Annotated in this window: 38 protein-coding genes, 10 pseudogenes and 1 riboswitch; of the genes and pseudogenes, 23 read left to right on the plus strand and 25 right to left on the minus strand. The window is 61.8% G+C overall.

Annotation, left to right across the window (positions count from 1 at the left end; genetic code table 11):
• Window positions 1-115 precede the first annotated feature (115 nt).
• The 6 genes and pseudogenes from AC0L2P_RS28755 to AC0L2P_RS28780 form a co-directional block, all read left to right on the plus strand.
• Window positions 116-311 (plus strand): annotated as a pseudogene (locus AC0L2P_RS28755) (plasmid stabilization protein); the annotation flags it as partial.
• Between the two features lie 200 nt (window positions 312-511).
• Window positions 512-646 (plus strand): annotated as a pseudogene (locus AC0L2P_RS28760) (multicopper oxidase domain-containing protein); the annotation flags it as partial.
• A 5-nt stretch (window positions 647-651) separates the two neighbouring features.
• Complete coding sequence (locus AC0L2P_RS28765) at window positions 652-1,089, plus strand: CBS domain-containing protein (RefSeq protein ID WP_473506197.1); 438 nt, start codon at window positions 652-654, stop codon at window positions 1,087-1,089.
• A gap of 209 nt (window positions 1,090-1,298) precedes the next feature.
• Window positions 1,299-1,658, plus strand: a complete 360-nt coding sequence (locus tag AC0L2P_RS28770; protein WP_473506199.1) for a hypothetical protein — start codon at window positions 1,299-1,301, stop codon at window positions 1,656-1,658.
• The gene (locus AC0L2P_RS28775) at window positions 1,648-2,052 is read left to right on the plus strand and encodes an ATP-binding protein (protein ID WP_473506201.1); all 405 of its coding nucleotides are present in this window, start codon (window positions 1,648-1,650) and stop codon (window positions 2,050-2,052) included. The genes AC0L2P_RS28770 and AC0L2P_RS28775 overlap by 11 nt, the downstream gene beginning before the upstream one ends.
• A 37-nt stretch (window positions 2,053-2,089) precedes the next feature.
• Window positions 2,090-2,521: a DUF1810 domain-containing protein gene (locus tag AC0L2P_RS28780; RefSeq protein ID WP_473506203.1), complete on the plus strand. Its 432-nt coding sequence runs from the start codon at window positions 2,090-2,092 to the stop codon at window positions 2,519-2,521.
• 691 nt (window positions 2,522-3,212) lie between these two features.
• Here the strand turns inward: AC0L2P_RS28780 and AC0L2P_RS28785 are convergent.
• A complete protein-coding gene (locus AC0L2P_RS28785) occupies window positions 3,213-5,033 on the minus strand; it encodes an FAD-dependent oxidoreductase (RefSeq protein WP_473506205.1) in 1,821 nt (606 codons plus the stop codon).
• A gap of 248 nt (window positions 5,034-5,281) precedes the next feature.
• Here AC0L2P_RS28785 and AC0L2P_RS28790 point away from each other — a divergent pair.
• From AC0L2P_RS28790 to AC0L2P_RS28800, 3 genes and pseudogenes are all read left to right on the plus strand, one after another.
• Window positions 5,282-6,300 (plus strand): annotated as a pseudogene (locus AC0L2P_RS28790) (alpha/beta fold hydrolase).
• A gap of 91 nt (window positions 6,301-6,391) precedes the next feature.
• Window positions 6,392-6,517, plus strand: a pseudogene (locus AC0L2P_RS28795) (NAD(P)H-dependent oxidoreductase); the annotation flags it as partial.
• A 214-nt stretch (window positions 6,518-6,731) separates the two neighbouring features.
• Window positions 6,732-7,289 carry a hypothetical protein gene (locus tag AC0L2P_RS28800; protein ID WP_473506207.1) on the plus strand — a complete coding sequence of 186 codons (558 nt, stop codon included), beginning with the start codon at window positions 6,732-6,734 and terminating at the stop codon, window positions 7,287-7,289.
• A 67-nt stretch (window positions 7,290-7,356) separates the two neighbouring features.
• Here the strand turns inward: AC0L2P_RS28800 and AC0L2P_RS28805 are convergent, their stop codons facing one another.
• Together AC0L2P_RS28805 and AC0L2P_RS28810 are read right to left on the minus strand one after the other, a co-directional pair.
• Complete coding sequence (locus AC0L2P_RS28805; RefSeq protein WP_473506209.1) at window positions 7,357-7,671, minus strand: hypothetical protein; 315 nt, start codon at window positions 7,669-7,671, stop codon at window positions 7,357-7,359.
• On the minus strand, window positions 7,634-7,867 hold the full coding sequence (locus AC0L2P_RS28810; protein WP_473506211.1) for a hypothetical protein: 234 nt from the start codon (window positions 7,865-7,867) through the stop codon (window positions 7,634-7,636). Before AC0L2P_RS28810 ends, AC0L2P_RS28805 begins: the two co-directional genes overlap by 38 nt.
• Window positions 7,868-8,153: 286 nt before the next feature.
• Here AC0L2P_RS28810 and gloA2 point away from each other — a divergent pair, with 286 nt between their 5' ends.
• A complete protein-coding gene (gene gloA2 / locus AC0L2P_RS28815) occupies window positions 8,154-8,537 on the plus strand; it encodes an SMU1112c/YaeR family gloxylase I-like metalloprotein (protein WP_473506213.1) in 384 nt (127 codons plus the stop codon).
• Between the two features lie 348 nt (window positions 8,538-8,885).
• On the opposite strand, the gene AC0L2P_RS28820 is transcribed toward gloA2, so the two are convergent.
• Window positions 8,886-9,299, minus strand: coding sequence for a YybH family protein (locus AC0L2P_RS28820; RefSeq protein WP_473506215.1), 414 nt, complete (start codon window positions 9,297-9,299; stop codon window positions 8,886-8,888).
• Window positions 9,300-9,998: 699 nt separating this feature from the next.
• Here AC0L2P_RS28820 and AC0L2P_RS28825 point away from each other — a divergent pair.
• Entirely contained in the window at window positions 9,999-10,310 is a 312-nt protein-coding gene (locus AC0L2P_RS28825) for a DUF736 domain-containing protein (protein ID WP_473506217.1), read from the plus strand.
• Window positions 10,311-10,398: 88 nt separating this feature from the next.
• On the opposite strand, the gene AC0L2P_RS28830 is transcribed toward AC0L2P_RS28825, so the two are convergent.
• From AC0L2P_RS28830 to AC0L2P_RS28840, 3 genes are all read right to left on the minus strand, one after another.
• A complete protein-coding gene (locus tag AC0L2P_RS28830; protein ID WP_473506219.1) occupies window positions 10,399-10,932 on the minus strand; it encodes a Ros/MucR family transcriptional regulator in 534 nt (177 codons plus the stop codon).
• A gap of 229 nt (window positions 10,933-11,161) precedes the next feature.
• A complete protein-coding gene (locus tag AC0L2P_RS28835; RefSeq protein ID WP_473506221.1) occupies window positions 11,162-11,527 on the minus strand; it encodes a hypothetical protein in 366 nt (121 codons plus the stop codon).
• Window positions 11,524-11,676: a hypothetical protein gene (locus AC0L2P_RS28840; protein WP_473506223.1), complete on the minus strand. Its 153-nt coding sequence runs from the start codon at window positions 11,674-11,676 to the stop codon at window positions 11,524-11,526. Before AC0L2P_RS28840 ends, AC0L2P_RS28835 begins: the two co-directional genes overlap by 4 nt.
• A 224-nt stretch (window positions 11,677-11,900) precedes the next feature.
• On the opposite strand from AC0L2P_RS28840, the pseudogene AC0L2P_RS28845 reads away from it, so the two are divergent.
• The 3 pseudogenes from AC0L2P_RS28845 to AC0L2P_RS28855 all read left to right on the plus strand — a co-directional run.
• Window positions 11,901-12,988: pseudogene (locus AC0L2P_RS28845) on the plus strand (IS110 family RNA-guided transposase).
• Window positions 12,989-14,229: 1,241 nt separating this feature from the next.
• Window positions 14,230-15,012, plus strand: a pseudogene (locus AC0L2P_RS28850) (DUF3363 domain-containing protein); the annotation flags it as partial.
• 68 nt (window positions 15,013-15,080) lie between these two features.
• Window positions 15,081-15,245 (plus strand): annotated as a pseudogene (locus tag AC0L2P_RS28855) (DUF3363 domain-containing protein); the annotation flags it as partial.
• A 30-nt stretch (window positions 15,246-15,275) separates the two neighbouring features.
• On the opposite strand, the pseudogene AC0L2P_RS28860 reads toward AC0L2P_RS28855, so the two are convergent.
• The 15 genes and pseudogenes from AC0L2P_RS28860 to AC0L2P_RS28930 all read right to left on the minus strand — a co-directional run.
• Window positions 15,276-15,590, minus strand: a pseudogene (locus tag AC0L2P_RS28860) (IS91 family transposase); the annotation flags it as partial.
• Window positions 15,591-15,593: 3 nt separating this feature from the next.
• A pseudogene (locus AC0L2P_RS28865) lies at window positions 15,594-16,501 on the minus strand (site-specific integrase).
• A gap of 559 nt (window positions 16,502-17,060) precedes the next feature.
• Window positions 17,061-20,264: an efflux RND transporter permease subunit gene (locus AC0L2P_RS28870; protein WP_473506225.1), complete on the minus strand. Its 3,204-nt coding sequence runs from the start codon at window positions 20,262-20,264 to the stop codon at window positions 17,061-17,063.
• Window positions 20,261-21,367: an efflux RND transporter periplasmic adaptor subunit gene (locus AC0L2P_RS28875; RefSeq protein WP_473506267.1), complete on the minus strand. Its 1,107-nt coding sequence runs from the start codon at window positions 21,365-21,367 to the stop codon at window positions 20,261-20,263. Before AC0L2P_RS28875 ends, AC0L2P_RS28870 begins: the two co-directional genes overlap by 4 nt.
• Window positions 21,368-23,363: 1,996 nt before the next feature.
• Window positions 23,364-24,056 (minus strand): hypothetical protein, encoded by a 693-nt coding sequence (locus AC0L2P_RS28880; protein ID WP_473506227.1) that lies wholly within the window; start codon window positions 24,054-24,056, stop codon window positions 23,364-23,366.
• Between the two features lie 32 nt (window positions 24,057-24,088).
• A complete protein-coding gene (locus tag AC0L2P_RS28885; RefSeq protein ID WP_473506229.1) occupies window positions 24,089-25,270 on the minus strand; it encodes a gluzincin family metallopeptidase in 1,182 nt (393 codons plus the stop codon).
• 79 nt (window positions 25,271-25,349) lie between these two features.
• A complete protein-coding gene (locus tag AC0L2P_RS28890) occupies window positions 25,350-26,072 on the minus strand; it encodes a TfuA-like protein (protein ID WP_473506231.1) in 723 nt (240 codons plus the stop codon).
• 5 nt (window positions 26,073-26,077) lie between these two features.
• Complete coding sequence (locus tag AC0L2P_RS28895; protein ID WP_473506233.1) at window positions 26,078-27,232, minus strand: YcaO-like family protein; 1,155 nt, start codon at window positions 27,230-27,232, stop codon at window positions 26,078-26,080.
• Between the two features lie 22 nt (window positions 27,233-27,254).
• A complete protein-coding gene (locus tag AC0L2P_RS28900) occupies window positions 27,255-30,416 on the minus strand; it encodes an ATP-binding protein (RefSeq protein WP_473506235.1) in 3,162 nt (1,053 codons plus the stop codon).
• A gap of 312 nt (window positions 30,417-30,728) precedes the next feature.
• Window positions 30,729-31,322: a HupE/UreJ family protein gene (locus tag AC0L2P_RS28905; RefSeq protein WP_473506237.1), complete on the minus strand. Its 594-nt coding sequence runs from the start codon at window positions 31,320-31,322 to the stop codon at window positions 30,729-30,731.
• 47 nt (window positions 31,323-31,369) lie between these two features.
• The gene (locus tag AC0L2P_RS28910; RefSeq protein ID WP_473506239.1) at window positions 31,370-31,909 is read right to left on the minus strand and encodes a hypothetical protein; all 540 of its coding nucleotides are present in this window, start codon (window positions 31,907-31,909) and stop codon (window positions 31,370-31,372) included.
• A gap of 2 nt (window positions 31,910-31,911) precedes the next feature.
• Entirely contained in the window at window positions 31,912-33,120 is a 1,209-nt protein-coding gene (locus AC0L2P_RS28915) for an agmatinase family protein (protein ID WP_473506241.1), read from the minus strand.
• 11 nt (window positions 33,121-33,131) lie between these two features.
• A complete protein-coding gene (locus AC0L2P_RS28920) occupies window positions 33,132-33,941 on the minus strand; it encodes an ATP-binding cassette domain-containing protein (RefSeq protein WP_473506243.1) in 810 nt (269 codons plus the stop codon).
• On the minus strand, window positions 33,938-34,816 hold the full coding sequence (locus tag AC0L2P_RS28925) for an ABC transporter permease (RefSeq protein ID WP_473506269.1): 879 nt from the start codon (window positions 34,814-34,816) through the stop codon (window positions 33,938-33,940). Before AC0L2P_RS28925 ends, AC0L2P_RS28920 begins: the two co-directional genes overlap by 4 nt.
• Before the next feature lie 38 nt (window positions 34,817-34,854).
• The gene (locus AC0L2P_RS28930; protein ID WP_473506245.1) at window positions 34,855-35,919 is read right to left on the minus strand and encodes a putative urea ABC transporter substrate-binding protein; all 1,065 of its coding nucleotides are present in this window, start codon (window positions 35,917-35,919) and stop codon (window positions 34,855-34,857) included.
• Window positions 35,920-36,019: 100 nt separating this feature from the next.
• Window positions 36,020-36,135: riboswitch (guanidine-I (ykkC/yxkD leader) on the minus strand.
• A 384-nt stretch (window positions 36,136-36,519) separates the two neighbouring features.
• Between AC0L2P_RS28930 and AC0L2P_RS28935 the strand changes: the two genes are divergently transcribed.
• The 6 genes from AC0L2P_RS28935 to AC0L2P_RS28960 all read left to right on the plus strand — a co-directional run bounded on the left by AC0L2P_RS28935 (window position 36,520) and on the right by AC0L2P_RS28960 (window position 41,156).
• The gene (locus tag AC0L2P_RS28935) at window positions 36,520-37,161 is read left to right on the plus strand and encodes an NADPH-dependent F420 reductase (protein WP_473506247.1); all 642 of its coding nucleotides are present in this window, start codon (window positions 36,520-36,522) and stop codon (window positions 37,159-37,161) included.
• Complete coding sequence (locus tag AC0L2P_RS28940) at window positions 37,158-38,636, plus strand: aldehyde dehydrogenase family protein (RefSeq protein ID WP_473506249.1); 1,479 nt, start codon at window positions 37,158-37,160, stop codon at window positions 38,634-38,636. The genes AC0L2P_RS28935 and AC0L2P_RS28940 overlap by 4 nt, the downstream gene beginning before the upstream one ends.
• A gap of 36 nt (window positions 38,637-38,672) precedes the next feature.
• A complete protein-coding gene (locus AC0L2P_RS28945; RefSeq protein ID WP_473506251.1) occupies window positions 38,673-39,017 on the plus strand; it encodes an antibiotic biosynthesis monooxygenase family protein in 345 nt (114 codons plus the stop codon).
• Between the two features lie 128 nt (window positions 39,018-39,145).
• Window positions 39,146-39,796: a type 1 glutamine amidotransferase domain-containing protein gene (locus AC0L2P_RS28950; protein ID WP_473506253.1), complete on the plus strand. Its 651-nt coding sequence runs from the start codon at window positions 39,146-39,148 to the stop codon at window positions 39,794-39,796.
• Window positions 39,797-39,941: 145 nt separating this feature from the next.
• A complete protein-coding gene (locus AC0L2P_RS28955; protein WP_473506255.1) occupies window positions 39,942-40,286 on the plus strand; it encodes a hypothetical protein in 345 nt (114 codons plus the stop codon).
• A gap of 75 nt (window positions 40,287-40,361) precedes the next feature.
• Window positions 40,362-41,156 carry a helix-turn-helix domain-containing protein gene (locus AC0L2P_RS28960; RefSeq protein WP_473506257.1) on the plus strand — a complete coding sequence of 265 codons (795 nt, stop codon included), beginning with the start codon at window positions 40,362-40,364 and terminating at the stop codon, window positions 41,154-41,156.
• Window positions 41,157-41,444: 288 nt separating this feature from the next.
• Here AC0L2P_RS28960 and AC0L2P_RS28965 read toward each other — a convergent pair whose 3' ends face one another.
• Window positions 41,445-42,314 carry a LysR family transcriptional regulator gene (locus tag AC0L2P_RS28965; RefSeq protein WP_473506259.1) on the minus strand — a complete coding sequence of 290 codons (870 nt, stop codon included), beginning with the start codon at window positions 42,312-42,314 and terminating at the stop codon, window positions 41,445-41,447.
• Window positions 42,315-42,547: 233 nt separating this feature from the next.
• Here AC0L2P_RS28965 and AC0L2P_RS28970 point away from each other — a divergent pair, with 233 nt between their 5' ends.
• The 3 genes and pseudogenes from AC0L2P_RS28970 to AC0L2P_RS28980 all read left to right on the plus strand — a co-directional run bounded on the left by AC0L2P_RS28970 (window position 42,548) and on the right by AC0L2P_RS28980 (window position 43,696).
• Window positions 42,548-42,703 carry a YjiS-like domain-containing protein gene (locus tag AC0L2P_RS28970; protein ID WP_156937304.1) on the plus strand — a complete coding sequence of 52 codons (156 nt, stop codon included), beginning with the start codon at window positions 42,548-42,550 and terminating at the stop codon, window positions 42,701-42,703.
• A gap of 16 nt (window positions 42,704-42,719) precedes the next feature.
• Window positions 42,720-43,265: pseudogene (locus tag AC0L2P_RS28975) on the plus strand (aldo/keto reductase); the annotation flags it as partial.
• A 119-nt stretch (window positions 43,266-43,384) separates the two neighbouring features.
• On the plus strand, window positions 43,385-43,696 hold the full coding sequence (locus AC0L2P_RS28980) for an aldo/keto reductase (protein WP_473506261.1): 312 nt from the start codon (window positions 43,385-43,387) through the stop codon (window positions 43,694-43,696).
• Window positions 43,697-43,862: 166 nt separating this feature from the next.
• Here AC0L2P_RS28980 and AC0L2P_RS28985 read toward each other — a convergent pair whose 3' ends face one another.
• Together AC0L2P_RS28985 and AC0L2P_RS28990 are read right to left on the minus strand one after the other, a co-directional pair.
• Entirely contained in the window at window positions 43,863-45,614 is a 1,752-nt protein-coding gene (locus AC0L2P_RS28985; RefSeq protein WP_473506263.1) for a calcium-binding protein, read from the minus strand.
• 1,095 nt (window positions 45,615-46,709) lie between these two features.
• Window positions 46,710-47,843 (minus strand): calcium-binding protein (locus AC0L2P_RS28990; protein ID WP_473506265.1); only part of this gene is annotated, 1,134 nt, incomplete at its 5' end.

Genomic DNA, 47,843 nt, shown 5'->3' on the forward strand with positions numbered 1-47,843 from the left:
GCAGAGAACTACCTCGCTGCCCTCAAACTTGTGGCAATTCGCATCTGGCTACGCGGTAATGAGTCTACGTCCTAGTAAGCGAAGTGGGTCTAAGTAATGCGGCAAAGGAACCGATATGGCCGATCCACAGCTCGCAGTCCGTAGCGGCAAGGCGCGTGATCTTGCGCGCCGGCTGGCTCGCCGTCAAAACCGCACCATTGTGGACGTGGTTGAGCGCGCTCGAATACTACGAGCTCCGAGAGGCCGGTGGTAAGCCAGATTCGGCCTTCTATCGGCGTCTTTCAGCGCAATCCGGTACAGACATCGATCTCAGCCCGCTGAACGGCTGGAGCAAGGTTGCTGGCGCGGGCGTTTCGCAAACCGCATCTCTGACCGAAGAAGCTGTTCTGGCTTGCCGAGAAATTATGGGTGCTGCTGTCCGCGGGGTCGGGTGGCACGGTCGCAGCGATGCTCGAGTAGGCGGTGGACGCTGCGCCACCAGCAAACTGACAGAGTTCGAGATAGCAGGCACGGCATGGACGGCGTCGGCGGTCTCACCCAGCCGCACATTCAGTCCGGCAAGACCTTCGTCTATGAGTTCGATCGCGTGAAGAGCGGGACGTTCATGTACCACCCACATGCCGACGAGATGGCCGCCCTTGGAGTAGTGTCATGCGCATTGACAGTCTACATGCAGCGACATCGGCGCGTCTTGCGGCCATCGATGTCGAAGCTCCACTGCGGACAGCTGCGCTGTGGCTGTCCAAACCCGGCATAGGCCTGGTCGTCGTGTCCCACCGCAGTGGGGAGGCGGCAGGCGTGCTGAGCAAGTCCGATCTTGTCCGTCATCTGGCGAATTCAGGGCCGGCGGAAGCGCCCGTATCGGCATTGATGAGCCGGTCTGTCGTATACTGCGGTCCCGATGACGACCTCCATTCCGTCTGGCAGACCATGACTGCACAACACCTCCAGAACGTGCCCGTGCTCGGCGCCGGCTCGAAACTGCTCGGCGTACTCGACATCCGCGATGCGATGAAGGCGCTCTTCGAACAGGAAGAGCTCCAGGAGCAGCTGCTCGTCAACTACATCGGGGGAGTCGGCTACCAATAGGATACGGATTTTGCGCGTCTATTCGCTCCATGGCCACGGAGGCCGGTCTCATGAGATATTTCTTCCGAAACGCCAAGACGCGGCGCCCCGCTGAAGATATAAAGGTATATACCTCCAGTATTGCACGGTTACTCGCTCAGACAAACATCAACGCATGTCTTATTACACGGTCAGAAAGTTATTGTCGCGTTAACAACAGGGGGAGTAAAATGTTTCGTCCGGAACTGAAAGAGGATGTCTTCGACGGTCCGCCTGAGATTGCCCGTGGTGGCCTGCCCGTGCAGCTATCGACCGCCGGCGTTGTTCATGATCTGGGCAATCTCATACAGGTCGCCTCATCGGCCTTGAACCATCTGGCCCGCGACCCGAGCGTGTCAGCGGCTTCATCAGTTGGGCCTGTAATTGCCGGCGCCCAAACAGCCTTGAAACGGGCTGGCGCCCTTGTCCGGCAGACTATCAGTTCAGCCCGAGAGAGCCGAACAGAAATCGAATATGCAGACGTGGGCGCCTGCCTGGCTGAAATCGAAACCCTCATCCGAAGCGCATGGGATCCCAATATTGGTCTTTGAGGTTCGGGTCAGGTCGGATTTGCCTTCGGTAAGATGCACTCGCCTTGGTTTGCAAAACGCGATACTGAACCTGGTGTTCAACGCGCGCGATGCATTACCCAACGGCGGCTTGATCTCGATAGATACCGCCCTTGTCTTTGATGGCCTGTCAGCCACTCAGGTAGATGTCAGCATCACTGACAACGGTATTGGGATGACCGCCGAGACGATTGTCTGCGCTTTCGATCTCTTCTTCACCACAAAGAGCGAAGGCCTGGGCGGCGTTGGACTGCCTATGGTGAAGCACTTTGCAGAGGAGTCAGGTGGAAGCGTCGGTATTCAGAGCATGCTCGGGGCTGGCACAACCGTCAGATTGCGACTGCCCGCGATGCGAAAGGGGTCGGTCCTCCCATAATCAAACACAGGCCGACGTATAAAAGGTTCTGAGCCAAATGCAGGACGAGTATGATTTGCAGAGGTTCGTCAGCGCACAGGATCCGGTCTACGACGACGGGCTGGCCATTCTACGTCGAGGGATGATGTGCACTCCCTACATGGAGTTCATCTTCCCGAGGTTGGCCACCAGGCGAAGCGGTACTGCGCATGAGCCATATGCAATCACATCGCTCGACGAAGCCAGCGCCTATCTCTCATTTCCGATTCTCGGAGGCCGTTATCGGGAATGCGTTGGCACCCTGCAGCGGCTCTCCGGCCTAAGCGCTCGCGCTGTCTTCGGTGACGTTGATGCGAAGAAGTTGCACGCGTCCCTCACGCTGTTTTCCGAAGCAAGCAACGACGAGTTCCTGCTCGAGACAATCTTCGACGTCTGGTTCGACGGTTTGCTGGACGAGGACACGATGAACGAGCTCTACTTGACCTCGTAGCGCCATCAGTGACAGGCGCCCCGGTGGGGTCGGGAATATAGGCAGGTAATCTAGCCCCCGTCACAGGCTCATTCTCGCGCTCAGGATTCACATCGCAGAGGCATGAATTCCCGTTTGCCTGGAGCGTCCTTACCGATTGGTAGGACAACTCCGATCGGACGCGTCCGCCCTCGATGCAGGCAAGCAGAACGCTCGACAAACGGGTGGCAGCCTACCCCAACATCCGCATTTGGCGCGCATGGTCGGTTGGTGTGTTCAGATTTCAGATTGCCTGATTAGGCCTCCGGCCGGGGTGGGATGTTGCCACTCGTCTCGTCGATGGGAACTACCATGGAGCGCCACCTGCTGACGTTTGCGCCGGCGTCGCCGATCCGGATGGGTGTCCGAGGGTGCTAGTCGATCTGTGGCCATGGCCTATCGCTTCAAGAAGGGGCATCACGTCACAGTGCAGGTTTCCAGCGGCGCCCCGATTTGCGCGAAATCTGGGAACGGGGGAGCCGCTCAGAACGGCGACCACGATGATGGTGGCTGAGCAGAGCATGTTCCGCGACCCGGCTCATCCGTCGGCTGTCATTTTGCCCATGAAGCCAAATCATTCTGCTGACCGTGGCGAACTTTCGCCCATCAAAAGTCGCACATTGAATCATGATGAGATCTGGTGGAGGTGTCCGCTGAGGTTCCATCGCCAATGTCAGGTCCCTCTCGTGAAGCCGTCGGCGCTCCAGCGTTCACTGCCCACGCCGTGATGCACGAAGAAGAGGCCGCCCGGGTCGTATTTGTCCTTCACGGCGAGGAGCCTTGCGTAGTTCGCGCCCCAAAAAGATTCCCGCCACGCCTCGTCGAAGAAATCGCTTTCCGACACATAGGAGCCGACGGCCGGCAGTTTACGCGCCTCGGTCATTGCGTTGTCGATCGCGGCTGCATGCCGGCGGGCGGTCGGCACGTCGGGCTCGTGACCGGGAATGCCGGGGTAGGTCGGCGGCCCTTCGGCGCCGCTGATGGCCAGCGCGAAAGCGTCGAGCACCGCCGGGTTCGTCGCCATGTCGTGGGCCGCCTCGATCGCCTCCACAGAGGCGCCGGCCAGGCCCTTGTTGAAGTGCAAGGAGATGCCCCAATGCCGGGTCGCCGCGAACAGAGCATCGGCGAGACGGCCCTGCTGGCCCGGTTGCAGGAGGGAGGACGGAAGCCAGGCGGACTGATAACCGTGCAGGACCTGCCCCGCTTCCCCCACGTTGCCTGCCCAGAACAGGTTGGCTTTTGGCGCGCCGAGGCGATCGTCGGCAATCACCAATCCGGGAAGTTGCGTGAGAAATGCCGGGTCCCAGAAATTTCGAGCCGGCACCGCCATGATCATCGGCTCCGAGTCGAGGCTGAAATCCTGCGGAGCGCCTTCCAGCCAGCTCAAGAACGGCCGCCAGACCGTCTCCGCCTGCAGCTGGTCGAGCCCTTGGAACACCATTGCGATATCGAGAACGTTGCCCGGCCGGAGGCGGATCTGCTCGCCCCAATGCGGATTGAACAGCGCCGCGCCGTAGAATTCCAGGATCTGGCCGATCAGCCGGCGGAAGGCGGCGTCCGATGCCGCCTTGATCGTCGCGAACACCGCACCGAAGAACTCTGGCAGTTCGTGTGTGCGCAGCGTAAGCCGCGTTACCACGCCGAGGCTGCCGCCACCGCCGCCCTTGATCCCCCAGAATAGGTCAGGGTTCGTACAGGCGTTGGCGATCCTCACTTCGCCATCGGCGGTAACGATCTCTGCCTCCAGCAGGCTCGCCGCGGCCATCCCGTAGGCCTTCGAGAAACTGCCGAAGCCGCCGCTCAGGATCAGGCCCGCAACGCCCACCGTCAGGCAGCCGCCGCCCTGGACGTAGCGGCCCGCCTTCGTCGTGACGGCCTCGTAGACGTGACCCCAGATCGCGCCTGCCTCGACGGTGACGGCCGGCTGCGGCGGCTGTTGCCCGGCACATCCCGTGGCGACGAACGCATCATCCAAGGCGACGGCGTTCATTTTGCGGGTCCAGATCACCAGGGAATCGGGGGCACTGGAGGTGCCCTGATAGCTATGCCCGCCGCCCTTCACGACCAGCCGCAAATTGTTCTCGCGGGCGAAATTGACCGCCGCCACGACGTCGCTGGTCGTTCGGGCGGCCACCGCATAGGCGCTCGGCTGAGACGTCCAGCCATCGACCCAGCCGAGGGTCTGCGTCAGCCCGACCTCGTCGCCGAGGTAATAGGGGTTCTTCAGTTCCTTGAAGACATCGGCGCAGCGGGGGCTCGACGGCGCTTCCATGCACGCGGCGAGCGGTGAGCGAACCTTTACGAGTTGGCCCTTGACCTCCTGGTTAAGCCGGTCCCAACTTGCCTGGGACGGCCATTCCGGGTCAGTCGGACGGACGCGCGACATCGAACGGTCTGCTGCCGTCGCCTGGATCGGGCTGAGCACCCACGACCACAAGCTGTGCAGGAAGGGGAGGGCTGCTGCGGTTGTTCGCAATAGACGTCTTCTGTTCATTTGACCCCGTCCTTAGCCCGAAGGCCCGTGTTCGATGGCCTGGAGATAGGCTACCGCCGCCTCGGCGCATCCGCAATGATCGCGAGCGAGGCTTGCACCGCGGCGCCGCGCTTAGGCTCCTTGCCTTGCCGTGGGTGCGCCGACCGACCGACCCGCCCTGGCCTTCCCCAGCATAACGCGATCGGTTTGAGGCACATCAAGGCGCCCCGGGCTCAATCGAATAGGATGGCACAAAATGGATTTCGAGAATGGCGGTCATGGTCGGGATCAGATGGTTGTTATTGGCGGTCTCCATCGTAGTGCTGGCCGCCGGCGGACTGGTTTTCCTGTCCTACAACAATGAGATCAGCCGCGCGCGTGCCGCGGTCGAGAGCGGAGCCAAGGTCGCGAAAACCGCCGCCGGGCCGATCGAATACGCTGATAGGAGCGATGGCATTCCGCTCCTTTCTATCCACGGTGCGGGTGGCGGATGGGATCAGGGCTTGGCCAACGTTGCCGATCTCGTCGGGGACGGCTTTCGGGTCATCGCCCCGTCGCGTTTCGGCTATCTGGGGACACCAATCCCCTCCGTTGCTTCGCCCGCCACTCAGGCCGACGCGCATGCGGCACTGCTCTCCTCACTTGATGTCGATAAGGTCATCATTGTCGGCATCTCGGCTGGCGCGCGCTCGGCAATCGAACTCGCTCTTCGCCATCCGGATAAGGTGGCGGCGTTCATTCTGATCGTCCCTGGAACATACGCGCCCGAGAGCCCTGTCATGGTCGAGGGCAGTCGTGGCAGCGCATTTGTCCTCTGGCTGGTCAACGCCGGAGCTGACTTCGCCTGGTGGGCGACTGAGAAGATTGCTCCGTCGGCTCTCATCCGTTTCATCGGCGTGCCACCGGAATTGGTCGATGCAGCCTCGGAAGAAGAGCGGAATCGGGTGATGACCATCGTTCGGAGCATCGAACCGCTTTCGCGGCGCTTCCCCGGCATCAACATCGACAGTACGCCCGATCTCCAACGCCTACCTCTCGAAAAGATCGCCACGCCAACTTTGGTCATGTCGGCCCGAGATGATCTGTTCAACACGTCCCCGCGGCTGAGTTCGCAGCGAGCACGATTCCAAACGCAAAGTTGGTCGTCTATCACACTGGCGGGCATCTCCTTGTGGGGCATGAGGAGGACGCAAGGGAGGTGATCGGGGACTTTCTTGCCCGGGTCGGGGTGGCGCCGTCGTCCAAACCTCCCCTGGCCGCGTCAGCCCGGCCACAGCCGCCGCTTTGAAACGGTCGCGACCTTCCAGGACTATGGAGAAACACATCAGAGGACCAGGCGCATCGCTATTGTCCCGGCTGGCCAACACCTCCTTCACGCTATGGTCGACGCTTATGCCGAAGGCGCGACTGCAGCGGGGCACCAGGTACGCCGCGTCGAAGTGGCCAAGCTCGACGTTCCGCTGCTGCGTACGATCGAGGATTTCGAGACCGGGGCGTTGCCGCCAAGCGCGCGGCCGCAAACTGTGGTAGGTGCTCGTTGCACAATATCCTGATCGCCCAGAGTGCCTCGTTGTGGCCATGCCGAGCAAAGGCGAAAAGATGTCGGTCTCCACGCAATTGGCCAAGGCTGTAACTGCCCCCTTGGCGTGCTCGGAGGTTAGGGCATGTGGAACGATGTCGCTATCGCAGTGTTAAATGGTGAAACAGGGACGCAGTACGGTGGCTGATCTCAAAGAGACGGCATTGGTCGCAGGGCTCGCGGCGCGGCACGGGTTGTCAAGGGACGCGGTAGAAACCGTGCTGCGTGCCCTGCGCTCGGGCGGCGGTTCCATGGCCCAGTTCAGCCATGCCGAATTCGGCGGCATGTCGCAGTGGTCATTAGGCATGACAATGGTCGGCGACATGTTCAACGATGCGCTAAGGGCGAAGCTGAACGCTCTGGCGACGGATCTCGCAGCTTATCTGCGGGAGAATCCTGAGGTGGCCCGTAATGAACCTGCCGAAGTGAGCTACAGATCGCAGCAGCAGGTAGCTAAAAGTTGGCCGAGCGAACTCGGCACACCCTCATCGACCGGATCGCAGAACCATTTGCGCTACGCGATTTATCCCGACACGCGGCGACTGGTCATCGAGGATGCCGGGCAGCGTACGATCTACGACACCGGCGATCACGTTATTTCGGGGATCGCCCAGGCGCAAAGCACGGATGCGACACTGACATTCCGCAGCCAGAAGGGCCTTGTGCGGCTCTCGGAGCTGAAGGAGGTCGATGCTTAAGGTGTGGCCCTATTGATGCGCTGCGGTGATGCTCGCGCCCCGCGCCATTCAACGCAGCGCGAGGCGCCTAAAGACGTCCTTCTTCGCCTCTTTGCGTTTCCGCCGCCGTTCCGTCTGCGGCACGCTCCAGGGCGACCATTTTCTTAACCAGGGCCAGCAGATCGCGCTTGGTGCCGTGCGGCAGAGATACGACCTGTTGTGCGAGTTCCATGGTGTCGCGCGCTTCTTCCGGCGTACGGCCCCATAGATGCGGGGCAGCGCTGAACAGCATCTCCATTGGCATGAACCCAAGGATTTCACACAGATGGATCATGCGGGCGACGTGCATTTTTGAGAATGCGCGCTCATAGCGGCCATAAACCTGAATCGAAAGGCCAAGCAAGGGCGCAAGCTCGGCCGCGCGTCAGATCCTTGTGCTCGCGCGCTTTGCGGATGAACTGAGCTATTCTCTCGTCAATCTCGCCAAAGTTTTTGATGCCTTCGAACCTAGGGCGGCGGAAAACAGGTTTGTCGATCTGGGGATCGATCGTCTCAACCAATTCCATTTTGTTTTTATAGGCGTCCATATCCTTAGCCAAGTCCTCTCCCTTCTTGGTTTTTCCAGTCGCGGATAGGGCGACGCCTCAATTAAACATTCCAAAAACGGGATTGACCCAAGCACACCCCGGCACTCTCTTGCACAGCGATTTTCCAGAACCTGGGAGTGAGGGCTCTGCTTCTCGTTACGAATGCAGGCTTCCGCTTCGGCACCTTGCAGATGCTCGAACTGACCGACCCGGTCATTAAGGGCCGCGCGGAAACAAAGTAGCCCCGTACCCGATGGTGACCTTGGCCCCAAAGCCCGGCTTGGCTAAAGTTCGGAGCATGCTGAACGCCATTCACCACGTCGCGCTAATCTGCACCGACTACGACCGGTCGCGACGGTTCTATGTCGAACTCCTTGGCCTCGATCTGATCCGGGAAATCTATCGGGAGGAGCGGCAGTCATGGAAGGCCGACCTGCGGATCGGGTCCGCCCAGCTGGAATTGTTCTCCTTCCCTACCCCCATGATGCGGCCGTCCTATCCAGAGGCGACAGGCCTGCGACATCTGGCATTTACCGTGATGAATCTCGATCCCGTCATTATGCGCCTGGAAGCCGCCGGCATTGCCGTTGAGCCAATCCGGATCGACCCATATACGGATCAGCGGTTCACCTTTTTCAGCGACCCAGATGGATTGCCGCTGGAACTCTACGAAGAACAATAAGGAGCGTTTGCCCTTTCGCGATCACGTCGTCGGAGGTGGGAACGCCACCTCTACTCTTGCGAACGGCAGGTTTCAGGAACGGCACTTGGCTCCTCGAACGACGGTCTTTCGTTGGGTGTGACCGTCTGGCCGATGATTCCGACCGGCGGCAGTCAGCAGATATAATCCGCCAACTCGGGTGCGTCGCCGGGCTCCCTGCCACTGGCTTGGGGCCGGACCGCACTGCGCCGCATAGCTGACGTGCAGATCCTGGCTAACCTGGCCAGTAAGCGGACATTGACCAGCCGGCCAGCTCTGGCCTCTCAGCGCCCGATGAACCGCACAGTGGACGAATTCTGGCCTATGGACTCAGTCCGTCGCAGGCACGGAGTGATGTTCGTGTGCGATGCGCCAGTCGCCATCGAGCTTGCGCAGGCCCACAGTTAGTCGGAACAGAAAGCCGTCCTTGTCTGTTGGATTGCTGGACGAGTCAGGTCCGCACCACATGATGGCGACCGCGAAGGCGACGTCCGCGCCCGCGATAACGGCGAGTTCCCGAAAGTCGAAGGCCGTACCGGGCTTGTGGTAACGGAAAAGCAGATCCCAGGTCTGTTCGTAGGCTTCGATGCCCCTGCATTGAAGTGGCGGCGGCAAGTCGAACATCACCATGTCCCGCTCATGGTGCGCAAGAATAGCGTGAAGATCGTGCCGGCGGACAGCGTCCGCCCAGTCCTCGAGAAGGGCTTTGATCCGGGCTTCTTCGGCGTTGGCCTGTTCAGGCATGGTTTGGACTCCCTGTTGCGATCCTAGGACGAACGAAGGCTGGCAAATCCGACAACATCTGTACAGTCGTCCGCGCCTGAAGTTGAGACGGCCGCCCCGATTGCAGCTGGATCGCGAATTTCGAGTCACTGACGAAGCATATGTGCGAGCCGCCGATTGAGAACGGCTTTGTCAATTGCCCGCCGCAAATGATCCGGTCCGCTCAGCTTCACGACGCAGCCCAGCTCCGGTCACGGCCATCTTGGCCTCAGTACTTGTGGCGACGATCATCACGGCCGGCGTTTGAGGCCTAGGTTATCTGTGTTGCCCCCAAAAGCACTAGTGACGGGGCGGGAAAGAGTGTGACTGATCGCCGTCGCCTTTGTGGCGTTCACTTCTGTCTGTTCATTCCTCACCACGCCCATGGCGTCCTCGAATAGATTGGGTGTGACCGAGGACCCGCCTTCGCTTCGCTCAGTCTCGATCGTCTTCCCGCAAGGACGGCGCTTCGTTTTCTTTCCCTGGCCGTACCACCCCACCACGCAAGCGTGGCGGGGGACCCCGGTTTGCGTCCATTCCTCGCGGCCCAAGAAAGCCTCGCGCCGCCGTCTTTCACTTCGTTTCAGCCACTTTGGGGGTGCGGCCCGATCGTCCCCGGTCTCACGACCACCATCGAGGCCGCGATAGGTGCGGCCCGAGAAAACAGAAGGAACCACCACAATGGCGACGATCGGCACATTCTCCCGCACCGCGAACGGCTTCTTCGGCTCGGTCAAGACCTTGAACCTCAACGTCAAGACTGTGACTTTGACACCGGCCGAACGCGACAACGAGAAAGGTCCGGACTTCCGCATCTTCGTCGGAGCCACCGAGTTCGGAGCGGCATGGAAGAAGACTTCGCGCGAGGGCCGCGACTATCACTCGGTCAAGCTCGACGATCCGAGCTTCCCCGCTCCGATCTATGCGAGCCTGGTCGAGACCGACACGGAAGGCGAATTCTCGCTCATCTGGTCCCGCCGCACCGCTGAGTGATCCGACCCAACAGGGAGCCCCGCCGCAAGGTGGGGCTTCGCCATGTTCAGGTCCGGTGCTGCCTGGCACATCAGTCGGGTGCAGCACGCTATGCTTTGACGAGTGGCTTGCGCGCCTTCCTCGCCGGCGACTTGACTGCCGTTGCGGTTGTTGTCGCAGCCGCCGCGCGCACAGCTCGTTTTGGTTTTTCTGCCGCGGCTGGTGTGGGCGCCACCGCCTTGCGTCCGAGCCCAATTGATTTTGCCAGGGCCGAGCGGGTGGCTGCGTAGTTCGGCGCCACCATCGGATAATCCGAGGGCAGGTTCCATTTCTGCCGATATTGGTCAGGGCTTAGATTGTAATGCGTCCCGATATGCCGTTTCAGGGATTTGAACTTCTTTCCGTCCTCCAGGCAGATGATGAAATCAGGTGTCACTGATTTCTTGATCGACACCGCGGGCTCCAGCTTGACTGCGGCTGGAGCCACAGGTGTGCCGATCCCTTGCAAAGCGACATAGGTGTCCCCAATCAGATTCGACAACTCGCCGACCGGCAGGGGATTGTTCGAAACATAGGCGGAAACGATGTCGGCGGTAATTGCTACGAGATCAGCCTGGTCGTTTTGGTCTGCAGAAACGGTCATCGAGTTTTCCTCTTGTCTAATGGCGCGCGTTGAAACGGATGAGCTGTTTATGCCAATCAGGCGAACAATTCGTTGTTCCGCCAACAAACCTCATTCGCCACAAATATCAAGCCTGCAAGCTTCGCTTCCATCGTTCTGCCCGGCTGCGGATAAAGTTCCGAGAGCGTGGGTATGAACAATTCCTCTTCGTCTCCCGCACGGTTCGATCGCCCATCCACCGCGTCCGGCGTCAAGCGGTACTTGCGTCGCGCGCAATTAGCAGCGCTGCTAGTGGGGCTCGGGCACTCGGATGAAGCAGGGATCGCCACTCGGTTTCGTCGCCGGATTCTTCCAGGCGATTGCGCCAGATCCGCAACGCATGCGGCGACAGACCAAGTGCAGCGGCATACTCTGCATGCCCTATGCCGCTCCAGTTCATCGCCTCGACATTCACGCTCCAGAATGCCCGCAGAGCGATCGGGCCGCTGTCAGTGCGCCTGCTGTAGCGATTGCCTTTGGGCCGTTTCGGCGGCACCTTCTTGCGCGAACGTGCTGCCTTCTTCCGGTGCAAATTCTGCAGCTTTTCCGCACGTTTGCGCAGCTCGTCGCTGCTCACCAGATGGCCATCCACAGCTCGAATGTGGTGATCGAAAGATCGCGCCGGCGACAGTATTCCAGCGCATCCTGGTTGCCGCGGTACCAACTCGCAACATGCGACGACCAGTAAGGACTGTTGGCCTTGGCCCAGGAGCGGCGAGCCGCCATCGGAGATCCTCCACATGATGAAGGAACCCCACATGAAGCTCAATTGCACTAGCCGAATAGGTGCAGGGACCGGACGCTTACAAGGGAGAGGGGTGACTGCCGCCCGTAATCGGGGCGGGCGCCTGGCTGGAGAGCAAACCTGTGGGTCGGCTGCGGCGCCGCTGGCGAGGGGTGGCGACTCGGCTGAATATTCTGCGCCTGTGAAACAGCGCAGGAGGCGAATGATGGAATTCTTTTGTGGGCTGGACGTGGCGATGGACGAGACGGCGGTGTGCGTCGTCGACGATCATGGCGTGGTGCATCTGGAGACGACAGTGGTGACCGATCCCGATGCGCTGTTTGCGGTGTTGAAGCCGTTCCTGGCGCGGCTGCGCCGCGTCGGCCACGAAGCCGGCTCTCTGTCGCCCTGGCTGCACCCGGAGCTGTTGAAGCGCGGGCTGCCGGCAGTGTGTCTGGAGACCAAACATGTGCGCGCAGCGATGTCGGCGCAGCGCAACAAGACCGACAGGGCCGATGCGCTCGGCTCGCCCATCTCATGCGCACCGGCTGGTTCCGCCAGGCCCACATCAAGTCGGACAGCTGCTACCGCATGCGGCTTTTGTTGACGCAGCGGCGTGTCCTGAAGGGCAAGGTGCTCGACCTCGAGAACACGATCCGCCACTCGCTGAAGGCCTTCGGCGTGCGCATCAAAGGGACCGGCCGGACCGGTTTCGACCAGGCCGTGCGTGAGGCGGCAGCGGACGACGCGCTGACCACGGAACTGATGGACGCCATGCTCAACGCCCGGGCGGCGTTGTGGAAGCAGTATTGCCGGTTGCACAAACTGGTCGTCCAGTTCGTCGGCCGCAACGAACTGTGCCGACGTTTCATGGCGATTCCGGGCGTTGGTCCGGTGACGGCGCTTTCGTTCATGACGGCGATCGACGATCCGTCACGCTTTCGCCGATCGCGTGACGTGGCGGCCTACTTCGGGCTGACCTCGCGGCGCTGGCAGTCGGGCTCTTCGATCGACGTCCAGGGCCGTATCTCGAAGGCCGGCGATGCTGATGTGCGCCGCGCGCTCTACGAGGCGGCGTCGGCGCTGATGACGCGCTTCAAGGGCAAGGACAAGGTGCGAAGCTGGGGCACGGCGCTGGCCAAGCGCTCCTGCCAGCGCAAGGCGACGGTCGCCGTGGCGCGCAAGCTGGCGGTGATCATGCACGCGATGTGGGTCGACGGCACGTTCTATGTCGGCGACGCCGGCGCCAGCGCGACCGACGTTGCGGCGCGCGCCCACGTGAAAGGTCGCAAGCTGCTGGGCGCGCACGCATGACCGCAAAGAACAGCAACCCCGGATGCGAAGCTGGCGATCACATTCTGAACGATGGAGCTCCGCTGCGGCGGATGAGGACTGGTGCAGACCAAGGACGACGGGACGCACGATATCTTGCCTGCGGCCGGCCAGGAAGTGGCGCGACGGACCGCGCGCGATTGCCTGTGACGCTGCCCCGTGAATCCGATGGCAAGGTGCGCCGCGACGGTTCGAGCGCTGCTTTCATGCAGCCGGGACACCTCGTCGATGAGCGCGGAGGACTGCACGGCGCACCGGACCTGACGACGCCAACGGAGATTCGCGTTGCGGGAAGCCGCGAAATGTTTTTTAGTAGAAAAGAGGGAGAACGACGATGTCGAAAAGATCAGCCAAAGCACAACCGATTAGGACAGCAAGATAAAGCGAGCTGGCGCTCGCCTCGCTGCGCTCGTAAGTGTCTGTCTGCACGATTGTTTTTTCCTTCTCGTGCCGACGTCTGGCGGAATCGCGTGAGGTGCGGGGGGCTCACGGCCATCGGCTATGCTAACTGATCCGAAAAGCAAAACTGGGGTGCCGCAGCGATGTGCGATCGGCGCTTCTACGCCCCAGCAAGTTTTTACGCGCCGTAGCAGGCTCGGTGCTCCGGCCATCTTGAAGCACGGAATCTGACTCCCGATCCTGTCGTCATGGCAGATCGTGACAGCGACAGATTCCAGGTTCGCACCGGCCGGATGCGGCATGGCGGCACGCCGGTCAATTCGCGCACGCTGCCCTTCGTGCGCCAGGTCGAGATCGCCATCCGTAAGCAGGGCGGCAATCCCAATCGCATCGGCCCAAGCAGGAACGACGGGAAGGGGAGCGGCCGCTTCAACGCCCGCGGCCGCGGCGGGAAGGTGGTGGCAGGATTGCCAAGGGACAGCGGCGGGTGGAAGCAGGACTCCAATGGCGTCCGCTTTCGCTCCCGCCGCGTCGTGGTGAAGGCCCGCGTTGTCAAGCTGCCGAAGCAAGGGAAGGGGATTACCGGGCGCGCCCAAAAATTCGTGACGACGAGCAAGGCTGTCGATGCGCATCTGCGCTATCTCCAGCGCGATGGCGTGACCAGGGACGGCGAGAAGGGCAGGGTGTACTCGGCCGTCGAGGACGAGGCCGACGGCAAGGCCTTCGTCGAGCGCGGCCGCGGCGACCGGCACCAGTTCCGCTTCATCGTCGCACCGGAGGATGCCGCCGAAATCGAAGATCTGCGCTCTTTCACCCGCGATCTCATGCAGCAGATGGAGACCGACCTTGACACGCGCCTCGACTGGATCGCCGTCGACCATCACAACACCGGCCATCCGCACACCCATATCCTGGTGCGCGGCGTCACCGATGACGGCAAGATCCTGAACATCGCCGGCGACTACATCGCCCATGGCATCCGCCACAGGGCCGGCGAGCTGGTGGAACGGGAGCTTGGGTTGCAAAGCGAGCTTGAGGTCGCCCGCAAGCTCGCCAACGAAGTCGGCGCCGAACGGCTGACCCGGCTCGATCGCATGCTGATCGCCGAACAACGGGAGCATGATCTTGTCGACCTGCGGCCCAATACCAGCGACAGCTACACCGTTTCCAGCAATCGCTACCTGCTGATCGATCGGGCAAAGAGACTGGAGCACTTCGGCCTGGCGAGCGAGATCGAGCCCGGCCGCTGGGTGGTCTCCGACAGGACCGAAAGCACGCTGCGGGCACTTGGCGAGCGCAACGACATCATCAAGACCATGCACCGGGCGCTGGAAGAGCACGGCCTCGCTGACGAGCGGGGCGCGGCGCAATACGCAATGCACCGGAAGACCATCACCGAACCGGTCGTCGGACGCGTGCTCGCCAAGGGCCTTGCCGGCGACGAGATGAGCGATCGGCTGTCGCTCGTCATCGATGGCGTCGACGGGCGCACCCACTATGTCGAGACGGCGGATGCGGCAAAGCTCGACGACATTCAGCGCGGCCATATCGTGGCGCTCGATCCGATGCTGCCGAAGGAAGAGCCACGTGCGGCCGACCGCAACATCAGCAGCGTAGCCGGAGAGGATGGCATCTATCGGCCGAGTAGACACCTGGAGACAATCCGCGAGACATTTTGGGGCAGGACAAGGATCCAGACGCCTTTGTCCGTTTCCATGTCCGTCGTCTCGAAGCGCTGCGCCGGGCCGGCCATGTCGAACGCATCGATGAAGACCAATGGCGCATCCCAAAAGACCTGTCCGAGCACGGCATCGCCTACGATGCCCGCAATCGCGGCAAGGACTTCTCCGTGCGCGTGCTCTCGACGTTCGACCTCGGCAGGCAGGGTGAACACGACATGGAAGTAGCCGACCGGCAGCAGGTCGGCCTCGCGCTCGGCAAGCCATGTCCGCGCGGCCGCGCCCTGGCACTTCGGGCAATGCCGGTTGCGGCAGGAGTTGTAGGCGATGCGCCACTCGCCGCAGTCCTCGCAGGCTTCGACATGCCCGCCGAGGGCTGCGGTGCGGCAGTGCTCGATCGCCGACATGACCTTGAGCTGCTGCAGGCTTAGATGCCCTGCATGGGCGGCCCGGTAGGCGGACCCGGCAGTGCGGAAGATGTCGGCAACCTCGATCGAGGCGCGCACGGCTTAGCCGTCGGGCGAGATCTCTCCCGACTTGAACAGGCCGAGCTTGTCGAGCGGGCTCGTCACCGTTCGCACCGTGCGGGTCGCGACCTTGGTATAGAAGGCGGTGTTGTCCAGCTTGGCGTGCCCGAGCAGGACCTGGATGATCCGGATGTCGGTGCCGTCCTCCAGCAGGTGGGTGGCGAAGCTGTGGCGCAGCGTGTGCGGCCCGACCCGCTTGGCGATGTCGGCGGCCTGGGCCGCCTCGACGACCACGCGATAGAGCTGCCGCGTGCTGATCGGCATCATCGCATGCTGCCCCGGAAACAACCAGCCGTCGCGATGCATCACCCCTGCTGCCGCCCGACCTTCCACCACTGGCGCAGCAACAAGAGCAGGTCTTGCGACAGCATGGCGTTCCGGTATCGCCCGCCTTTGCCCCGTTCGACACGCAGCAGCATGCGCTCGCTATCGACGTCGGCGACCTTCAGCGTCGACACCTCCGCCACGCGCGGGCCTGCGCCATAAGCGACCGACAGCGCGGCCTGGTGCTTGAGGCAGGTGGTGGCGTTGAGCAGCCGGGCGACCTCGTCGCGGCTCAACACCACCGGCAGCTTGCGCGGATGCGCCAGACGAACGAGCTTGCGCGCCAGATCGGGACGATCGACCGTATGCGTGAAGAAGAAGCGCAGCGCCGACACGATGCTGTTCATCGTCGGCACGGGAACACCGTCGTCCTGCTGCTCAATCTGGAACCGGCGCAGGTCGTCGGTGGTCGCTGTGTCTGGTGAGCGCCCGAGGAACGTCGCCAGGCGTCCGATGTCGCGGAGATAGTTGCGCTGCGTCTCCCGTGAGAAACGCCGCATGTTCATGTCGTCGATCAGCCGCTGACGAAGTGGACTGATAGGTGCATCGAGAACGGGATAGGGCATGGTCAGGCTCCTTGTTGAAAAAGCCCGTGATGCTCTGCCGCTGCCGAACCGCCCTCAATGCGAGCGCAACGACCGGTTCTTGATCTCTACCCCAACCGCGGGTGCCCATCCCGCGCAGCGGGTTCGTTCGTCGGCCCCATTGCGGTCATTCACCACCAGGGAGTTCCTGGCGACCTGCGGCTACATCGGCGATATCTCGAAGCCTGTAATTAGTCGCGTTCATCGTCCTTAGGTTCGCCAGACCATACGAGAGAATACGATGGAAACGGCTTGGCGAACCATCCGCTAACAAATTGATCTTCTGTAGAAAATGGTGACCCTCCGGGCCCACCAAAGACGTATGTAAGTGGCTGATTTTGTACCATTTTCTGACGAGGTCCCACGACGTGGACTCGGACCCCTATTTCTGGCTAAGCACTTATGGTCTCACGTCCGCCAGTGACGAAGATGTTCAGGCAGACAACTGACCTCAATCTGATCGTTTGTTGGGGTCGTGTGTAGCGCGCCGTGCCGATTTTCTGGAGTGATAAGCCGCGCCCGACGCGGCGAATTCGTAACCCTACTCGGCGGCCGTCTCCGATGGCGCCTCTGCCGGCCCCGAAGGCTCGGCCTCGGCACGGGGCTTGCGCCGTGAAAACAGCGACCTGAGCGTGACGTAGAACACCGGCGTCAGGAACAGGCCGACGAAGGTGACGCCGAGCATGCCGGAGAACACCGCGGTGCCGAGCGACTGGCGCATTTCTGCGCCCGGGCCCGTTGCGATCATCAGCGGCACGACGCCGAGGATGAACGAGAAGGCGGTCATCAGGATCGGCCGCAGCCTGAGCCGGCAGGCTTCGACGGCAGCCTCAGCGGCCGACAGGCCGCGTTCTTGCGCCTGCCGCGCGAATTCGACGATCAGGATCGCGTTCTTGGCGGCAAGCCCGATCAGCACGATGAGGCCAATCTGCACGAGGATGTTGTTGTCCAGCCCTCGGAAAGACACGCCGAGCAACGCCGCGAGCACGCCGAGCGGCACCACCAGCACAATGGCGAACGGCAGCACCCAGCTTTCATATTGCGCCGCCAGCGCCAGGAACACGAACAGCACCGACAGTCCGAAGATATAGACAGCGGCATTGCCGGTGTTGCGCTCCTGATAGGCGAGCTCGGTCCATTCATAGGAGGTACCGGCCGGAAGCGTTTTTGCCGTGATCCCTTCCATCAATGCCAGCGCGTCGCCCGTGGAAACGCCGGGCGCGGCGTTGCCCTGCAGCGGCACCGAGACGTACATGTTGTAGCGCTGTACCAGCGCCGGGCCGGTGACGTCGCGGATCTCGATCAACGTGCCGAGCGGAACCAGCGCGCCAGCCCCCGAGCGCACCTTCAGTTTCAAGATGTCGGCGCGATCGAGGCGGAACGCCTGGTCGGCCTGCGCCCGCACCTGGTAGACGCGCCCGAAAGCGTTGAAGTCGTTGACGTAGGCGGTCCCCAAATTGGTCGACAGCGTCTCGAAGATGTTGGGGATCGGCACGTTCAGGATGCGCGCCTTGTCGCGATCTATCGCCAGGAAGAATTGCGGGCTCGACGCGGAGAACGTGGTGAACACGCCCGTCAGCCCCGGCGTCTTGTTGGCCTTGCCGGCGATTTCGTAGGCAAGCGCCAGGATCTGCCGCATGTCGGCGCTGTTGCGCTCCTGGATCTGCAGCTTGAAGCCGCCGGCATTGCCTACGCCGCGGATCGGCGGCGGCGGCAGTGCGATAATGAAGGCTTCCTTGATGCTTTGCAGGCTGCCGAACAGATTGCCGATGACCTGGGTCGCCGACTGGCCGGCTTTCAGTCGCTCGTCAAACGGTTTGAACCTGGCGAAGATCACGCCCGCGTTGCTGGCGTTGGTGAAGGTCGCGCCGGAGAAGCCGGCGAAGGCGACTGCATAGTCGACGCCTGGCGTTTTCTGGATGATCTGCGACGCCTGCTGGATGACCGCGTCGGTCCTCGACAGCGAGGCGCCGTCCGGCAACTGGACGACGACGATCGCATAGCCCTGGTCGAGCGACGGAATGAAACCGCGCGGCACCGCCTGCACCATGTAGACCGTGGCGTAGATGAGGGCCGCGAAAACGGCCAGCATGGCGGCGATCGTTATCCACGAGCCGACGAGCACACGGATGATGCTCGAATACCAGTGCGCGACCCTGTCGAAGCCGCGATTGAAGCCGTCGGCGAGCGCCCGTCCGAACCGCGCCAGGAAAAAGCGCGGCGGCGCCGCCGCGGCGTGGTGCGGCTTGAACAGCAGTGCGGCCAGCGCCGGCGAAAGCGTCAGCGAATTGAATGCCGAGATCGCCGTCGACACCGCGATGGTGATCGCAAACTGCAGATAGAACTGCCCAGAAATGCCGGGGATGAAGGCTGTCGGTACGAACACGGCTATCAGCACCAGCGAGATCGCGATGACCGCCGTTCCGACTTCGTCCATGGTCAGGTGCGACGCCGGATTGGGCGCCAGCCCTCTGGCGATATTGCGCTCGACGTTCTCGACCACGACGATCGCATCGTCGACGACGATGCCGATCGCCAGAACGAGGCCGAACAGCGTCAGCATGTTGAGCGAGAAGCCGGCGGCGTAAAGCACCGCCAGCGTGCCGATCAGCGACACGGGGATCGCCACGATCGGCACGATCGCCATGCGCCACGATTGCAGGAAGACGATGATGACGATGATGACCAGCAGCATCGCCTCGAGGATCGTCTTGTAGACCTCATGGATCGACTCGGCGACGAACTCGGTCGGATTGTAGACGATCTCGTAGCTCAACCCCTTCGGGAAGTCGCGGGAAAGCTCCTTCATCTTGTCCTGGATCTCCGCGGCTGCGGCGAGCGCATTGGTGCCCGGCCGCTGGAAGATGGCGAGCGCCACCGCCGGTTTGCCGTTGAGATAGGAGTTGGTGACGTAATCCTTGGCGCCGAGCTCGATGCGCGCCACGTCCTGCAGTGAGATCAGGCGGCCGTCGTCGGTCGATTTGACGATCACGTATCGGAAGTCGCGTGCGTCGTTGAAGCGGCCTTGCGTGGTGACCGTATACTGGAACGCCGTGCCGGTGCTGGTCGGTGGCGCGCCGATCGAGCCGCCCGACACCTGGACGTTCTGGTCGCGCAGCGCCTGCACCACATCGCCCGAGGTCATCCCCAGGGCGGACAGTTTTTCCGGATCGAGCCAGATGCGCAGCGAATATTCGCGTTCGCCGAAGATGATGAGGTCGCCGACGCCGTCGAGTCTGAGCAGTATGTCGCGCACCCGCGAGCGGGCGTAGTTCGAGACATAGAGCTGGTCGTAGGTATTGTCGGGCGACAGCATATGCACGACCATCATCAGGTCGGGCGAGGTCTTGGTGGTGGTGATGCCGAGGCGGCGGACTTCTTCGGGCAGGCGCGGCTCGGCGACCGACACACGGTTCTGCACCAGCACCTGCGCCTGGTCGAGATCGGTGCCCAGCTTGAAGGTGATGGTCAGCGCCATCGCCCCGTCGCCCGACGAATAGGACGACATGTAGAGCATGCCCTCGACGCCGTTGATCTCCTGCTCGATCGGCGTTGCCACCGTGGCTGCGACCGTCTCGGCGTCGGCGCCCGGATACTGCGCGCGAACGACGATGGTCGGCGGCGCGATCTCGGGATATTGCGCGACCGGCAGCTGAGTATAGGCAATACCGCCGAGGATCAGCAGGACGATCGAAACGACCGATGCGAAGATCGGACGATCGACGAAGAAATGTGCGAACCTCATTGCTGCAACTCGGCCGTCTCGGCCTTGGGTGGCAACGTCACCATCTCGACCTTCACCTTGGTGCCGGGCCTGGCCTGCATCAGCCCGTTGACGATGATTGTCTCGTCGCCGGTCAGGCCCCTGCGGATCACCCGGTAGCCGTCGAGAAGCGGGCCGGTGCGCACGGGCTTCGCCGACACCATCCCGGCCTCATCCACCAGAAACACGATGCGGCGATCCTGATCGGCGCCGATCGCCTCGTCGGGCACCAGCACGCCCCTATGCGGCAGCGACCCCGGCACGTTGATGCGCCCGAACATGCCTGGCTGGAGAATGCCGTCGGCGTTGGGAAACCTTGCACGCACCCGCATGGTGCCCGTCGCGTTGTCGATCCGGTTCTCGGCAAAATCGAGCTTGCCTTTGAATACCGCCTCCGCGGGGTCGGCGACGCGAACCACCACCTCGAGCCCGCTGGCGCCTTCCTGCATACTGCCGCCACGCTCCTTCGCGTCGCGGGCGTAGCTGAAATACAGGCGCTCATCGACGTCGAAATAGAAGTCGATCGGATCGCGCGTAACGATGGTCGTCAGCAAGGTGGAATCCGGCTGCACGAGGTTGCCGACCGACACCAGCCGGCGGTCGATGCGGCCGGACAAGGGCGCCTTAATCTCGGTGAATTCCATGTTCAGGCTGGCCGTCGTCAGCGCAGCCGTCGCGCCCTGCATCTGCGCCTGCGCCGAAAGGTATTCCCGCCGGCGGTCGTCGACCGTCGCGGTTGAGATATTGCCGGTCTTGGCGAGTTCGTCGGCGCGATCCAGCTGCATCTTGGAGAATTCGAGCAGACTCTTGGCGACGTCCACTTGCGATTTGGCGGCATCATAAGCCGCCTGGTACGGGCGCTGGTCGATGGTGAAGAGCAGGTCGCCCTTGTTGACCTGCGCGCCGTCCTGGAAGCTGACCTTGTCCAGATAGCCGCTGACGCGCGAACGGATGGCGACCTGGTCGACGGCTTCGAAGCGCCCGACGAACTCGTCGTCTTCGACGATTTCACGGACCACCGGCTTGGCCGCCGTCACGGCGGGAAGCTGCTGATCCTGCCCAAACGCAGTGCTGCTGAAAGCCATGCCGAGCAGGAATGCCGCCGACATGGCGGCGCGGGCAGGCCAGCCGGCCGATCGACTGGGTCGCCCGCCCGCGTCGCGATGCAATTGCCCATTTTCTGGGGTGTCCATTTGCGTCCTCGCTCGCTGGACCGGAGGTCGGTTGATCCGCTTCTACGCTCAGGCTTCTCGTCGAGATCAGAGCACTGCAGTGTTGTGCATGGCAACATGATCATTTTCCATGTGGGCTGAAATGTCCACCCTGTGGCTGCCCCGCCACCGGGCTAAAGTCAGTCGCGAATTAAGGGATCCAGGATTCCTTTGATGGACGGCTTATGATTCATATTGGTCGAAGGAGACCGATATGGGCGTCACCACGCCGGCCGGGTTCAAATGGACTGCAACACTGCGGCATCGCAAGCAACGTCGTTGCGGCCAAGATGGGTGCCAGCGGAATGGCACCTTTCTGGCTAGTTCGCCCCAGAACCGGACCGTGCCGTCGGTCTGGGGCATGTCTCCGAACGTTCGCAAACGAGGTTAGCTACAGTCGACTGTTTGGCGTCACGGGAGCATGCGGAACGATACGGGAAGATTTCTGATTTTGGCCCACGAAAAAGCCAACAAAATCAACGATGCTAATACGCCCTCCGGGCCCACCATAACCGTTGATTTTTTAGAAAAAGTGCCCTCGGCCCAAAACGTTATGGGCCCGTTATGGGCCTAACAAAAAATTGGCGGTCGGCTTGGCGATGCGGACGCGGATTGACAGTGACGGATCGTCCTGCGGTATGATCCATCTCTCGACCTCGATTGCCAATCGTTCGCAGAGGATCGGCATCGAGATGCTCGACGGGCGCGTCGCGCCAGGTCAGTGGACAGGCGGGATACGAAGGGTTCTGGCTGCATCGGCACCTCGACGCGCTCGGCACCGCGTCGTGGTGACGATGCGCGCCGTGGGCTGCGCGAATGCCAGCGCCCGGTGAAGGTGAGGACGGCGCGCGGATGCTCCGCTTCTGGCTTCTTTTCGAACTATCTGCGAAGGATGCGGGGCTTGGAGCCGCTACGCTTCAACTCTGAATTCAAGCATTTTGCGACTTGTCAAACGAGCAATTGATTTGGATCAAGTCGAGCGCCCGAGATCCTGGGATTGTTCTAAATTAGCTGCTTGTTAAAGGATCGCATGGGTGACCAACATTGTTTCCAAGCTTGCCAGGGAGTGCAACTTGACTCGAAGCAAGGGCGTCGACTTCCCTATGATCTGAAGGGACACCCATACGTCGCGGGCCCGCCGATGCAGGATCGCAATGACAAGGAGCCCATCCTGAGGATTCCCTTGTTTACGGGCAGCTATCTTGTATTTGACGGTTCAGGCTTTCACCTTGACTGAATTCTGAAGAGCTTGGCGTTAGCGTCTCTCCTTACCGGACCAAGGCGCTGTTTTTGGGGAGCACCTGCGCGATTCATCGAAAGAGGCATAGCCCAGTACAACTATGAAAAATGCAAAGGCAGTCAAGACCGCGATGGTGACGAGCAGACTATCTGTTGGCACGTTTGTTCTCCCTTCAACGCTCCCCTCCATAAGGCAGGCCAAATGGCAGGTGGGCGTTGATCTGGATCAACCGGGCTTAACTTAGGGGCGAGGCGGAGGCACGGTCCTTATGAGCAAGAGTGAAAATTACGGTGCCACTGACTTGCGCCAGATCAATTGAGGTCCTGCGATCACGGCTATGGCGAAGCAGCTAGGAGATGCGCCGATGCTGTCCTTCACGCTCGATCAGTTTCTCGCAGCCGGCGACGCCTAGCAGCAGCTCCAACTGGCCGCGCTATACCGGGTGAGGACATCTTCGCTCCGCCAACATGGAAACCGCGACAGAATTGAATGCCTCGCTCTCCCGACCCAATCATGTGGCGGCCCCAGCGCGGACCGCGAAGAGAAGCTAGTGACCGGCCTGCTAGCGGTAGCTACAGGAGCAAAGATTGCCAATACCGTCCTCACGATTCCGTCACATCACAGAATGCTCTACTCGTTCAGCTTTCCGCCACGGTGTCCCATGGTCATCTTGGATGCGTACATAGTCGGTGAGCGCTTCCCCGGCATGTTGGCGTCAAGAACGAGCTGTTCGATGAAGCCTTGGTTCATCTCCAACTCCACGCATTCGTCGAGCTTATCGACAAGCCAAACCGCGTAGCCTTCAGGTTCCTTGGCGTCAAATTCCGAATCGTCCGCCGGAATCTTGGGCTCCGGAAACGCCGGGATGATCATTATCTTGGGCTTTGGCAAATCGTAGGTATGTCCCTCATAGGCATAACCGACAATTATCCCGCACGATGTTTTCTGTTCCGGAGATGATCCGAGCATGAAGGTACTGCCTACCGTTGAAAGGACCGCAGTGCCAAAATTCTTCAGGTCGATCTTGAAATGATAGGAGACTCTGATTGGTATTTTTGGAAATGGAATATTTCCATTTATTATATCTTGGCGGCCTTTGTTGCTGTCATATTTCTCCAGCACTTCAAGTGCGTTGACACGTTGCTCGTCGGTGATGGGTTCCCCAGGCGCGGTTTCGACATACATGCCGGTGTCCCCAAAGGGTGCTGGCGCACCGGGCACGCTGAGTCCAATTTCCGCCCCCAAGCCATAGAGCCTGACCTGTGTTGCGTTGTAAGCGCCTGATGGAAACGTTAGTGTCGGTCGGTGATAATCGTCGCTCATTTTCCTCGCTCCTTTTTGCTGCATCCTTCAGTTCACAAGATCTCCCGCCAGCTGAAGTTCTCATCGAATTTTTCCGCGAGCATCGGCGCGACGCGATCGCTGGCGTCCACCACCAACGCTGCGGCCTTTTCGAACGACAGGTCATCCGCATCGAGGCGTGGCCATGCCTGAGCAAGTGCGAGAGCCACCTCGTCCCTTGCTCTGATCAGCATGCTCTTGAACATGAAGGGCCGAGCGCGGAAGGCGCGGGACGTGAAATCCGAGATGCGCTGCATGTCGGATTGGTCGACATCCTTGATATCGATCCCCAGCAGCCGCTCGTCGGCCAACCCCTCGTGCACCAATGCCGCGTGGTAGACGTCGACGATCGTGTCGAACACAGCTCCCGTGAACGGCCGTGACCTGTCATGGATTTCCGCCGTCACCTCCGACATGCGGCGTGCGTTGCTGGCGAGGCGGATCTGCAGATCGCCAGTCAGTTCGGCAATCCGGTTCAATTCATTGAGAACAAGCAGGTTGCCATCGCAGTGCCGCAGCAGCCGGTCCATGCCGCTGTCGAAATTCAGGAAGGACAAGAGCGAAACCAGATCCGAGCTGGCCTCGTGGAACGGTCCGAAATCGCCTTGGGTCAGGCCGCCGGCTGGTGTCCCGAACAGCGAAAACAAGATGGCGTGGCCGACCTCATGTGCGATCACATCGAAGTTGAGTGCATAGGGATAGTTGCGTCCGTCGATGCCGCGCTCGCGGCCGAGTTCCAGATAGCCATAGCCCGATTGCGCATTCTCCCAGTCGACGAAGGGGATGATTTCGAGCCGCTCGTACGTCTCGGCGAAGTACCAGACAATCGGTTTGCCGAGGTAGCTTTCCCAAATGTCCAGCACGCGGCTGACCGAGGCGAAAGCGTGCGCAGAAAGGAACTGCCGCGAGGTCAGCGAAAGCTGATCGAAATGGCCGTCAAAGCCAGCCGCTGCAGGCGGAAATATTTCGCCGACAAACGGTGGTAGATAAGGGTAGTCGTAAGGCTCTTTGGCGAGGAGCGGATCGCGAACGTAGATGCGGTGATCTTCCGGGCCGGAGCGGATCAGATCGGGTGGAGTAGAAATCCATACTGTTTCCGGTGTTCCGTAACCCGAAAGGTGCGGGACCTGCGGGTAGACCAGGAACCGCGTTCCCAGCAACGCATCTTGCGCGACGACACGATCGACCGCGTCCAATTGCTTGGCTCCCTCTCACGCTACCACGCTATCACGGCGCTTACGTTGCGTAAATCGTGGCCCGCCAAGGGGTCAGGGCCTACAGCGCCAGCCCCGCATCATCCATATCCTTGGAGAAGGCCGAGGTTAGCTGTAAGTCCGGCATGGGGTGCGCTTTTTCAAATGCTTGCTCCCGCAAAAGTTCGAGTGCCCGCAGGGCATCTTGCTTTTTTTGCTGGACGAAAGCCGCGCCGAGCTCCCTGCACAATTTCTCGACGTCGTCCTTGCCGTCGCGCGCATGCCGGACCATGCGTGCCAGGGTGCGCTCGCGAAAGTTGACGGCCTGTGCCGCACCCTCGAGCCTCGCCTGCTGTTCGGGTGAAATCACGCCGCGCCGGCAAGCAACACGAAGGGTTCGGCGCAGGTCAATCAGCGCATGCGTCAAGGGAGCGAAATTCACCTCGGCCGGTCCATGCAATACCGCTACCGCGTCGTCGGGTGCAAAGGCGAAGCGGCGATACCATCGGTAGATAAGCCCGACGCCCTGCATATGGGGGAACAGCTCGGCTGCTCGAAGGGCACCCATGCTGGCCGCGCCGACGACATGAATGCCGCGGCTGAGGGCCCACAGGATTTCCTTGTGCCGAACCGCGGGCTCGGCCTGAAAACCGCCGTCGATGACAAGGATCACACTCGGGTCGAAACGCTGTACGGCCGAAACGATCGAGCCCTGCACGGCCGGGGGAAGGCAGACCGCATCGACGACCTTCAACGCGTCGGCATGGGACAGGGTGGGGCCGGTGAAGACGAGTTTCGGGCGCATGGTCTCTATCCCTGCAAGAGTGGCTGCAAGGCAGGGATGACGATCCTGACAACCGAAAGGCCGTCGAGCGGTTTCGTTATCACCCGGACTAGGTGAACCGCGTCGAATCCTCTCTCTTCGAGAATTGCCAGGAGGACCGACAGCCCGTCCGATGCCGTGTTGAACGTCGGCTCGGCGAGCGCACGGAAATCCACGCTGCGCGGGCCGTCGCGGAGGAGCCGGCGATGCGCTGCGATCATCTGCCGATCGGGGTATTTCGGATAGAACGCGCGCGTCAGGTCATCGCGCGCGCCCGAGATCGCCGCCAGACGGGCCTGTGCCGCTTCGTAGATGGCGTGCGCTGCCGCGCCGGCGGGACTGAAACCGGCAGCCGAACCGTCAGCCGGATGATCCAAAAGGACCGTTTCCGTCGGTTCGTCTTCTAGCAGATGGCACCACACCACCGGTATGCCCAACGGCGACAGAGCTTGCCAAAGGCCGACCAGCACCTTCTTGGCCGCCAAAGCCTCTAGGAGATCGCGGAGCGAGGGATCGTCGATCGTCTCGGGATCGATGCGTTGACGATGGAAAAAACCGTGGGTCCGGTATGCCGTGGCGATCGCGTCGCGTTCGATGCATTCAAGCATGCCATGAATGATCGCATCCGGCTCCTCGAAGCCTGCGGCCAGACCGCTCGTCGATGCCGTGAAAATGCCGTCATAGGGCAGTGACGGCAGCACATAGGCGGTGTGCACGAGCTCAAACGGGACCAGCTCGCGGTTGCCGGTGAGAAGATTGTCGGCGGCTACCCACGCCGTCTCCCTGCCGCGCCATCCGGGCGCGGTGCCGTCCTGGAGATGGCTTTCGAAACGATCTGGCGGGATGCCCAATTGATCGGCGCAGCCGACGACTGTGTCGAAATTCGCCACCTGCTCTGCAAAGAAGCTCTCGGCCGATTCCAGCATGGCCGATATGGCGGCTTGCGCCAGGGTGGCGCCCTTGCCTTGCGCGACCGCGTTGGAGAGCGAGAAAGGCCTTGTCACCTGCACGACGGGGATGCCGAGCTGGTCGAGCCCCGTAAGGTCGGCGATCCGCGTGATGCCCAGGGCTTCGCGCATCTTCATCAGCCGTGCCAGCGCCTCGTCGGGCGGCGGACCCAGGCGTTCATATCGCTTCAGCATCGCGGATGCTCTTCAGGGCCGGCTAGTGCCGAACCGCCGGTTCGGGATTGACGATCAGCGCGGCGCCCGGCTCGAGAGCGGATTTCGCACGTTCGACCCGGTCGCGATAGCGCGACGACAGTTCAGGTGACAGGCCTGATGATTGAAGGGTCTCGTATGCACTGACGAGGAAAGGCACCGCGCTTTGCTCCGCGGCTATGGCGATGCTCTTTTCGAGGGCAGCGATCACGTCCGCCTCCGCGTTGCCCTGGAGAAGAAGTAGCTCCGCCCTTCGCCGGTAGAGCTCCGCCAGCCAGAAGCGGCTGCCGCCGGCCTCGGCCTGCGCCGCAGCCGAGCCCAGCAGTGCGAGCGCCTCATCGAACTCGGCAGTCCGTGTCAAAAGCTCTGCCAGCATGCCGCAATAGACCGGTTCGTCCTCAGGTGTCTGGAACTCGCCATGGAGGCCAAGACCTTGTCGCATTTTTTCTCTGCCGCTCTCGACCTGGCCGGCATTGCCGTCGCACCAGCCTTCGAAGATTTGCGCTGCGGCGGCGAGGGCGGGCATATGATGGCGCTCCGTCAGGTGGCGCAGATCCGCTATTACGCTTCGCAGCGCCGAAAAATCGCGGCGATAGCAATGCAGCATCGCCTCATTGAGGTAGGCATGCGCGATGCTGCCGGCATGTCCGGTTTCCTGCGCCCAGCTCCTGGCTTCCGACATCGAATGGAGCGCGCTTGCCGGCTTTCCGACGAACCACAACGACAAGGCGCGGTGAGCGAGCCCGCAGACCCTCGCGTCATGCCCGCCGAACAATGCAGCATTCGCTTTGCCCTGGCCGTGCTCATAGAGCGAAAGCCCGACCTCGACGGCCGCGATGCAGCGGTCGTGACGCCCAAGATTGAAGTCGATTGCCCACACGCAATGCCTGGCCTGGAGTTGCACTTCGGCATCCTCGACATCCCTGAGATCGCTGAGCACGACTTCCGCGCGCTCGCCGTCCATGACGGTATCAGTGAACCACCAGCCCCAGTAGATCGGGAACCACTTGGCCCGTTCGGCTACCGGCCGCCGCCGGGCGATCACCACGCCGTCCTCGTATAATTTGCGGGCGGGCGCCGAGTTCGGCCCCTCGACAGCGGTCAGGATGGGACCGAGCACGACCATTGCCGATAGCCGCAGCGCGTCTCGCGTGTCGGTCGCGGCAACTCGCTCGCAGAGCCCCAACGCATGTTCGAGTATCTGCCTTGCTTCCGCCATTGCCGAGCGGGACGAGCTTTCCGTGCCTGCCATCACAAACTGACCGATCGCGTCCTCCAGAAGGCCTGCGCGCTCGGCGTGCTCGGCGACCTCGGCAGTTCCCAGCCACCCGGCCAGGTTTCGGTTGCGGCTCACTGCGGCAAACAGCCGCTGGTGCAAGGCCTGCCGTCTCTTGCGCAGCGTTGCGTTGTAGATCGTCTCCTGGATAAGCGCATGGCGCACGCCGTAGACGGGAACGCCTGAAGGCCGCACGCGGATCAGGAACCCGGCCTCACTCAGCGAATCCAGCGCGTTTGCGATGACGTCACCGTCGAACTCCGGCAAAAGCGCGCGAAGCAATTCCTGATTGAAACGATTGCCCGCGACGGCCGCAGCGCGCGCGACCTCGCGTGCCGGCCCCAGCGTTTCGAGCCTGGCCTCGAGCACGCTTTCGAACACCGAGGCATGACTGCGCGTCGCGGTCTGCGCCAGCCGATCCGTCGCCGAGGCCGCGTTCTCGGTTATCCACTGGCAGATTTCTTCGATGAACAGCGGGACGCCTCCGGTCACGCGTTCCACCATGTCGAGCAATTCCGGGGAAGTGGACGGCTTGCCTTGCGGCCACATGGCCGCGATCGCCAGACGCGTTTGCTCGCGGTTGAGGGGCTTTAGCGGGATATACCTGGGATTCGATGCTGCCAGCCAGCTCCCAGATCCAGGGCGTGTGGTCGCGATGACAAGCGCCCGGAAATGACGGGCCGACTGTGCAAGCTCAGCCAACAATTGTCTCGACGTCAGGTCGATCCAATGGATGTCCTCGACCACCAGGACGATCGGTCCGCTGGCGCACAGGGCTTCGAGCGAGTGGCGAACTGCCCAATTGGCTTTCTCGCGCATCGCCTCGGCATCGATCTCCTTGAGCGCCGGATCGGCTCCCGCAGCGCCGAGCAGGAACGAGAAGATGTCGATGATTTCGGGATCGCGAACGTCATGATCGCGGAATACTTCCGCCACCGCGCCAGCGCTCAGCTGTCCACCGTTGTCGGCGAGATCGCCCCGCACGTTCTGCAGCAGCGGATGCAGCGTCGAGCGCAAGCCGCCGGGCGTGCACTGGAAGAGCAGCAGCTTCGCGCGCTGGTGACGCGTGCGCCGGCGCACTTCGTGAAGAATGCGCGACTTGCCGATCCCGGCCTCGCCCTCGATCACCACCACGCCGCCGTTTCCTGCAACGGCGCTGCCCCATGCTTCGGCGATCGTGCCGAGCTCGGCCTCGCGACCGACTAGCGGACTGCTCAGCCGCCCGAAGGCGAAGAAGCGGTCGACCTCGCGCTTGTGGCTCAGCGCGCGCCAGACCCGCTCCGGCTCGGCAAACCCCTTGATCGCATGGGTGCCCCTGAAGCTGAACACATGCGACCTTCGCGCCAGGTTGCGCGTCTCCTCAGAGACCACCACCGTATCCGGCTGCGCGATGGCCTGGAGCCGCGTCGCCATCGCGAAGGCAGGGCCGGTAACATTGTCATGAGCAGTATCGGCGTCACCCTTGTGGATCAGGGTCATCGAAGTCGCGACGCCGACCCGGACATGCAAATCGGCGCAGCCTTTGTCCGAACCGACGCGCCCGCAGGCGTCGATGATTTCGAGCCCGGCCCGGATCGCCAGCGATGCCGCGTCCTTGGCGTCTATTTCGGCAGGAAACAGCGCAACGCCGCCATCGCCGACCTCGACCCTGACGGCACCCGAGCACGACGCGACCGCCTGTCTCGCCGCCCGCTGGAAGGCTGATATCAGTTCCTCGAATTCTTCAATATCGAGGATGGCAAGAAGGTCGGTCGATCCGACAAGATCATAGCAGAGCGCGGTCAGGATCCGCCGCTCATGCCGGGCTTCGGACGCACTGTTGCCGTTGCCGCCCAGAAAACCTGTTGTCACCAACGCCGCCGGCAACGCGACCGGACCCTTCTCCGACATGCTGCGATTTCCTCGCCGAGCGCAGTGACGGCAATATTAGCAAAGTGCGATGCTGTTCACAAAACACTTAATCGGTGGGCGGGGCGGGGAGGAGACGGTGCCGGTGCATTTCGGCGACGAGCCGCTGAGCAGGAGGCACTGCCGGACGAACGAGGCCTGCGGCGGGCGGACTTATGGTGGGCTCCCGAGCCGCAGTTGTGTTGCCAACCGCTGGTAGACTGTCGGGATCGCTGTATCAGGTGCTTGAACAACGCCGGCAGCCGCTTGATCATGCCTTCGCCTCCTGTACATTGCAGACGCCTGGGTTGCAGGTCAGAGGATCTGTGCCGCCAACGCCATACCGACCACCGACGTGCCGACCCCTGCCGTGCGGATGGCTACCGGCCAGCGCCGAAGTGTCAGGGCGGCCAACGCGCCGGTCGCATGCAGTGCCGAAGTGGCGACCACGAAACCAACCGCATAAGCGATGCCGCTGGCCGTCTCGGGAATTTCGAGGCCATGGGCATTGCCGTGGAAGAGAGCGAAAAGGGCAGTCAGCGAGGCAGCCACAGCGAGCGGAAGCGGCTTAGCAAGCGCCATCATGGCGCCGAAGACCACCAGCGATAGCGTTATGCCGGTTTCCAGTGAGGGCAGGCCGATGCCGGCGATACCGAGCAGGGCGCCAGCGACCATCGCCGAGACAAAGCACGACGGCACGATGATGATCCCCTTGCCGCCGGCGCGAGCGGCGATGATGCCTACAGCCATCATGGCAAGCAGATGATCAATGCCGGCCAGCGGGTGCTGAAGGCCGTCTACAAAGCCGTGAGCATGAAAACCGCCGCTGTGGGCGAAGGCCAATGAGGGGATGAGAGTTGTGGCGGCTGCCAGGGCGAGTCTGCCGAAGAATGAAAGCGTTCTGTTCATGGTTGTGGACCTGTTTGATGGAGTTGCGATCGGTTCAAGGCCGGTGCTCATTGTCCGGCCCCTGGCATGGTGAATTGTGCAGCGCCGGACCTGTCGGCCAGAAGCCGCGCCTGGCCGAAGTCGAGGGGTCTTTGTCCCCTGCCGTCATGGTAGACGAAGGCCAGGCGGCGCCGGCGCGACGTCAGTTTCGCGGGCAGCGGGTGATAGGTGACGCCGGCGCCGCCAATCAGCGGCATGACGGCGCCGACATCGACCATGTCCTGCGTCTCGACGCGCAGAAGATGCAGCCGCACGCCGTCGGCGGTTTCGCCGACGAACGGAATCCCGGCGAGGCGCAGGAAACTGGAGGAGTCGGGCGCCCGCGAAAATCCGTCGAGAAAGGCGATCTCGACAAGATCGAGATCCGTCGTCAGCGCGTCGGCGGGTTCGGGCGCATGGTCGTGCGGCAGATGCGGGGTCTGCCATTGCAACGGCTTGCCGGCCGGCCCGTTGTGGCCGACCGGGTGCGGATGGTGATGATGCCCGTTTGGCCCGTGATGGTGGCCGTCGCCATGGTCATGGCTGTGGTGGGGATGATCATCGTGCATGGTCAAAAACTCGTCGGCTTGTCGATGATGGATTTGTGTTTGCCGAGATTGCCGTGCGCGACCATCGAGCCGAGTGCCTCGACGACAACCCGCACGCCAAACAGCGCCGTGATATCCGACGTGTCGTAGGGCGGCGACACCTCGACCACTTCCAGTCCGCAGATGCCGGGCGCCGACACCAGCCCGAGCAGCTTCAGTGCCTCGCGCGGCAGGAAGCCGCCGGGCTCCGGCCAGCCCGTGCCCGGCACGAAACCGCAATCGATGCTGTCGACATCGAAGGAGATGTAGACGGCGTCGGTGTCCTTCCATGCGAGTTCGAGCGCGATCTCCGCCGCCTTCTCCAGTCCCATCTGTTCGATATCGGAAATCGTCAGCACGTTGGTGCCGCGCTTCCGCGCCTCGGCCACGCCGTAGCGGGGCACCTGCCAGCCGCCGATGCCGAGCTGCACCAGATTGGTGGCCGAGACGTTCGGCAAGTTGGTTGCCCAATACCAGGGCGTCGTGTGCATGCGTTCGTCTAGATCCTTTTCCTGGATGTCGATGTGGCGGTCGAAATGGATGATGCCGATGCGCTTGGAGGTAACGTCGGCGATGCCGCGCACGCACGGAAACCCGATCGAATGGTCGCCGCCGAGCATGATCGGCAGCGCGCCGGACGAGGCGACATGGCTGACGCCCTTGGTGATCTGGTCGAAGCTCTTTTCGAGATTGGCGGGAATGGTGAAGACGTCGCCGGCGTCGCAAAGCGTCATCTGCTCGCGCAGGTCGACACCGAGCTCGTAATTGTAAGGCGTGTAGAGCGCCGAGATGCGGCGAATGCCTTGCGGCCCGAAGCGGGTTCCGGGCCGGTAGGTGGTGCCGCTGTCGAAAGGAATGCCCATGACGGCAGCGTCATACCTGCCGACATCGCGGACGTTCTCGACATAGGGCGCCTTGAGGAAGGTGTTGATGCCGGCGAAATGCGGCAACTCGCCTCGCGCGAATGTCGGGATCGACTTGTCGATGATCGAATCCGATCCGGGCAGGCCCATGTCGAGTGCCCATTTCTGTTCCTTGCGCCAGCCATCCTCGGGCAGCTTCCCTTCCGCCTCGATCGACTTCCAGCCCTGCATGTCGCGGATCTCGAAGTTCGGATGGTGGAAGCGTTGGCGTGGCTGGCGGTCGGTGAGCCCGGCGCGGCGATGCCGGCGTTCTGGACGATCTCTGTGCATGAAAACCTCCTTCACGACGCCGTCGTCGCGATTGCGCTATCCAGTCGGGTCGTCCCGACCATCGCGGCCACTTCGGCCACGTCTCGTGTGGAAGCCCGGTGCTTGCGGTCGAGCTTCAGATCGTAGGTGATCGTCGCGCCATAGGCGGACGGGAACTGGGGGTCGTGACGGACCTTGTCGAAGACGAGCACACGGGTGCCGAGCTTGAAGGCCTCACCGATGTCGTGGGTGACCATGACGACGGTCATGCCGTGTTCGGTCCAGAGCTCGGTAAGCAGCTCATGCATCTCGATGCGAATGCCGGGATCGAGTGCGCCGAACGGCTCGTCGAGAAGCAGGATCTGCGGCCGGCCGAGCAAAGTCTGCGCGATCGCCAGCCGCTGCTGCATGCCGCCAGAAAGCGAGGCCGGATAGAGGTGGCGTGCATGGGCGAGGCCCACGCGTTCCAGCATGGTTTCGGCCTCTTGCCTGGCGCTTCTGCGCCTGGCGCCGAAGACGCGGCCGAGCGGTCCGCCAGAGCGAAAATCTTCGACCAGCAGCAGGTTCTGGAGGACGGTCAGATGCGGAAACACTGAATAGCGCTGAAAGACGATGCCGCGTTGCGGCGTCGGCTCTGGCACGATCGGCTGGTCGCCGACGACGACCACGCCGCCACTTTGCTGTTCCTGGCCAAGCAGGATGCGCAGGAATGTCGATTTTCCACAACCGCTGGCGCCAACCAGCGACAGGAATTCACCCGCTTCGGCGGAGACGTTGACCCGTTCCAGCACGCGGGCGTCGCCATAGCTCTTCTCCAGCCCATGGACGAGGATCCGGCTCATCTGCTCCGCACCGGATGAGCCCAGGGCGAGATGATGTGAGAGAGCCTCACGAGCAGCCAATCGGTCATCACCGCAAGCAGCGTGATCCAGGCGACGTAAGGCAGGATGACGTCCATCGACAGATACCGGCGAACGAGGAAGATTCGGTAGCCGAGCCCCTCGGTGGAGGCGATAGCTTCTGCCGCGATCAGGAACAGCCAGGCCGGCCCGAGCGCCAGCCGTACACACGTGATGAGGCGCGGCATGACCTGTGGCAGCACCAGCCTGAGCACCATGGTCCAGCTGTTGCCGCCGAGCGTCTGTGCCTTGGCGACGAGCTCCGGCGGCAATTCCATCACCCGGTTGGCGATGTCGCGCACCATTACCGGTGCGACGCCGAGAGCGATCAAGGTGATCTTGGCCGTTTCGCCGAGGCCGAGCGCAATGAACAGGATCGGCAGCAGCGCCAGTGGCGGGATGACGCAGACAACTGTGACCAAGGGCAGCAGAAAGGCCCTGACGCGCGGGATGAAACCTATGGCGACGCCGAGGCTGAGCGCCACCAGCGTGGCCATACCGACTCCGGCGAACAGCCTGATCAGGCTGGCATAGGTGTCGGCCCACAGGATCAGGTCGCCGGAGCGCTTGTCCGGCACTGTCGCCAGGTCTGAAAAGGCCGACCACATCTGTGCAGGGGAGGGCAGCAGCTTGTCGCTGGGATTGACCGCCAGCCTTTGCGCCGAAGCGAAGAGATAGACAATCGCCACGGCGGCAAACGGCAGCGTCCCAAGCAGCAACGCTCCGCCGCGCGAGACCGTCGCGTTGATGAGGCGAAGCCGCGCTTTCGGCCTGCTAAGCTGCAAGCGCGCGACTTCGGGGCCTACCGCGGCCTGCATGATGCCGGTTCCTCTAGCTAGCATGTCGCGCTCCCGCGTCAGAGCGTTCCGCCCGCTGCCTCTGCCATAAAGGCCGGATCGAAACGCAGCTTGACGTTGTTGACGTCGCCCAGCATCGAGCCATCGGGGAAGCTCATGCCGATCACATCAACGCTCGGCGCGTTGGTACCAAGAATGCCGTGACTGAACAGGAAGTTGCGCACCAGATCCATGGTCTTCGGCAGTTCGGCGCCATTGGTGAATGCGACCGCCTTGGCCGGCTCGAAGAACATCGCCGTCGATGCAAGCTGAGCGTCGAAACCCGCAAGATCCGTACCCGATGCCTTGGCCATTTCTTCCTTGGCCGCCTTGCCTTCGGGCGTGCCCGAGGTCATCAGCGCCATGGCTTCATACCATGCACCGACAAGCGCCTTGCCCAAGGCCGGATTGTCCTTCAGCGTCGCGGTGTTGACGACCATCATGTCGATGATCTCACCGGGAATCTCAGTCGAATCGAATACCTTGTGGGCACCCGGCATGGCGGCGATTTCCGAAACCAGCGGATTCCAGGTGACGACGGACGTGACGTCACTGGTGCCGTAGGCTGCGACCATGTCGGCGTCGGAGGTGTTCACCACCGTGATGTCCTTCTCGGCGAGCCCGACCGTGTCCAGTGCGCGCGCCAGCAGATAATGCGAGACCGAGAGCTCGACGAGGTTGACCTTCTGGCCGGCAATGTCCTTGAGCGCGGCCTTGTCTTTGAGGATAACGGCGTCGTTGCCGTTGGAGAAGTCGCCGACGATCAAGGCCGTCGTGTCGACACCGCCACCGGCCGGGATCGAAAGCGCATCCATGTTGGTCATCGAACAGCCGTCAAAGCCGCCGGCGGTGTACTGGTTGATGCTCTCGACATAGTCGTTGATGCGAGTGATCTCGACATTGATGCCGTATTTGTCGGCCCATTTCTTCATGATGCCGCTGTCGGAAAGATAGCCCCACGGCATCCAGCCGACATAGATCGACCAGCAGATCTTGAAGTCTTTCTTCGGCGTCGCTTGCGCGGCTGCGATGAAGGGGAGGCTAAGTGATGCGGCTAGGATGATTGCGGCCAGCTTGCGAAGCATTGCGTACCCCTGTTTGCGATCCGGATTGCGTCCGGACGTCTGTTGGGGGTTCACGGAGCGCGCATCCAGGAGAGGTTCGCGCCAGCAAACCCGTGCAGGGTTCTCCCGGGATTTTGGCCCGCCGTGTTCCGCCGGATGCCTCAATGCATCTCAAGCGGTCGCGTCTCTTGGACCAGCACCGTGATCGACACGGCCGGAACCCTAGACGCTCTGCACGTGAACAACGAAGCAAGGGGCGTGCCAGTCCGCAAAGCCGCCCTGAGGCGGCCTTTCCCCGGATTTCAGGCAATCGCATTATGCTGATGCCACAAAAGTCATCGCAACGCTGACGGATTAGGCAAACAAAATCTAGCGTCAACCAATGTGAGCAGGCTTGTGCCTGGGGACCTCGGCTGAGAAAATGGCACCCTGCCCCATAGTCGCCCACACATACATGCCCAGTAGGGCAACCTTCGGGGAGGGCGTGAGCGCAAGGCGGATCCGGATGCCAGTTGGCGTGGATTCATGTGACGAGTGCGCCCGATCGTGCAACGGCAATTCGTGAAATAAGCGCGACTGCAATGGTGCTAGGCAAGTCCGATCGCGTGTCGGGAGGCAGTTGTGAAAGTTGCGATCATCGGACCAGGCTCGCTCGGGACGGCCTTGGCGAAACGTCTTGGCCTCGCCGGGCACGAAATTCGCCTCAGCTTCAGTCGCGACGAAGGCAAGTTGCGCGCAATCGCGGCAACCCTCCGTGTTGGCTTCGGTCCCCCTGACGAGGTAGCAAAATGGGCCGACGTAATTGCCCTGGCGACGCCATGGCCGGCTCTCGAGTTGGCGATGGACGCGCTTGGCGATTTGTCCGGCAAGATCGTCTGGGACAATACCAATGCAGTCGCGCCTGACCTTTCCACGATGCTGGTAGGCACTACGACGTCGGTAGGCGAGGAGGTTCAGAGGCGCGCGCCGGGCGCGTTTGTCGTCAAGTGCATTCCGACCTTTGCCGAATTGCTTGACAGGGATGATCCGCGTCTCAACGGCGATCCGGTGACGAGCTATGTCGCCGGCAATGACGCAGATGCCAAGGCGGCGGTTTGCCGGCTTCTCGCCGATCTACCGACAATGCCGGTCGACGTCGGCGATCTCACGGCCTCACGCCTGATCGAGCCGATGATGCTGCTATTGGTCCAGCTCGCCTATCAGCGCGGGATGGGGCCGACAATTTCCTTCAATCTCATTCGACGGGACGGAACCGGTTCATGACTGATTATCTACCCGCGCGGCGCAAGGCGATTCCAGTAGGACGTCTGCTGATCGATGGCCAATGGCGCGATGCCGTCAGTGGCGAGACTTCGACGACTTTTGATCCGACCACGGAGGCGGCGATCACCGATGTTGCAAAGGCGGGCATCACCGATACGAGCGAAGCCGTCGCGGCCGCGCAGCGGGCTTTCGAGCAAGGACCCTGGGCGCGGATGCATCATGAGGAGCGCGCCAAGATCCTGTTTCGCATCGCCGATCTGATGGACGAGCGCGCCGAGGATTTCGCGGTGCGCGAGGCGATAGATATGGGTATGCCCTATCGCGATTTCCGCGATATCATCATGCCGCACTGCTCGGGACTGTTCCGCTTTCATGGCGGGCTCGCCATGAGCGCGATGGACGGCGCCTATCGTACCAGCTACGAACCAAATATCAGGATCCTGACGCGGCGCGAGCCGCTCGGCGTGGTCGCTGCGATCACCCCGTTCAATTTTCCCCTCGCGCTGTCCTGTTCGAAAATCGCGCCGGCACTCGCGGCGGGTAACACGGTCGTTCACAAGCCTGCGACCGACACGCCCCTGACGGCCCTTGCCTTGGCGCAGGTGATCCTCGACGCGGGCGCGCCGCCAGGCGTCTACAATCTCGTCACCGGCCCGGGCGGCGCCATCGGCGACGCGCTGGTCAACGATGCCCGCGTCGACAAGATCGCCTTTACCGGGTCGACCGCCGTCGGCCAGGGCATCATGCGCAACGGTGCCGGGACGATGAAACACCTGACCATGGAGCTCGGCGGCAAGAGTCCCAATATCGTCTTCGCCGATGCCGATATCGATGCCGCGATACAGGCAGCCTTCTGGGGCATCTTCTGGAACAAGGGCGAAGTCTGCGTGGCCGGATCGCGCCTGCTGGTCGAACGCGCCTGCTATGACGAGGTCGTCGAGAAGCTGAGCGCCATGGCGAAGTCGGCGACGCTCGGCGATCCGCTGGACCCTGCGACGATGATCGGGCCGATCGCGTCGCGCGGCGAGTATGACAAGGTCTTGAGCTATGTTGAAGAGGGCAAGCGCACCGCGCGACTGACCGCGGGCGGCGGCACCCGCCAGGTCAACGGCAAGGGCCTCTTCATCGAGCCGACCATCTTCGCCGATGCGACCAACGACCTAAGGATATCGCGCGAAGAGATTTTCGGCCCCGTCCTGCCGGTGATTCCATTCGACAACGAGGAGGACGCGATCCGGGTCGCCAACGATACGAGCTACGGGCTCGCCTCGGGCATCCAGACGGGCGATCTCGGCCGCGCCTTGCGGCTCGCCGACCGGATCAAGGCAGGCACGGTGTGGCTGAACTGCTGGCACAAATACCATCCTAATGCGCCGTTCGGCGGCTTCAAGATGAGCGGCTATGGCCGCGAGCAGGGCCGGGAGGCGTGGGAAAGCTACACCCAATACAAGACGATTTGGGCAAATCTCGTCTGACCGAGTGCCTGCTACCGCCAAGAATAAGGATCAATCATGGCTTATGTCACTACGATCGACGTCCTCGGAATCACACCGAAGGAGTACCGCGCAATCCTTGATAAAATGGGCGTAGAGCTCCGACCCGAACCGGGGATCTATCTGCATTTGACCGCACCGATTGAGGGCGGCTATCGCGTCATAGAGGTGTGGGATCATCGCGAGGGATTCGAGGCATTCATGCAGGCGCGATTGGCGCCGGCGGCGGCGGCGATCGGCTTGAACCGAGAGATGAAGGTGACGATCGAACCGCTCTACAACATCTTCGCGCCCAGGTTGGAGGAGCTGCCGCCGCTGGTCGAGGACGCGTTTTTGCGCCCAAACGCTCCCATTCCGGCCTGATATCACGCATGTCTGTCCGCGATCCCAACCCGCTCGACCCGCTGCATCCAAAGCGGGTCGCGATTGTCCTTTCAAACCCGGCTGTGTCAACAACCACAGGCTGGCCGGTCGGGTTTTGGTGGAGCGAGTTGACTCATCCCTGGCTCGCCTTCACCGAGCGCGGATACGAAGTGGCGATCTTCTCGCCTGAGGGCGGCAAATGCGAGGCGGATGCGTTGAGCGACCCGCGTGATCCGTCCGGCTATTCGGATACGGATCTGATCTCGCTCGGTTTCCTGTTGACGCCGAAATTGGCGGCGCTGGTGGAGACGACCCGGCCCATCGCAGAGCTGTCGGTCGAGGCGTTCGACGCGATCGTCGTCGCTGGCGGCCAAGCGCCGATGTTCACTTTCGAAGGCGCAACTGAGTTGCAGCGGCTGTTCGTCGCCTTTTTCGCTGCCGGCAAGGTCGCGGCCGCCTTGTGTCATGGCGTCGCGCTGCTGCGCTACGCGCGCCTCTCAACCGGCGAGCTGCTGGCCAAAGGGCGTACTGTTACCGGTTTCGCCAATGTCGAGGAAGACTTCGCCGACAATGCCGTCTGGGAGATGGGCGCGCTGCCGCACGGTACGCATTTGATGCCATGGCGGATCGAGGATGAGATGCGTGCGCTCGGCGCGAACTATGTTCAGGCCGGGCTGTGGCGCGATTTTGCCGTGCGCGACGGCAATTTGATCACCGGCCAGCAGAACTTCTCCGGAGCGGCGACCGCCCGTCTTGTCATCGAGGCGCTCGGTGGCTGAGGACCAAAGGCCGCTCCTGTCGGTGAAATTCGGGAGTCAAACTCGCCGTCAGGACGGCGATGCCAAACGACATCGGCCCAATAGAATCCGGGGTCTGTCCAAGGGCCCCACGTCAAACAACAACTATCAGCAGCGAGGATGAACCATGGCCGTAGTGACGACACTTGATATTGCCGGCCTGACGGCCGAAGATTATGGCCGCATCCTCGATCGGATCGGGGTGGAGCAACGGCCCGCTGGCGGCATCTATCGGCACATCGCGCATGCCACCGACGACGGCTATCGCATCATCGAGATATGGGACGACAAGGCAGGCCTGGAACTCTTCTTGCAGGACACATTGTTTCCCGCCGCACAGGAACTGCAAATTCAGCGTGAAATGACCATTATGACCCAGACACTGCACAAGATCTTTGTGCCCCGGATTGGTGAACTGACTGCCCTGGCAAATGATGCGCCTGGTGGACCAGTCGAACGGGCAAAGGAGTAGGCGTCAAGGATTGAGGATGCTGCGATCGATCATTGAACTCCTGGAGGAACTTGGGTCCGGACGCCCGGTGCAACGATGGTGACCGCGGCAAGTGCAAAGAGGTTGTTCTTTCCTACCGGCGACTATCGCCATCCGCCGGCCGGAGTCGTTCAGCTGCGTGTGATCCGCAGCGGTTCATCCTATGCAGAGATCGATCTTGGCCGCGGGCTGCGGCGCGTCTTCACCCGCCCCGGCGACCTGCTGCTCAGTCTTCCCGAGCGTGCCACGCGGTTCAAGATCGAGGAGCCGCGCGAGCTGACGATGATCACTGTTGACTCCGCGCTGGCGTCAAGGCTCCTGGTATCCGCAGCCGGGACCCTCGACGATCTGGTGATCCTGACCGATCGACCGATACGCGATTCGCTGGTGGCGGAGTTGTGCCGACGCCTCGAAGGCGACGCGCCAGCGAACGCCGTCGTCCGCGAATGGACGCTGGGCCTGGTTTTCGCGAACCTGCTCCGTCTCGGGCATGCGCGCCAGCGGCGGCAGAAGTCTCCGGTCCTAACTTCGCAGCGGTTCGACCAGGTGCTCGCTGCGATTGACGGCGATCTGGAAAAGGGGGTCTCGATCGACCATCTTGCCGGAATCGCGGGAATGCCGCGACGTGCCTTCACCGCCGCCTTTCGCGAGGCCACGCAATTGCCGGTACATCAATTCATTTTACGCCGCCGCGTTGATCGCGCGGTCGAGTTTTTGGAAAATAGCGATCGGCCGCTGGCCGAGATTGCTCAGCACGCGGGTTTCACTCACCAAGCTCATATGAATCGCGTCGTGACCCGATTGAAAGGGCTATCGCCAGGCCGGCTGCGGTCTCGCAGGAGCGAGGGCTGACTTGTGGTCTATTCCAGCATCAGGATGCGAATGGCGGAGACGTGATTTGCTGAAACGTCCGTTGGCTAAAATGCCCGACAGTTTGCGTGCAGAGTTCGAGGCCGCAAATCTGATGCCTGCTTTCAAGCAACGGCCTCCCTATCAGCCGCAATGATTACTTGCATTGGATCGAGCGAGCCCGTCGACGAGCAGCGCCGCACTCCGGCGTCCTCAACGGAAGCGGCACATCGTCGGGCCCACCGAAGTGTCTGATTCTTGATCCGCCGGCGGCCGATGGACGCCTGCGGCTTACCGGATCGGCGTCTCGCCGCGAAACAGCGGCTGGTGCGCCCGCATCAAGGCGGCGATCCGGTCGGCGACTTTCCGTACCGGCGGGGAGTGACGTTCCTCGTGATGGGTGACGATCCATTGGTCGGTTTCGAGTTCGGGGATAGGCTGAGCGACGCGAACCAGCCGCGGATCGCTGTCACCGACGAAGCACGGAAAGATCGAAAGGCCGGCGCCGGCGGCCACCAGTTCGCGCACCGAATGGGTGTTGTTGCCGCGTACGGCGATGCGATCGCCGTGATGGGCTTGCAGCCAGCGCGCCGAGGCAATGTTTGCGCCTTCGCCGGTGACGCCGACGAACAACCCGGCGGCGATGCCGTTGATCAGGTGACGTCCGGAATAAATGGCATGGGCGACCTTGCCGCTCAGACGGCCGGCCAGCCACTGCTCCGTCGGACGCTCGCTGCGGATGCCGATGTCGGCGGCACGGCGGCCGATGTCGACCCGGTCGGTGGTGGTCACGAGTTCCACCCTTATACCATCATCGACCGTCCAGATCTCGCCGATATGAGCGGAAACGAAGGCTGAGGTCCATGGCCCGGCCGAGACGCGGACAATGCGGTCGGGCAGGTTTCCCTCGCGCCAGCGGGTCAGCGACTGCATTGCCGCCTCGACGTCTTCGGCGCGCCGCAGCAGTTCTTCGCCGACCGGGGTCAGCCGATAGCCGGTCTGCTGTCGCACGAACAGAGGTTCGCCGATCTGCTTTTCGAGCGCGGTGACGCGTCGTCCAAGCGTGGCTGCGCTGAGGCGCGTGGTTCCCGTCGCTGCGCTCAAGCCACCCAGCCGCGCAACGTCGAGAAACAACCTGAGATCGTCCCAGCCGATATCCATTTTGCAGAAATGAAAAACTCCTTGCGACCGTGGCTGTAGCGCGAAGCGGGCATCACCCGCAAGTATGCAGGCGTTGGAGGCGTTGGACAGCCCTGCCTGGCGGATAGGGACAAGTGCCTCGGCTGGCCAAGAAGCGACCGCAACCCCTTCGATCGCGCATGCGATTGGCGCAGATGTTTTGCACTTTCGACCAACCGAGCGCGCGGGCATTCTGCGCGCCAAAGGAGACGATCATGTTGGATGAACTTCGATACCGCTTCGCGCGCTGGATCGCCTATCGTCAGACGCTTGCGAGCTTGAGGCAAGCCCGGGACAGCACACTGGCGGATGCCGGCATTTCTCGCGAAGAGATCCGCGAACGTGCCCGCCACGCCAGCTTGCGTCGTTGAGGAACCGGGCATGCAGATGATTGAGCTTTGGGATGGCCGCTCGGTACCGCGCATCGGCATCGGCACCTGGGCGGCGGGTGGCCCCGCGCGCTGGCGTGACACGGCGACAATCTATGGCGAGGTCGACGACATCAGGTCGCAAGCCGCGCTGGCGATGGCTTATGAGATCGGCGCGCGGGTGTTCGACACGGCTGCCGCCTATGGCGCCGGCAATGCCGAACTGATCCTCGGAAGGGCGCTGAAGGGTAAGGACGAAGCCGTCATCGTCACCAAGGTCGGCTATTTCGGCGATCCCGAAACGCGCAGGATCGCACCCGAGGATGCCTCCGCCGCGGCGATCCGGACATCGATCGACAATTCGCGGCAGCGCCTGCAGCGCGATTGTATCGACGTCGTGCTGCTACATATCAACGAGTATCCGATCGAGCGCGCCGGCGAGGTGTTCGATACGCTCAGCCTGTTGCGCCAGGAGGGCAAGATCGGCGGCTTCGGCTGGAGCACCGATCACCGCGAACGGCTTGCCGCCTACGCGCCGCGCGAGGGGTTTGTCGCCGTAGAAAACGACTTCAATGTGTTTACCCCGGCGAACGAGCTGATGGCCGTTGCGGCGCGCGAGAACCTCGTCTCGTTCAGCCGCTGCCGCTGGCAATGGGGCTGCTCACCGGCAAATACACGCCGGCCATGCGGCTGCCCACCGAAGACGTGCGCGGCGGGAATGCCGAATGGATGGTGTTTTTCAGGGATGGCGCCGCCAACCCGCACTATCTGTCAAGGTTCTCGGCAATCCGCGACCTGCTCACCTCGGGCGGACGCACGCTTGCACAGGGCGCGCTCGGCTGGATCCTCGCCAAGTCGGCAATCGCCCTACCTGTTCCCGGCTTCACGCGGCCCGAGCAGGTCGAGGACAATCTCGGCGCGCTGGAAAAAGGGCGGCTGCCGGCAGCGGTGATGGCCGAGATCGATTCCGTGCTGAAAATTGCCGAGACTGCTTAACTTAGGGTGTGGCGAATCCGAAATTCGCATTTGGCGAAATGCGGCCAACTTCGATCCGTCGGATGTCGGCCGATATCGCATCGTCCTTGATCAAGCTTCCGTGGCGCAATTGAACAAAGACGCAGCGGCGGATACGACCCGAGTCGAAGGTCCGCCGCTCCGGTTTTCAGATCAAAGAGTGGTGCTGCCACGGAAAATGGATGGCGAGCTGCGCTTGAGCTGCGCCGCCGACCGCGTCGCCGTCGATAGAGAGCGACCCGGTTGAGCTGTCAAAGACGATGTGGTGGGAACCATCATCGGTGGCCGTACCAGCAGAGGTGGCGTGTGATGAATGCCCTCCCGACTTGAGCTCGGCAAGAGCGGCGTGATCGAGGTGGAGTTTTTCATGGAGCTTGCTGAAATCGAAGGCATCGTTGCCTCGGTGCTGGCCGGACATGATCTCGGCGGCGGCGCCGTTTCTTGCCTGGGAGCCGACATTTTCATCGCCCTGGACGGTCTGGGCAAACCCGTGGCCGATCAAGTTGGTGGCAGTTCTGTCGGAGTGGTTGTTGGTGGCGAGAAACTCCGAGCCGGCCGAAAGAGCATGGCTCAACGCAGCCAGCACCCGGTCAACGCCGCTGCCCAAATCGTCCATCTTGTTGCCGCCAGTGTCGGCATGGGAGGTGTCGTTGCCGCTATGGTCCGCCATTTTGTCGGTGCTTACACTTGTATGGGAGGCATCACTGGTCGGTTTTCCGTGACTGGTCGTGCGGTGGGAAGTCGCAGCTCCAGTAGAATTACTATCGCTAGTGCTGGCGTCGGAAGGGGCGATGGCGGTAGCAGTCGCAGTAGCAGCGCCATGGCTGGTCGTGGGGTCGGAGGCGGCCACAGCAGAGCTACTGGCAGCGGTTGCGCCGGAAGGCACAGTTGCAGTGGAACTGCTATCACCCGTTGCGGCTTCGGAAGGGGCGGTGGCAGTCGAGCTGGTATCGCCGGCGGCGGTGTCGGAAGCGGCGGTCGGAGTCGAACTGCCGTCGCTGGTGGGGTGGGAAGGGGCAGTCGCAGTTGAAGTGCTGTCGCCGGTGGCGTCATGGGAAGGGGCAGTCACAGTCGAACTATCGCTGGTGGCGGCGTCGGAAGGGGGTGTCGCGGCAGCGCTGCCGTCGCTCGTGGTGTCGGAAGGTTCGGCTCCGGTGGCAGTGAGGTTGTGCTCCCGGAAAACGGCTTGCAGCTCGGAGGAGCTTTCAAGCGCGGTGTCGCCGTTCTGCGTTCCCCATTTATAGGTGTAGTCGAAGCCGGGTGACGGAACCAATGCGGCCCAATGATCCATCATGGTTTGCATCTGTTCGGCGGTGGGCATGACATGTCTTCCGCCATCGGAAGTCTCCCAGTTACCACCGCCAAAGGCTTGATAGACCGGAACAAGGTTGTTAGCCGGGATGCCCGACTTCACCGCTGCAGCCACGGCTCGATCGATCATGTCGTAATCGACCGTGTCCGTTCCCGTGCGCACCGGATAGGGGTCTATTCCGAAATAGTCGATATGCGTGTTGGCTGGATTGTAGGTGTTCGTAAAATCCGGATTGGTCGGGGATCCCATATTCATCATGGTGATGAACGTCTTGGCGCCTGGAAAATGCTCATGGATCCAGTCGGATTCCGCCTTCAGGTTCTCAGCGGTTGCGTAGGTGCCCCACCTGCCGGTGGGATCGGGTTCGTCAACCAAATAGAACCCGAACACGTTCGGATTGCCAAGGAAGGGGGTCATTTTCTCGATGAAGGATGAGGTTACGCCCTCATGCTCATTGAGATACACCAGACCCTTCATGCCATCCGGCAATGCGGTGACCTGGCTAGCATATTGAACGTCGGCCAGATTGAAGCCGGCGGTTGCGATTTCGGTGGCGGAACCACCCGAGGTGTAGTGCAGAGTTGCCATCCAATATTCCTTTTTCTCGTTCGATAGCGCCCGAGGCCTACCTACTAGAGGGTGTATATATTAGCGCCAAATCACATAAAGACACCCGTTGATAAAATCATTGAGCGTTTGTAGGAATGCTGCATGCATTGTGGCTTATTTTGATAAAACTGGATTTATACAATAAACTTATCGCTCTTATTAGGTCACAATCCAGACATAATCGCGACTTTATTTCGAAACAGCTGTAGCTTTTCGAATTATGACATTTGAATTACGGGGCATTTACATTCTTTGCTTGTTTTTGATTTATAAATTTACCTACAAGATGAAAATCAGACAGACGTTAGCTCTAAGAGCCAAGCCGCTCCGCGGTCTCACTGCCGCAAGCAATTAGTTGTAGACAATTCGTAGGCGTCTGCGCGCTCATCATCTTATACCGGTCGGCAGATCTCCGTGATCGAGATCAAGTCGATGTAGGAAGCCGCTCAAGGTGAGAATAGGGGCGGTCCCCAGTTGGAGCGCCTGCCGCACTCGCCCATGAGGAAGACTTTGAGCGACATCAAAACTGTTCGGCCGACGTTTACGAGCGAGGGATAACTGCCGAATGACTGCCGGGTTCGCGGTGCCTGGTTCCTGCTCTCGCGCTCAAGTAATGGCATTCCCGATTTGTCTATCCTGATCTGCGAAGGGGCGGTTTGTGGAGCTATGGCCGCTATTGCGCCAGCGGACCTGATAGTGGGCTGGGGATGCCGGGGTCAGATGGGATCTGGCCGTTCGTTGCCGACAAGAATCGAATAAGAGCAGAGACGAGAAAGTGCATACCCGATTACTCGCGAAGCCGTTTTGCTTCGCCGTCATGCACCGTGCGATGAGCTTCTATTTCACTCAGATGCACTCGCCGTTCAAAACACGGAAGCGGGTCGCGAACCGCGCCGAGCAAACTCGGTGGCGGGCAGATTCAAGCCACTCTTCAATGATGCCCTGCCAGCGAATCCGCTGGGTGACGAAAGGTTGAGCACCAGCCCGAATGGGCTCCTCGCTTTGGAAAAATCCGGTGCTTGAAGAAAGACAGAGCGGCGGACCCGCTCTCGAAGGTCCGCCGTTCCGGGTCGCTCAGATCACAAGGAACGAACCTGCCGTAAGCGACAGACCTGGAGAGAGAGTGGCGAACTGTATTTGATGTGCGCCACCGGTCCCGTCGCTGTCGAAAGACAGCGCCCCGGTTGAGCTGTTGTAGATAATGTGGTCGGAGCTGTCATGCGCAGCCGTACCAGCGAAGAAAGCGTCGGATGAAAGCCCTCCCAACTTAAGCCCGGCAAAAACGGCGTTGTCGAGATGGATCTTGTCCTGGGACTTGTTGAAGTCAGTGACCCTGTCGATATTGCCGGCTCCAAGGGCGGTATTGAAAACGAAGGCATCGTTGCCTCCGCTACCGGTCAAGATGTCGGCACCGCCGCCGCCTTTTATAACATTGGCGCCGGCATTGCCCTGAATGGTCTGGCCGATTTCGTTGCCGGTGAGGTTGATTGCCGTCGTGCCCGACGGGCTTGTGGTCGCGAGGAGCCCGATCGACGAGCCCGCTGAAAGTGCATAGCTTACCGAAGCGAGTACCCTGTCGTGGCCGGGGACCGCCGCCTCAATCACCTTGTCGCCGGCATTGTCGACATAGTAGATGTCGTTACCGCCATAGCCGATCATTGTATCGGCACCGCCGCCGCCCTTGATAATGTTGTCGCCGGCGTTGCCCTGGATAGTCTGAGCGAACTCGTTCCCGCTGAGATTCATTGCCGTCGTGCCGGACGGATACCTTACAGCGAGAAGCTCGATTTGGGAGCCCGTCGCAAGCGCATGGCTCACCGAAGTGATCACCCTGTCGGAGCCGCCGCCCACCGCCTCGATGACCTTGTCACCGGCATGATCGACATAGTAGGTGTCGTTGCCACCATAGCCGCTCATCGTGTCGGCGCCGCCAAGGCCGTTGAGGACATTGGCGCCGGCATTGCCCTGGATGGTCTGGGCGAACGCATTGCCGGTCAGGTTAATTGCCGTCGTGCCGGACGGGCTGTTGGTGGCGAGAAGTTCGATCTCGGAGCCGGCGGCAAGCGCATGGCTGACCGACGCGAGTGCTTTGTCGGTACCGCCACCCGCCGCCTCGATCTCCTTGTCGCGCACATCATCGACATAATAGGTGTCATTGCCGCCATAGCCGATCATCGTGTGGCCGCCGGCGCCATGGAACACATCGTT

It is taken from the genome of Mesorhizobium sp. WSM4836 (assembly GCF_055811815.1).

Coding starts and splice junctions, on each gene's coding strand:
- AC0L2P_RS28920 (WP_473506243.1), bottom strand. CDS start 33,941: ATGAGCCGGATCCTCGTCCATGGGCTGGAGAAGAGCTATGGCGACGCC.
- AC0L2P_RS28765 (WP_473506197.1), top strand. CDS start 652: ATGCGCATTGACAGTCTACATGCAGCGACATCGGCGCGTCTTGCGGCC.
- gloA2 (WP_473506213.1), top strand. CDS start 8,154: ATGCTGAACGCCATTCACCACGTCGCGCTAATCTGCACCGACTACGAC.
- AC0L2P_RS28985 (WP_473506263.1), bottom strand. CDS start 45,614: ATGGCAACTCTGCACTACACCTCGGGTGGTTCCGCCACCGAAATCGCA.
- AC0L2P_RS28825 (WP_473506217.1), top strand. CDS start 9,999: ATGGCGACGATCGGCACATTCTCCCGCACCGCGAACGGCTTCTTCGGC.
- AC0L2P_RS28875 (WP_473506267.1), bottom strand. CDS start 21,367: ATGGCTTTCAGCAGCACTGCGTTTGGGCAGGATCAGCAGCTTCCCGCC.
- AC0L2P_RS28905 (WP_473506237.1), bottom strand. CDS start 31,322: ATGAACAGAACGCTTTCATTCTTCGGCAGACTCGCCCTGGCAGCCGCC.
- AC0L2P_RS28880 (WP_473506227.1), bottom strand. CDS start 24,056: ATGAGCGACGATTATCACCGACCGACACTAACGTTTCCATCAGGCGCT.
- AC0L2P_RS28925 (WP_473506269.1), bottom strand. CDS start 34,816: ATGCAGGCCGCGGTAGGCCCCGAAGTCGCGCGCTTGCAGCTTAGCAGG.
- AC0L2P_RS28870 (WP_473506225.1), bottom strand. CDS start 20,264: ATGAGGTTCGCACATTTCTTCGTCGATCGTCCGATCTTCGCATCGGTC.
- AC0L2P_RS28940 (WP_473506249.1), top strand. CDS start 37,158: ATGACTGATTATCTACCCGCGCGGCGCAAGGCGATTCCAGTAGGACGT.
- AC0L2P_RS28820 (WP_473506215.1), bottom strand. CDS start 9,299: ATGCCTGAACAGGCCAACGCCGAAGAAGCCCGGATCAAAGCCCTTCTC.
- AC0L2P_RS28930 (WP_473506245.1), bottom strand. CDS start 35,919: ATGCTTCGCAAGCTGGCCGCAATCATCCTAGCCGCATCACTTAGCCTC.
- AC0L2P_RS28915 (WP_473506241.1), bottom strand. CDS start 33,120: ATGCACAGAGATCGTCCAGAACGCCGGCATCGCCGCGCCGGGCTCACC.
- AC0L2P_RS28895 (WP_473506233.1), bottom strand. CDS start 27,232: ATGCTGAAGCGATATGAACGCCTGGGTCCGCCGCCCGACGAGGCGCTG.
- AC0L2P_RS28785 (WP_473506205.1), bottom strand. CDS start 5,033: ATGAACAGAAGACGTCTATTGCGAACAACCGCAGCAGCCCTCCCCTTC.
- AC0L2P_RS28965 (WP_473506259.1), bottom strand. CDS start 42,314: ATGGATATCGGCTGGGACGATCTCAGGTTGTTTCTCGACGTTGCGCGG.
- AC0L2P_RS28890 (WP_473506231.1), bottom strand. CDS start 26,072: ATGCGCCCGAAACTCGTCTTCACCGGCCCCACCCTGTCCCATGCCGAC.
- AC0L2P_RS28910 (WP_473506239.1), bottom strand. CDS start 31,909: ATGCACGATGATCATCCCCACCACAGCCATGACCATGGCGACGGCCAC.
- AC0L2P_RS28770 (WP_473506199.1), top strand. CDS start 1,299: ATGTTTCGTCCGGAACTGAAAGAGGATGTCTTCGACGGTCCGCCTGAG.
- AC0L2P_RS28960 (WP_473506257.1), top strand. CDS start 40,362: ATGGTGACCGCGGCAAGTGCAAAGAGGTTGTTCTTTCCTACCGGCGAC.
- AC0L2P_RS28955 (WP_473506255.1), top strand. CDS start 39,942: ATGGCCGTAGTGACGACACTTGATATTGCCGGCCTGACGGCCGAAGAT.
- AC0L2P_RS28970 (WP_156937304.1), top strand. CDS start 42,548: ATGTTGGATGAACTTCGATACCGCTTCGCGCGCTGGATCGCCTATCGT.
- AC0L2P_RS28830 (WP_473506219.1), bottom strand. CDS start 10,932: ATGACCGTTTCTGCAGACCAAAACGACCAGGCTGATCTCGTAGCAATT.
- AC0L2P_RS28840 (WP_473506223.1), bottom strand. CDS start 11,676: ATGGCGGCTCGCCGCTCCTGGGCCAAGGCCAACAGTCCTTACTGGTCG.
- AC0L2P_RS28900 (WP_473506235.1), bottom strand. CDS start 30,416: ATGTCGGAGAAGGGTCCGGTCGCGTTGCCGGCGGCGTTGGTGACAACA.
- AC0L2P_RS28780 (WP_473506203.1), top strand. CDS start 2,090: ATGCAGGACGAGTATGATTTGCAGAGGTTCGTCAGCGCACAGGATCCG.
- AC0L2P_RS28945 (WP_473506251.1), top strand. CDS start 38,673: ATGGCTTATGTCACTACGATCGACGTCCTCGGAATCACACCGAAGGAG.
- AC0L2P_RS28980 (WP_473506261.1), top strand. CDS start 43,385: ATGCGGCTGCCCACCGAAGACGTGCGCGGCGGGAATGCCGAATGGATG.